Here is a 57,671-nt window from a genome sequence, read left to right as displayed (position 1 = left end):
TGGTGGGATACGTACAACATCCCCTTCTTCTAAGAAATATTCTTTTCCTTCTAACTCCACATATACTTCTCCTTTCATGACAACAGCAATTTCTTCTTTATCTTCATGTGAATAGTGACTTTCCGTTGTGTTTGCTTGTTTATTTAAGTCCATCATTAACATTTCAATACGTGCTTTCATAAAATCAGGTGTTAATACATCGTATACTATGTGATCGCTATTTTCTCGATATACTTTCTTTCTATCTTTCTTCTTAGAAATGAGTGAATCTGTATCAATCTCATTAATAAACAGTGTAAATAGTGGGACATTTAATGCTTTCGCTATTAATTCCAATACACTTAACGAAGGATTCGCATGTCCCCTTTCAATTTGGCTAATTAGTGACGTACTAATCCCCGCATAATCAGCAAATTCACGAATTGTCATCTTATTTTTCTTACGATAACTTAATACAGTTTGTCCAAGCCTATCATGTATCATAGTAAACCCTTCCTTCGTCCATCATAATATATGTTTCATCGCTTTTGTACTAACTTACTAAACAAAGGCAAATAATCCTTTTCTATCGTCTCCGAGACTTATATACTTACCATTGTACATTATATCGTATTTATTTTATTATAATAAACAATTCATCGGAGGGACAAACTTTGAAATCACCTATTCTTTCATATTGCATCTTATTTTTCGGTGTATTCGCCTTATCAACTTCAGCGATTTTTGTAAAATTGGCCGATGCTCCTGCGGCTATCATTGCTTTTTATCGATTATTTTTTGCTGCATTAATTCTGTTACCGTTATTACTATTTAATAATAACAATCGATACGAACTAAAAACATTAACGAAAAAACAATGGAGATTCGGATTCATTTCTGGGCTATTTTTAGCTGCACATTATGTACTATGGTTTGAATCGTTACAATATACTTCTGTAGCAAGTTCCACAGTTATCGTAACATTACAACCTTTATTCTCAATGATTGGTGGTTATTTTTTATTCAAGGAGAAGTTTACAAAAGGAGCGGTTATTGATTGCCTCATCGCTATTTCAGGAAGTATCGTCATTGGATGGCAAGACTTCCAAATTAGCGGAGAAGCTTTATACGGGGATATTTTAGCATTTATTGCGGCAGGAATTATTACCGGTTACTTTTTCATTAGTCAACATGTTCGTAAAGATTTATCACTTATACCGTATTCGGTAATTAGTTATGGAAGTAGTGCCTGTTTTCTTGGTATATTTGCTTACTTGCAACACGAATCTTTCATCCACTACTCTACACAAACTTGGATGTGCTTTATTGGATTAGCGTTTATTGCAACGATTTTAGGGCAAACAATTTTTAATTGGTTATTAAAATGGATGAGTGCTACTGTAATCTCTATGAGTATTTTAGGAGAAACGATTGGAACTTGTATACTAGCGTACTTTATTTTAAGTGAGACCATTTCTTTGCAACAAGGACTAGGTATTACAGTTATTTTTATTGGTTTAGCATTATTTTTATTACAACCAAATTCAAATAAAAAAGCATGACATTATACTGTCATGCTTTTTCACTATTCATTATGTACAATTAAACCATCAGGTCTAAAACGACTCATCATAATTTCATTAATAAACTTTCCGTGAGCCTTCAAATTCCCTATCTTTACTCCCTCTACTACAAATCCGAATTTTTCATATAAAGTTTTCGCTTTAGGATTCGTTTCTAAAACACCAAGTTCCACTCGCTCTAACATTAACCAATTATCAGCCAAATCCAGCATTTTTGTAAGAAGTGCTTTCCCAATGCCTTTATTATGATATTCACTGTCTACGCCGATAAATAAATCACCTGAATGTGATCTTCTTCCTGGACTTTGTGTTAAACCAACAAAACCTACAACTTCTCCATCAAATTCTGCAACAAATTCAAATTGATTTGGTGCTAAATTTCGAATTCTATTTTCCATTGCATCTACACGCATGCTAGGTAAGAAAACCATATAAGGTAAAACATCATCTTGTATGCATATACGATGAATTGCTCTAGCATCTTTTATTTCTACCGCTCTAACTTTGATCCCCATTTTGATCCCTCCATATAAATACACAATACATTATCATTCTAGAATCCTTTATAAAACCCCTTCTCCTGTGTATTTCTTTATGTTATTTTTACACAATTATTTCAATATAACATTCAATTTAAGAACAGCTTTATCTACCTAACTACTAACTAAAACCAAGTTAACTTTTTACTTTATTAAATAACTCAAGTAGCTTTTCAATTTGAATCCCATTTATTTTCATACCGGTTATATCACAATTTTCTATTTCAATATTTTTCAAATTACTATTATGTATTGTACTACCTTCTAAATCACAATTATCAAATAAAATAGGTTCCTTCTCATCGCCAAGACTTGTATTTTTGAATTGCACTCCACCTAATGTCACCAAATTAAATTTACTACCAGAAAGATTTAAATCTGCATATGAAGAATTTCTAAAATTTATATTTCTAAACTTTGATTGACTTACATTACAATTACTCATATTCATATGCATTATATTACTACCAACAAATGCACTATTTTTCAAATTCACTTGATAATATTCTGTATTAACCAAATTACAGTTTTCGTATTGCCCTGTTTTCATATCTTTATTTTTAATTAGGTTCTCTTCAACTGAACCTACATGTATTCTTTTTACATAACAATACTCATCTTCAGATTTAAAAATTATTTCATAGCCCATTTTTTTATAAAAATGATGATTATTAATTTGTCTACTAGATGTTTCGAGATCCCAAATCTTTATGCTTTGATATTCCTCTTCTATTAATTTAATAACATGTGATCCAATTCCTTTTCCTTGATAAACAGGATCTACAAAAATACGATCAATTCGACCGTATGACTTACCAGAAATCGTAACTATAATTCCCCCGATTATTTTTTCATCCATTATCACTTTGTAAGAATCCAATTCTTCAATCGAATATTTCATCATTTCAACTGAAGAATATCCTGGAGGTTGAATGTTATAGTCAATAACATCACCTTGACCACATAGCCATCGTTTTGCTTCTTCATCAAATGTTCTTGTCATTATTTCTGTTAACTTTTCAGCATCTAAAATAGTAGCTTTTTCTATAGATATTATTGTCATTTTTATTTTCCCCTTCATTGTTACAAGATACTAATTTTTGCGAACGATATAGTTATAATATTAAGAAAGTTAAGATTAACAACTCTCTTTACTATTAAACTACAAATAAACCTATATTTTCTACTTCGACTTAGTATTCATGTATAAAAAAGAGACCATGTAATAAAAACATGTTCTCTTCTTTTATTCATTTTCAATTTTACATAATTAAAAATTAAATATTACTTAAGCCACTCGTTGCAACTATTACTTAACTCCTGTAAATCTTCTATAAATCGACTCGCATGATATCCATCACAAACCGAATGATGGAATTGTAATGAAACTGGTAGCATAAACTTATTTTCTTCATTAAAATATTTCCCACAAGTTATAATTGGTAATAGAAAATCAGCATCATTATTAATATTAAGATTAAATCCAGTAAAACTAGTCCAAGGTATGCTAGAAATCGGAAATACATTAGGCGGAACATTTTCTTTTGTGAAGAGACCATGAACACTAGCATAGCATCTCATATCTTCTTCATAATTTTTATAAAAAATGTTGAATTCACTAGAATAATCCGTCCATATACTTGAAAAAGACTTATCATCTTTATGAAAGATTGTATAACTCGGTATCATTTCCTCCCAATAGCCTAAAACTCCTTCATCGTTATAACATGTTCGAAATTCTTTATGATTATTTACTACTCGAGAAATTAAATATATAAAAACGGGATAAAATTTTATTCTCTTTTGATTTAATTTCTCTAATAACATCGTGATATCAATATTCACAGTCATACTAAACGTACATTTCAATTTTAAATAATGTTTAAAATACTGCTCTCTATTCCAATTTTCTCTGTCAATTATATGAAACTTCATTTTAATAGCCTCCTAAAATTTTATTTTTATTTTAGAAGGCTAACTTTCTTGTTTTCACCATACTTGTTCACTCCTTACAGTATAGATGCATCCTCAAGTTTTTATTTAATTATATAACATCTGCAAAAATCCATTCACATATTTCTTGAATTTCAACCACATACTATTAATAAATCAACTGACGTTTGGAGGATTCAAACATGAATGACAAAAATATAAATAAAAAAGATGATATTATCGCAAACACTACACCTATTCCAAATAATAATACTGCAAATCTTAATATCGAAGAGCAAGCAATGAACGGCTTGTATGGAATGCCCGAAACAACAATTGAAGATGCTGATCACGCTGTAACTGATAATTTGACTTCAAAAAATTAATTAACTACATTGAAAAAAGCCAAGGAAAATATCCTTGGCTTTCTCAACTATGCATCCACTTTTTGTATCTCTTCTCTCTTTCTCGAAAGTTTCCCTGGCCAAAAAGCAAAGCGACCTAAAACAACTGTAATTGCCGGTACTAGTAATGGCCTAACAATAAACGTATCAAGTAATACTCCAATTGCTGTTACAATACCAAATTGAACGAGTACTTGAATTGGAAGTGTTCCTAACACTGCGAAAGTTCCTGCTAAAATTAAACCTGCTGAAGTAATGACACTACCTGTTTGTATTACACCATTTCTTACTGCATCCAAATGATTTTGTGTCTTTCTATTTTTCCATATTTCAGAAACCATAAAGATATTATAATCTTCACCTAAAGCAACTAAAAATACAAATGCATATAACGGTATTGCTCCTTGTATCGCTGGAGCCCCCATACCGAAATGAAGTAATATCCATCCTGCTCCTAATGCAGAGAAGAATGATAAGACAACAGTTACAATTAAATAAATCATCGCAACAATTGATCGCAAGTAAACAAGTAATAGTAAAGCTATGATACTAATCATTACTGGAATAATAACAGCTTCATCACGTTCCGTAATTTGCTTTGTATCATATAATGATGCCGTTTCTCCACCAATCCATAATTGATCTTTAGCATTACTAATCCCAGCATCTTTTAATACTTTTTCTATACTACTTTTCAATTTAGGGATTTGATCTAATGCTTCAATTGAGTATGGATTTTCTGCTAAAGAAACCTCATACATTTGTATTTGCTTATTTTCTTTACCCTCTTTTGGCTCCCTCACTGTATTAACAAAAGAAAATTTCTCTAGTTCTTGTTTAATAGGAAGCTCTTTTCCTTTCGTATCAACAACAACTTTAACTGGCGCTAGTTCACCAGCTGAAAAATGATCACTAATTAACGTAAACCCTTCACGGGAAGGCATATCTTTTGGAAACGATTCTAATAGATCATATGTGTATTGAATACGTGGTACAAATGAAGCCAATCCGCCTAATACAAACACAGTTAGCATAATTATTGTCCACGGTTTTCGGACTACAACATCACCAAGTTTTTTACTAAAGGCATCTTTTGATTTTTTAACCTTTACTACTTTCTTTTTCTTTCTTGCAAACTCCTCATTCATTGAAGTTGTTCTCGGTATAAACGGGAAGAACGCAACTCTGCCAAAGATTAATAAAAACGCAGGAAGAATTGTTAAAGCAGCGATTCCCATTATGAATACTGCAACACTAAATGGTACTGCAAATCGATGAAAGGCACCATAATGAGCAAGTAGTAATGTTCCTAATCCAAGTACTACCGTTAATGCACTCATTATAATTGCCCCACCAGATGCTTTAATCGCAAGTTGCAGCGCCTTATATTTACTTTCTTCCTCTAGTAAGTACTCTCTATATCTCGAAATTAAAAATAAACAATAGTCCGTTCCAGCACCAAACAATAAAACTGTCATAATTGAAATCGCTTGGGCATCTACTTTAATCCATCCGTGATCAGCTAAAAATCCAAGTGTAGGACTAATAATACCGTATGCAAAACCTACAACAAGTAAAGGTAAAATTGCTAAAATTGGTGAACGATATAGTAAAATTAATAAGACTAATACTAGTAGTACAGTAGCAACTAATAACTTCACATCAGCTTGACTAAATAAGCTAACTGCATCCGTTTGAATACCTACAGGTCCAGATAACCGAACATGTAAACCCGATTCACTAATTTTTCGTTTGAATGGATCCTCATCGATCTTACTATTCACTATGTTTCTTAAATCTTCAAGATTTCCTTTTAATATATCTGTTCCAGCTGTCTTATTAAAGAATACTGGTGTAACAAATGATGTACCATCTTTTGATGCACTTTTTGATAATGCTTGTTCCGGGATTGTATCAAATGGCGGTAATGTTGATTGTTCTTTTAAAGGACTGGTTTTTAATTCTTTATAAACGTCTTGTATGAGTTTATAATCCTTTGACTGTAATCCACCATCTCTATGCCATACTACTAACAACGGATTTCCTGCATTATTCGGAAACTCTTTTTTCATAAGTGCTTCCGCTTGCTGTGACATAGCTGTTTCAGGTAAATTTTTCGGATTCGGTTCTTTCGTACTATTTACTTGTGGTAACGTAAATGAAAGTAATAATGTAATAAGAATCCAAACCGATAAAGTTATCCATTGCGTATTCTTCCCTGCTACAAGCTTCCCTAACATATGTAACGGGTGCTTTTTCATAAAAACCCACCTTCCTTTTTTCCTCCACTATTAATTATATATACTGGTCGGTTAATTAATCAAGAATGATTAAAAATTATGTTATAATTATTTCAAGAATACATGTCAGGAGCGAATAGATTTGGAACAAAAACAACGTCCTCTCGGAAGGCCTCGTCAAAATAAAAATACAAAATCTACAAAAGAAACCATTTTAGAAGTTGCAACACGATTATTTCTTACTCAAAATTATCAAGTCGTTTCCATGGATGAGGTCGCAAAAGTTTGTGGTGTTACGAAAGCAACCGTCTACTATTACTTTTCAACAAAAGCCGATTTATTTACCGCTACTATGATCCAGATGATGGTGCGTATACGTGAGAATATGTCACAAATACTCTCTACAAACAATACTTTAGAAGAGAGATTATTAAACTTTGCTAAAGTCTACTTACATGCCACAATGGATATCGATATGAAAAATTTTATGAAAGATGCAAAACTATCTTTATCTGAAGAACAATTGAAGGAATTAAAAAATGCTGAAGATAGCATGTATGAAGTGTTAGAAAAAGCACTCGATAAAGCGATGCAACTTGGAGAAATCCCTAAAGGAAACGCTAAATTTGCTGCTCATGCTTTCGTATCTTTATTATCAATTGGGAATTTTAAAGATGAAAATCACAATCATATTCTTGCAAATATAGATGAATTAGCACAAGAAATCGTTACTTTCTATTGGAACGGGTTAGGTCATTCATATTAAATAGATTTCCTTTAATAAAAGAGTATGTTTGAATTTTTTTCAAACATACTCTTTTATAATTTATTTTTATACTAGTAATTAGATTATACTTCCACACAGTTAGCAATCTCCATAAATTTATTCTCCTTTCTAATACCGCTATCTTTTAATATGTTTTGTCATCCCAATCGAGAATGCTTCAAATCCGATAGTTTCATAGTAAGATTGCAATGTTTCTACACACATAAGTTGAGGAATGACCTTGTTTTGTTCACAGTGCTGGATTAATCGTTCTACTATTTCTTTTCCAATTCCAATGGACTGATACTCTGGTAATACACATACCCCGCAAATAACACCAGTTATTACACCATCTGATATAATACGCCCCATCCCTATTAATTGTTGCTCTTTAAAAGCATATATTGCATACCAACTTTGTTTACACATTTGTTCTAATTCGTTAACCGTTAATTGAAGAGAATTCCATCCTAAAGATTCATATACAGTTAATAATCCATTGAAATTTGTTGGGTGTTTAATTGTGTAATTTATACTATTATTCATGTAAATACTCCTTATTTTCTCGTTTGTTTTTATTTCATAAAATTGTTTTTACTATGAAATTAATTTATACAAACTTCCATAAGAACAATATTATTCCTTCTCAACTTAAAATAAAAAGAAGTTAACCTATCCTCAGTTAACTTCTTTTATATAAATCCATCATTATATTATTAACCAAAAACCATACAGCTACAGACGATCAGGACAAACAAAACTAATAAACTATTTGAGAAATAACCCATAGAATACTACCCCTTTATTTCATTATGTTAAAGATTTTACCATAAAATTATTTACAACATAATAACTGAAAAAGACATTGTATTCATTAGTTAAATATACTAGGTAATATTTAATTTTAATCATACCCTACTTTATAGGCACTTTTCCTACTACGATAGTGCACATAACTTCAAAATAATAAGTGCTATATAAAAGATCACAATTTATCTATGGCTTCTTTACTTATTTTTCAACTATGCTAATAAATGTAACATCTTCACAAAAAGAACATTCACTACTACTTCTCTAATCATTTACAACTCTCCCTGTAATTTATTTAAGCTCTATCCTCATTTATATTAATATCTTTCTTATTCGAAAATAGATTTTTAAAAATTCCTACCCCTACAATTAATAGAGCAATTCCAATTAATTTATTTATTTGCAAGGGAACCCTCTCTATTCCAAATAATCCAAATGTATCAATACATAGAGCAACAACTAATTGAGTAATAAGGCTAATTAGCACCGTATACGCTGGACCTAAACTCTTTATTGCACCCATTATACAAATAATTAATCCGATGCCAAACAATCCACTTACATAAAACAAATAATTTGTAGTATACACTTTAATGCTAATACTGTTTTCTGTAATGATATAAAATAGAATAGAACTTATGAAACCTATTCCAAGAACACATGCAGTTGTTAACCACTGCCCTATGTTTTCATTTACTTTCGTATTAAAAACAGATTGTAAGCTAATTAATACTCCAGCTAATATAGCTAAACTAAATCCAATCATATTCCCTCTCCTCTTTTCATTGCTCATATATATTATTTTTAGCAACTTCCTTCATTCTAAATAAATCTTTAATTACAATAACTCCATTTTTCTTTTCAATTAATTTTTCTTTATAAAATTTTTGTAACACCCGAATGACGTGCCTATAACTTACTCCTATAAAGTCCGCAATACTTGATACCGAAGTTGCATCCAAATCGTCTCTATACATATTCCCGTTACTATCTGTTGAAATTGAAAGCAAATAACTAGCTACACGTACTTCTACTGGATAAAGTAAATTAAGAGCTGTAAAACGAGTCGATATTTTTAATGTGTTCGCAATGTTTTCAAGTAAGAAATTCATTAATTTAGGATTTTGTAATAACTTATTTCTAATAACCGTATGAGAAATGGAGATTGCTACAACTTCTGAACAAGCTTCAACGGCATTATGCGCTTTGCTATTTTGTATGAATTCAATATCACCAACAACCGCCAATGGATTGATAAAACGAAGGATCAGTTTTTTTCCTTCTGGTGTAATCGTATAAACTTTTACTTTACCTTTAACAACAAAGTATAAACGATCCATTTCATCACCTATATTACAAATAAGCTCGCCTTTTTCAAAATGATTTAATTGAAAATAAGCTGTATCTATTTCTGAAAAAAACTCGAGCTTTTTATTGGTTTTCAAATAATGAATAATTAAATCTGATCTATTCTCCACTTTCATTTCCTCCTTTCATTTACATATTAAATACAACGATTCCTAACATCATTACTATTGTTCCCACAATATGATATCTCTCCATCTGTATCTTTTTTATTTGAAATAATCCTTTCAGCTCAATAAAAGTTGCTGTTAACAATTGCGCAACCATAAGTGTTCCAGCTGTTAATGTAACTCCCATTGCATGTATCGCTATTGTTTCTGCACAAATAATTAACCCACCAAGTGCACCAGCTACTAAATATATTTTTTTCACATCCTTCAAATCCGCTATTTTCTCTTCTTTCTTTAACAAAAATATTGTTGTTGCAATAATGAATCCAATTAAATGCGTAATAATACTTGTCGACCATATACCAATATGTGAACTAAGTTTCGCATTAAATGTGCCTTGAAGTGTAATAAATACGCCAGCAAATACAGCAAATACAATGCCTTTCAAAAAATCATCTCCTAATCTTCTATTTCTGACTTAATTAAAAGCTATAATCCTATATAAGCAAAAGGACAAATGTCACATCAGTATGAAAATAACTACAAATGACCATCAAAAAACACACCTCAAAATATTTGAGGTGTGTTTTTTGATTAATATATATAATTTTAATAATTATAATTACGCTACATTAACAGATTTATTCTTCAAAACAAACTTTCCAAATAAAAAACGCACAAGCGGACCCATAATAATTAATTGCAATGGATACGCCATAATGAAGTTTTTAATAAAAATCGAGAAATACATTGAAACGAATGATTCACTATGTAACCCATTATGCAAATACATCATAGCCATTCCGTAAAAAGACATAAAGAAAACCATTCCAATAACCATAGCTGTCGCCATCGCAATAATAATATTTACTTTTTTCGATTTATCAAACGGTAACATGAATACAAGTTTTTTCGCACAAGGTCCAACAATACATATTTCAATTAATAATGCAATAATGAATCCAATTATTAGTTCTAATGCGATCTCCTTAATATGAATTGGTCCCCCTGCTCCATTCAGTAATAAATTATAAAACGTCATTACAATAACCATCCCAAGGCACATCATCATACCAAATTGGAGGTTTTCCTTTCTTGTTGTTGGCAATTTCTATCATCCTTTCTGTTTAAGTCTTTGTCATTATATCGATTATGGAAACCTCTTCGTAAGTGAACATTTTGTGAACAATTTTAAACCGCTTTCATATATTTCTACTCTAATTCTCACTTTTACTTATAAAGGTTATATATATCGCGATGTTGAATTACTAAATTTAACATTGCATTACATTATTACTAGGAGGATAACCATGAATGAAGCAGAATTTTACGCATATCACATCGTAACAAGGAGAAAAATGAATATCGGACAAATCATTCATTTTAACAAAAATCAACATAATACTCTATATCACTTCTTTTTTGAAAAAGAACAATTAAATGCTAGTGGTGAAGATGGCATGAAAATTATAAATAATTACTATAAAAATGAAGAATTGCATGTAAATAATGAAAATGCTCAAGTCGTTATGAATTATATAGATCAAACAATTAGAGCAGTTAGGGAAACGATTGTAGAAATGGTTAGGTTGCAAGAATATCCTAATTATCCTTCAAGACTATCTTGTTTATATGCTGCTAAAAGCTATGATGATGCGTTGAAATGGAAAGCATTGTTTGATTCTTACAATCGAGAAGTGTTGCAGATTGTTAAACTACGAGTAATTGGAAATCATTTCGAAGGTGACGGAAACCTTTTACCGAAAGAAGATGGCATTCCTTTTTCTCAAAAAATTGAACAAGCTAGAGAGTATTGGAAAGGAAATAGCAAAAGCGAATTACCTGAGCTATTGATTAATGGGAAAATTGAAGTAGTGGAAATTAACAATGATTTTTCCAAAGTTAAATATTAGAGAATGGAGATTACAATGATGAAAAAAGTGTACTTCAATCATGATGGCGGTGTAGATGATTTAGTTTCACTGTTTTTATTACTCCAGATGGATAATGTCGACCTTACAGGTGTTTCAGTTATCCCTGCAGATTGCTATTTAGAACCAGCAGTGTCGGCAAGTCGAAAAATTATTGATCGCTTCGGCAAAGGTAATATTGAAGTAGCAGCGTCTAATTCTCGTGGAAAAAATCCATTTCCAAAAGACTGGCGGATGCATGCATTTTATGTAGATGCTTTACCCATTTTAAATGAGTCTGGAAAAGTTGTAACACCCGTAGCAGCAAAACCTGCGCATCATCATTTAATTGAGGCTCTTCTACAAACTGAAGAGAAAACAACTTTATTATTTACAGGTCCTCTTACCGATTTAGCCCGTGCACTATATGAAGCACCTATAATCGAAAATAAAATTAAACGTTTAGTTTGGATGGGTGGTACATTTCGTACTGCAGGCAATGTACATGAACCTGAACATGATGGAACAGCCGAATGGAATTCGTTTTGGGACCCTGAAGCAGTAGCTCGCGTATGGGAAGCAAATATAGAAATCGACTTAGTAACTCTAGAAAGTACAAACCAAGTTCCCCTAACTGTAGACATACGTGAACAGTGGGCAAAAGATCGAAAGTATATCGGTATTGATTTCCTTGGTCAATGTTATGCAATTGTTCCCCCTCTCGTTCACTTTCCAAAGAACTCTACCTACTATTTGTGGGATGTATTAACTGCTGCATTTGTTGGGAAAGCTGATCTAGCAAAAGTACAAACGATTAATAGTATTGTTTATACATACGGACCTAGCCAAGGACGTACAGTGGAAACAGCTGATGGCCGACCAGTTAATGTAGTATATGATGTAAACCACAATGGTTTTTTCGACTATATAACTGGGTTAGCAAAAAAAGCCTCTACTTAAAAGCCTATCTATACGAAAAATAAAAAAATGGTATAACTTCAAATGATGGGCCAGTAAAAAATTAGAAATTGGTTGGAACTTATTATTAAAAAAGAGCATTGAATTAACTTTCAATACTCTTTTTGTACAGTTTCATGCTATTTGATAAAAATTGTGTTTTACAGTTTACTCAGTTCATAACCATTTACAAAAAACGTTATTGTTTCTAACTCATCTTCATTTAATTCTCTATCTAGCTCTTGTTTATACGCTTCCTTTATCTTCTCTTCATCGCCTTTATGAGCTTCTGTATAAGCTCCTATTGTTTTTAGCAAATGAATTTCTTGTAAAAATTTAGCCCGATCTATTGCTTCCCCATGAGAAAGAATATAAGTTTCAGCATCGAATTTCTCTAATTCCTCTATTAATTTAAAAGTTCTTTTCGTCGTATAGTTCCACTTCGAAGAAAAAATATCTGCATATATACAGTCTCCTAAAAACAATATCTTTTCTTCTTTTATATACATAACAACTGAATCATGTGCATGATCTCCCCCCACATGTTTTAACAAGCATGTCACTTCACCAAGATCTAATTCAAGTTGATTCTGAAACGTTAAGGTCGGAGGAATAATTTTAATATTTCTCGCTTTCTTGCTAAACTCTTTTTTTATGCAATCCGCACAAAATTCAATTTCAGTACCTTCTTTTACGCGTGCGTCCAATGCTTCATCTGTCCATTCATAAGATACTAGTGACTGCATTTCTTTTTTCGTTTCAGTATGCGCAATAGTTAATGCATTCTGTAGTACAGATAATCCAAAAATATGATCCCAGTGCCAATGCGTTAGTGCTACAAAATCAGGATTCGATACATTTTGTTCTTTTAACATTTCTAAAAACAATTGTGCATGTTCTTCTGAATTCCCTGCATCAATCATTAACGTTTTTTCTTGTCCAACGACCATTCCCAATATAGGTCTATCTGTTTCAGAAACTGGTGTCATATGCCAAAACGAGTTTCCTATTTTTTTTATTTGCTGCATAATTAGTTCCTCCATTTACTGCTATTCTCTTCAATTTATACTACTTGTAAATTTCTAGCATCTAACATACTAACTATTTCACTTTATTCATATACTGTTCTTGTACACGCTGCATTAAATCTCTCATCTTCTTTTCAGAAGGGTGCTCTTGGTTCTCTGGTACCTCTCTACCATTAGCTGAAAATTCTTGAGAACATGATTTATGAGTTACCTCTAAGTTTACAAGTGGGTATTCCCAAGAATCTTCAGTTCTACTTCCAGTTGAAGCAAGGCGTATACAGCTAGAATCAAGCTTCGTACGCTTCCCTTCTTTATTTACTGTGTAATATAAATCATTTACTGTACCATATTTCATATCTTTTGTAGCTGTAATAGCAGTACCGTCAGCTGAGAAAATGACAACACTAAATCCATCTTCTTCCTGTAACGTCTCCGCACCAGGTACGTTATATAGTACAATTAAATCACCTTCGTATCCTTCAGGAATTACGTATATTGTATCTGTCGTTTCTTTACCAAAACTGGTACATCCACTTAAAAATAACGTTAATATGATTCCGAAACAAAATGTACTTCTCTTTAAAACGTAGTAACCTCTTTTATCCATTTAAATACGCATCCCAATCATAATCTTCAATCTTATAGAATCTACCTTTATCATTTCTTTCATATGCACATAACGGTGGTTCCTCGAGAAATTTCAAAATAGAATCATCTATATTCAATATGACTCCAATTGAAATAATTTGAAAGTTTTTAGGATCATTTACATAGTCATCACTTTCATAGCCACTTAATATTGACCAACCCGAATCACCATCTTCTCTTGAATCCTCTTTAAGCATAAAGTTAAATTCTCTTTTTTCAAGTACATCATTACTAACAATTACCTTCGTATCAAAATAAAAATCCCAATCTTTTGAAGCTGGATCATGATATTCCGTATCACATATATTTTCGATTCCAAATGAAATGTTATCACCTATTTTTAAATCTAATCGATATGGTTCATTGCTCAGTTCCCCTTCAAACTTCTTCTCATTTCTTTCAGTGATTTCTACCCACATTCTTTCATCATTAAACCCATCTTCTTCCCCATTTTTAGTTACAAAAATTAACTTTACCAAATCTCCAATCTTTAATTTCTCCAACACTTCTGAGCTAGGAAGGTAAAATGTATATGGTGCTCCTTTATTTAATTCATAAACATTATCTAAGTACCAAGACATATTTTTCTCTCCTCAAAAACTTTTTACACTCATATTTTTTAAATAACACTATTTTTTCTTCCGGCAAACTACTACCATTGAATAACAATCTTCCCCTAACTCATTTCCTTCCCAATCATTATATATATGTAATAATTCAAAACCATTCGCTACTAATAATCTTTCTAACTCCTGCGGATACGTATAGCGAAGATCTATCGTTGTTTTCAGTTCCTCTACTAGTACATCGTCCTCATAAAACCTTCTTGTTGTTATGTAGTGCTGTATTTGCTGAATTGAATCATATGTCATTTCAGTATATAGATTATATTTTCTTCCCTTTTCATCACTAACAGTTGTCCAATATTCTTCTGTAGATGGTTGTATTAATTCTTCTTTTGAAGGAAAACGTGTATCGAATATAAATATACCATTTTCAGCTAATACGTGATGAATAAATGTTAATAACTGATTTTGATCTATATTCGTGAGAAAATGCTGGAACCCGTGTCCTACCATAAATGCTAACGGAATCGTTTCTTCAATCTTCAATTGTAAGCAGTCTTGTTGTAGCCATTTGACCTTCTTACAATCCGTAGATTTTTTCTTTGCTTCAGCAAGCATGCCTTCATGTATATCTACACCAATCATTTGATATCCGTTTTCTATAAATGGAATTGTAACCCTTCCTGTCCCGCAGGCAATATCTAAAATCCATTCATTTTGTATACTTAGTTTTTTCGCCCATGATAGTAAGAACGGAAAATCTGACAAACTTTTATTTTCTACATCATATCGTTTTGGATTTTCATATTCAGATAGACTCCATTTTGTTTGCAAACTTATTCCCCATTTCATATTTCCACTTAAATTCAATATATAAATTACAACGAATTGTTAGTTTTTTCTCTATAATCAAACACAATTACTTGGACTAATCTAACTTCCCTTTTCGTAAGCTAAAAACAAGTGAAAGAATCGGAGTGTGATACTGTGGAACGATTATGGATTCCAATGATTGTTACGTTTTTTTCATTTGGCGGATTACTATTAGGCGGTGCGGTTGGCATTGCTACGCGCCAGTTAATTGAAGAAAAGATGCATCGTTTATACGCATTATGTGGGGGGATTTTACTTGGGCTTTTATCCCTTGAAATTATTCCTGAAACATTTTCAAGCTATGAAATAATTGGGCCTATACTTGGTATAGCTATCGGTATTTTAGTTATGAGCTTATTAGATAACTATTGTCATCATCCAATGATACATAAAAAAGATCAACAAGCTTGGCAAACTTTCCTTTTTCTCTCTCTCGCTATATTTATTCATAATTTGCCGAGTGGATTTGCTTTAGGTACTGCTTTTATTAATCATGCTGACTCTGCCATACCTTTTTTAATAGCAATCGTCGTTCACCATATTCCTGAAGGATTAGCATTAATTATCCCCTTTCTCTTTACAAAGCATAAATATATTTCCTTTTTATTAACAACTTTATTACTTTCCCTTATTCTCGGTACTGGGACGGTTTTTGGCATTTTGATGGAAGGAAAAGCTCTACATTTACAAGGGCTTATTATGGGAAGTGCTATCGGCTCACTTGGCTATGTAACAATTCATGAAATGCTTTGGAAAGCTAAGAAACAGCTCTCTTTCCTTACATTTCTAACTTGGGCAACTAGCGGTTTTTTACTAATAACAGTATTTACACTATTCGCTGGTCATCATTAAAGATAATAATATTATCATTTGTATATTTTTCCTTTTTCTCCAAAACATAATAGTATCTACCTAATTATAAGGAGGAAAAATTATGTTTGGGAACACAGCCGGTGTAGCACTAGTTGACCTTTTAAGTGACTGGGGAGTAGAACATATATACGGAATGCCTGGAGGTTCCATCAATTCTATAGATGAACTACTTCCTGCTTTCGAAAGTGCGATAAAACAAAATAGTCCGTGTATTATTGATGTAGTTGTAGAGGTAAATGAAGCACCAATGCCAGCAAAAATCACCTTTGGTCAAGCCGCTGATTATACGAAGCATATGATAAAAGAATTATTTGAAGAAGGTAAGATTGATTTACCACCACTTTAAACGAAAAAAGATAGCTGAAAACGATTTGTTTTATTTAGAACCAAGAAATAGGTATTTAGCATATGTATATCAATAATAGTTATATAATGTTGCACATTGTATAGACGAAAAAGAAGAGGATAGATAAAGCAGAAAGTATATGCATTATCTATCTTTTTTTATACTACATATGACCTCATTTACTAAAACAACATTTTTAGACCTTATTGAACTAACGCATGCGTTAGTTCAATAAGCATTTTTTCACAATCTTTACAGAAATGCTGCCCTTTAGTTCAATGAGGAAAAACTGCCTTAATTGCAGCCCTTGCCTCTCCTTTTGTGCATGGTGGGTGGTACTTCCATTTTACCAATTGATGGTTTCTTTTTGTTTTTCTTGACATAAAAAGGGGCCGTCTCAAACCCTTTAATTAAAAGAAAACCTGTTCAATTTTGCCTCAGTACTAAGTATAACAGTGTTAAGCTCATTCCCTCCGCTATCTTGTCCCCTTCTGAAATAGAGACTGCGTAAAAAATTTTTGCTGTTCACGCGAGCAATCACCTGACTGCGACTTCTCGGCAAATTGCAGCATTGTGCTAAACCACTAATCCAATCAGCGATTTCTTGATGTGGAAGTAACTCTTTGTCAATCATCGTATCCACGATGTTTACTAACCGTTCATCATCCTCATCGCTAAAAATTTGTTTACCATTATGAAGCATGCCAGAAATAGCGACAAGAACCTTACGCAGCATTGTGACGCTGCTCTCCTCGCACTGCACCAGCTCGACAAAAACATCCGCACCATGAGACGCGCTGTGAGCCCAGCCTCCTACTGAAAGGTAACCTCGCAGATCCTTCTCCTCTTTATAATAACGGAGTATCGCATGCATTAATTGCTCAATTTCCGCTTGATTAAAAAATGGATTTTGTCTGTGGCGTTGCACAATCAAAGCGATAGGTAAGGCAGAGAACGTCCTTGTAAAAACTGACTGATCATCCTCGCTACCAATACTATAGAACAAATGGTTCTCATCAGTCAGAACAGTTAAGAGGCTTCGTAACTCCTCTTCACTGAATCTATTCTCTTCCTTAATCCACATATAAAACATTGAATAAATCAGGTTATCTCGTAATTCTGGCTGAGGATCGCCAATATATTGAAGTAACAAAGGTAAGAAATCTTGATGTCGCTCACCTTCACGTAACTGATACTCATCCTTCTCAATTCTTTGCAAATCCAGCATCAATTTAGTCCTTGTATCGCTCATTTCCCCATCTCCTTCAACATTAACATAATTTCCTCTATAACAACTTCTGGCTCATCATGATGAATATAATGTCCACTTCGACTAGCAATCCGGTACTTGCTTGACGTTGATAGCCATTGGAATTCTGCTTGGAGCCTTTGCTCAATTTCCAATATATCTTGAGATGGCCATCCTTCTTCAACATTGTCAGGTAAACCTCTTGTAATAATTGCAAGAGGGAGGTTACTTTGCTTTGAATGATCAACGACTTGCTTATAACTTTGTATTTTATCAATCTTCTCACTATTCAACATAGGATTCTCGTAATATTCCCTATTTCTTGCAAGCAGATTTTCGGGTAGAACCTTTTCATAGGCAAGTTCTTTATATTCCGGTGCAGCGTCAACCAAAATCATACCGCAGATGTTCAGTGGATAAAGGCTGGCATATAATCTAGCGACCAAACCACCAAAAGAATGTCCCACCAATATATAGGGCTTCTCCACTTCAAGCGCTAGCAACAATTCGTTGAGCTCCTCAACTAGATCATAGCAAGTCGTCGGGACGGATGCCACTTGACTCCTGTCAATACCCGACCTGTTATAGGAAAAGGTTGATGTTTCTTGCGATATTCGGTCTTGGACTTTTTTCCATGTCTCATAACTATCGCCTAACCCTGCTATGAAGATTACGCTTGGAGTACTGTTACGTGAATATTTATTTAATAGTCTGTGGTTATCACATATATCAATTATCTTTTTATTTTGTATAGTCACTTTTAATCACCCAGTTCAATTATAGGATTTACAATATTGATATCCCCATAATAATTTGATTATTTTTTTTTTTGAACTTTACTGTCTTTTGTAACTTCAGCTATCTTTTTTATTTTTGTACCTCTCTATAGAAAGAAAAATCACTCACATTAGTTTGTATTCGTTTCTCTTCCTTTATTTCTTTACCCTTGCTCTTAGATGTTCTTACATTTCCAAGTTTAATCGCATCTTGCATACTATTACTAACTAAATTTCCCGCGAGAATTGTCATACTATAAAAAGCAATCGGTATAAGTACAATCCATGTATGAGTAGTTAAGTGGCGGAAGTTTTGACCAATTAGGCCAGTCCATTCTTTTGTTACACTATCTGGATCCATTCCACTGAAAGTTATAGTTCCGCCAAAAAATAATTGCAACAAACCAAGGTGTAAAAGAAGCAATAAAGTACTCACAAATTGTTGAGCTACTAATAAAAGAAATGGTGGTAACATATGCGGCCATATATGGCGCTTCAACCTATGCCACTTACTTCCGCCGAGCACAGTAGCTGCCAACATAAATTCTTCTTTTTTAATACGTTTTACTTCTTGTGCTACAAACAACATCACTGTTGGTACAGCAAGAAATACAAGAACTATAATTTGAAATGCCACACGCAAATACAACGGCACAACTTCCGCTCCACTATCAAACGTTAAAACTTCATTTAACATAAAATAAGAAATCATAACCATTGGTACAATACTAAAAGGGTCAAAAAAAGATGAAATAACTGGAAAATAACGTTTACCGTACATACCAAGAAGTAAACCAATTCCCCCTCCAACTATCACTCGTAAAATCGCTATAACTATACTCGCTCCAACTGTCCATTTCGCACCTTCTATTATTAATTGAACAAGGTCACGACCTTTCACATCACTTCCAAACCAAAATTTACTTGATGGCGAAAATGGAGCTGCCTCTAGTTCTCCTTTTTCGTTATACATCATCGTGAGTTCGCGAATATTCCCATCAAAAAACACCGTATACCCAATACTAACAATCATTAGTACACTCAAAAAGGTAATGCCTATCCAAAATCTTATATCTCTTTTTACAACTTGCCACATATCACGCACGCTCCTTTATAACATTTTGTAAGAACGTATGTAATAAACGAAATAGTATAAAAAGCGGTACGTATAATATAATTAAACTCACTGTAAATATTTCTAATTTCGAATTTTCTTTTACAAAAACAAACATTCCATATGTATTAAAAATCCATTCGATAATATATAAATTGGATAGCATAAATAATATATTTGTTTTCGCATAATAAATTGTCGTCAATAAAACGTTTCTTGAAATATGATGTGTCAAAATATGCCGTAAACTTAGCCCTTTACCCTTGGCAAACAAACTATAATCTTTCTCTAATTCTTCTTTAAACCGTAATAACAAAAGTTTAATAAACAATAATGTTGTTGGTATTGTAAGACATATAATCGGTAACAAACGTATCCTTTCTTCCCCTAATCCAGCCAGTTTGACTGGCATAAATCCTGTTTTTTGAAACATAATTACGACAAGAAGCTGTGACAATAAAATAAGTAATATATCCGGTATACTCTCAAGCGTGAGAAAAACCCCATTCCATATTCTTTGCTTCCTATGAGAACGCTGCAATACCCAAACGACAAGTACATACGCTATAAACAAAGATAGTAAAAACGCTGACAAAAATACGATCATCGTTTCAATATAATGAATCCATATTTGTGGAAATAATTTTCTTGAGTCTCGAAACCCATATGTTATTTCCCCTGGTTGAAGTAACTTCTCTCCAAGAGATACAATTGTGTTCCAGAAACCGAGTAAATCAATTTGCAATCCCTTAAATAAACGCGGTAGCGCACCTAGGCAGTATACATAAGATTGTAGCTAATTGTTGTAAACAAGTAATCCCACACCACTTAACAGTTCGCATCAACATAACTATTTCTCCTCACCATGAAATAGAATATTCTGAAATAAATAGATGTATTATATCTCTTCAGCTATCCCTTGCACTCGCTTCTTCCCACTAGGTAAAATGGCTTGATATAAACACGTAACAAAAAATAATAAACCAAATAAAATGATATACAATGTATCTGCATCAATCCATTTCGGAAATAACATTGCTATCGAACCGAGAGATAACAGCTGGAATCCTGTCGTTAATGGACTAAGTAAACTTTGAACGCGCCCCATAAATGACTCTGCTACAATTTCATACATCCAGCCCATTATTGCAACATTAATAAATGGTAAAAAGAAAGTCGCAAAAGCGATACATACATAAAAAGACCATACGTGATTTACAAAGTAACACATACCAAAGAAGATCCCTGAGCCCGCCATTCCAAATACAATAATAGGTTTTGGTGCATATTTCTTACCTATACTTGTTGCTACTATACTTCCTATTAGTAATGAAATCCCTCCAACTACACCGCCTATCATTGCTAAACTTTCATACATTACTGGAGCAAGTTTGTATTTTAATATGTAAGTAGTGGATACACTTAAAATGCCATTTAATAGCCCAAATACGATAAATCCTAGTAGTAATTTTTTTAAAGTTTCATTTTGGTATATATACTTAATCCCTTCTTGAAACTCTGTTATTAACATCTTCAAATTGACTTCTTTCCATTTTGTTCTACCATTTGGTAAACGAACTTTTTCTGGAATGGAGATTGTTTGAATCAAAATACCACTCATAATAAAGGTGAGCGTATTTACTAAAATGCTCCCGTAAATTCCAAAAGTCCAGTACACCATCGTTGCAATACCTACGCCAAACAAAGCATACAAACTATTTACCATTTGATTCATACCTGCTGCTGCACCAAATTGGTCTGATTCAACTACTCCCTGTATCATCGACTGTTCTGATGGAGAGAAAAATTGTATACATACATTTTCTAAAAATAAAAATAGAAAGACGAGTATAATCATCCCGTAATAAAGCGAAATTAGGATTCCTATATTACAGATTGAACAACATATGTTACTTACCGTACAAATACGTTGTCTATCAAAACGGTCCACTACTGTCCCTACTAAGAGAAAAAAGATTAATGCAGGTAATGCAATCATAATTTGTGTCATCGTTGCGTAAACTGGTTGTTTTCCGTATTGATCTAATAAATAAAACATTAAAGAAATTCCAGCAATCATAGAACCAAGTCGTTCTAAAATATTTGCTAGAAAAAAACGCGCATACACTTTGTTGCGAAATAACTGTAGCATTTCTTTCATAACTCGTATCCTTTCTCTCGACAAAATAGTATTACTTTAGTCATTTCTCGGAAGTTATATTATATTTTTCGACCATTATCCAATCTTTTCCTTCTGTATAAAGAACAATATAAAAAAACTCTTGTTATCTATACAAGAGTCTTTTTTATTTAACTTCGCTTCATGTAATGATATATCTCGCTAACTTTTTAATTCTATATAGTTCGGATACACTTTATTTATTTTACGAATGTATCGCACATCCATTTGTAAAATTTTTCTTTCTCTTCAAATTGTGGATAATGAGCTGATTTCTCGAAAGTAATAAATTCTTTTTGATCTGCTTCAATAGTATTAAAATATGTTTTTGCTGCATGAAATGAAGTGTTATAGTCATATTCCCCCATAAGGAAATAAAACGGTAGCTCCATTTTAGTCACCTTAGTAGGCAATGGATTCTTTAAATCCTTTTCTAATAAAACAGTTTGAGAATGTGACAATCCAACGTTATAACGAATTACATCTAACAAGTTATATTCATTACTGAGTAACATCCCGATGTTATCACCATCTGGATTTTCAATGAGTCTTGATGTTCCACCATATTTCGCAACATAATTTCGAGGAGTGTATGTATCGCCATTTTTAATTTTTTTAGTTAATCCATTTAAATAGGAAACCTCATCTTCATTTCCTGCATTTTTCGCTTGATCAATAACAAACTTTAAACTATCCATCTCACCCTCTACTGTATCACTCATTTGCCCTATCCCAACATATGCTTCATATTTTTCAGGAGCTTTATTAGCAGCTTGCATTCCAATATATGTACCGTAAGAATGGCCAATTAATATTACTTTTTCTTTACCAAGACGTTTTGAAACATAATCTGTCAAAGCTAATAAATCCTCTACAAGTAAATCTGATGTAAGATTCGAATAACCTTCAAAGAAATGATACGACTTCCCGCTTCCTCTTTGATCATAATTAACAACTGTAAATTTCTCTTCCAATAAGTCTTGATATTTTTGAGCATATGGTATTTCTGAAGAACCTGGTCCACCATGTACAAAAATAATTACCGGATTGTTCTTATCTTTACCGCGTATCATAATTTCATGACCACTTCCATTTATCTTTACTTGCTCTAATGTACTTATACTATTTTCCCCCTTTATTTGCGAAGTCCATGTAGGAAATACTAGCGCTACGATTAATAGTAGTATAGTGATGGCACCAATAAGTTTTATTAATTTTCTTATCTTCTTCATAAGTAGTTTCCTTTCTTTTAAATTTATAAAACATCAATTTAGTTCTGTAAAACTACCTCAAAAAATATGAATGTACAACAATTACAATTTCCAATTTCATCTTGATTTTTTGTACATTCTTAATATCCCATATATTTCTTAACTTTCAGCTATATAAACCTTTAATATTTTCTTAATTTTCAATACGTTAATCATAGCAATACTAAATCACAAGGTATCACAAATAAAAAGAGTCCTTGTTTTCAAAACAAGGACTCTTTTTTAAACTATTTCGCTACTTCTTCTTTCGGCATTACCATTCCTTTATACAATTGGACAGTTATCCAGTAATAGATGAAATAAATGACTAAGAAAATCCCTATTGGCACCCACACTTTTACAAACGGGTCAACTAATATGAAGCTGAATAAGTTAAGCCCTACTAAAACGTGGGAAATTCCAATGATTGCTGGGAAGATAAATAAATATGAAATTTCTTTATATATACTTTTTGTCAGCATACTACGTCTCACACCGATTTTTCGTAACATCTCATAACGGCGTACATCACGAGAAGCACCCGTTAATATTTTGAACATAAGCGAACTTGCCATCATTGCTAGAAAGGCAATTCCGAGGAAAAACCCCATAAACATTGTTCCACTCATGAGACTGTTCGTTAACTGATAAATTGTCATTTTCGTAAATATGTCTACTTTTGTACCTGTTGTTTTTTCAATTTGTTCTTTTTGTCTCTTGTCTATTTCGATCAATAATGGTTTATATTTTTTCATATCATCTACTTTTGCTAATGTTACAGTATGTTCTGTTCCTTGAATTCCTTTATAATGCTCTTCATCAGCAATTCTTACAGGCTTTCCGTTAAATTGATTATGTGTAATTTGTATTTCTCTTACAACCGCATCTTCCCAATCTTTTGGCATACGAGGAAGCTTATTCGCTGCTTCGGGAGCTTCCAATGCAGAATATACAGGTTCAGTTAAAGGTTCAGCCACCCGTTTACGCGCAGGCTCTTTTAAAGTTTCCATATCAAAGCGGTCGGAAATAAGTGGCGGTTTCATAGTTAAATCGTCACGTAAGTAATACACCGCTTCTCCATCTACTTTATACTTATACTTGCTTTCTTCAACTATTTCCATTTCCTTTAATGCTGCTGTATCTTGATCATTTGGATCATGAATTACGACATCATATACACGTGAGGAATCTGTCATAATGCCTACATTTTTTTGAAATGCCATACCTGCTGTCATTGCCCCTGCACCTAATGCAATTAACATCGCTACAGTTCCTAATACTCTCGATAAACTATTTACTCGAAAGCGTAGCTGAGCATATGTAAAACTATTTAAGCCCGTTTCATTTCGTTTTTTATTCCCTTTAATTTTCATTACAAAAAATGGGAGCAATGAACTAAAGATAAAATATGTTCCAAGTGTTGTAACGATGGTCGCTATAATAAAACCTAATTCAGCATATATTTTTACATTGATCATAAAATAGTACCCTATACTTACTAGTAATATACCAAGTACGGTCATTATAATAATGCGAGTTTTACTTTTCTTTACTTCATCTAGTGTTTCATCTTCACGAATTAACTCTAGTTCTGTTTTGCGTAACAATCGAATGCTATTCATTAAACCAGTAATAAAAAATAGTATTAAGAAGAATATAGCTGTAACTAAGATTGCTGGTGTATATACAGATGAATAACTACCTTTTGCTGAAATCTCCATGCCATTCATTAAAAAGTTTCCTGCTACACTTGCAAGTAACATCCCTACTAAAATCCCGATAATAATACTGACAATACCCATACCGAATGTTTCAATAAATAATAACTGTGCTACTTTTTTCTTTTTCGCACCGAGCATCATGTACATACCGAGTTCTTTTCTTCTTAATGTGAGTAAGAAAGAATTGGCATATATAATATAAAATACAGTAATGAAAGATAATAGTATTGCACCTACCCAGAATACGAGTCTAATACTACTAATCAGACTATTATCCTTCGTAAATTCACTATTCATCGCCATCGTTTGGAACATGTAAAAGATACTAATACTAATAACGAGACCAATAAGTAAAACCATATAATCTTTTAACATCTTTTTCATACTATGACGTGATAATTTAAATAACATAGTCTCGCCCCCCTACTTAGACTCAGCAGCTGAGCCCATATGAGCGAGCACACCTAAAATGTCTTGATAGAAATTCTCTCGCGTTCCTTGACGCTTTAATTCTTTATAAAGAAGACCGTCTTGGATAAATAATATTCGTTCACAGTAACTCGCACTAAATGCATCGTGTGTCACCATCAAAATACTTACATTGTGATTTTCATGTAAATCTTGCATCGCTTCTAATAAACTTTTTGCATTTTTACTATCAAGCGCTCCTGTCGGTTCATCTGCTAATACAATTGCTGGATTATGTACTAAAGCTCGTGCTGCCGCTGTTCTTTGCTTTTGTCCACCAGAAACAGCAGTTGGATATTTTGTTAAAATTTCAGTAATCCCTAATTTCTTCGCAACCTCATTTACCTTTCCAGTTATCTCACTTGAAGGTACGCCTTGCAGAGAAAGTGGTAAAGCGATATTTTCATAAATTGATAAGTTCTCAAGTAAGTTAAAATCTTGAAAAATGAACCCTAATTTTTGAGATCGAAAATCTGATAATGCATTCCCCTTCATTGAAGTAATATTTGTACCAGCTATGGTTACACTACCACCTGTCGCTTGATCCAGTGTACTAATCACATTAAGTAAAGTCGTTTTGCCAGATCCAGAAGGACCCATAATCCCGACGAATTCCCCTTCCTTAATATTTAATGATACGCCCCTTAGTGCTTTTGACTGATTCTCATTTCTTTTCCCGTACGTTTTTTCTACACTTTCTACAGTAACTACATTTGTTGACATCTCGTTCACTCCATCCCTTTTGTATAAATTTAATTTCTCACATATTTCTTATCTTTTTCTCATGTGAATCCTTAAGAATTTTTTAATTATTCATTCAAGTAGAGTTCTACAGGTTACATGAACCTATTTCCTACTTCATATTCTCATTTTTCTACAACTCGTTCCTTCGATTTCGCTTACATTTACCTTACATTTTTGTAAGGTAAAAAATATTACAGACCATTTCACAAGTGGACTTTCTTTGTAATGAGAAAAGCATTTTATTTTTCAAATATTAAAAGGATACATAAATAACAATAATAATAAATTAAAAAACAATATAATTTTATTTTAAAACGATAAATTATATGATAAAATCATGTTGTCATTAAATAAAACGAGGTGCCTTTTATGAAACAAGTTACAACACTCTTTTTAAAGCTAGCTATTGTTTTTATAGGTATAGTAGTACTTGCATTGTGCATATTTTTAATACCTAAAATCGGGAATTTCGCTGGAGAATTGTATCCAGCTATTGCTTATATGAAATCTCTCGTTTTAATCGATATGTACGTAGCAGCGATACCTTTTTACTTCGCTCTGTATCAAGCGTTTAAACTTTTAAGCTATATTGATAAGAACAAAGCGTTCTCGGAATTATCAGTAAAGTCTTTAAAAAATATAAAATACTGTGCTCTTACGATTAGTACCATATACTTGCTAGGTATGCCACTCTACTATCTTATGGCAAAAAAAATTGACCCTCCAAGTTTTATACCAATTGGACTGATCATTATTTTCTGCTCTATCGTGATTGCAATTTTTGCTGCAGTTCTCCAAAAGCTCTTACAAGAAGCCATTCATATACAATCAGAAAATGATTTAACAGTTTGAGATGAAGTATATGGGAATAAATGATGAAGGGATAACGATTAAGCTATCCCTTCATCATTTATTATGGTTCTTTATTTACTTTAAATTCAGTAATACATGTTAATGGTGTATTTTATTATCATTCTCTATTTCTTATTTTTTATTTCCTCTTTTATACTTTTCACAAATACACCTAGTTCAACAACTTCTGATTTTTCTTCCCCATATTTACGTACATTTACAGCTCCATTCTCCATTTCCTTATCTCCAATAACAAGAACATAAGGAACTTTTTGCATTTGTGCTTCTCTTATTTTATATCCTAATTTTTCATCTCGCACATCACGTTCCACACGAATGCCAGCTTGAGCTAACTTATCTGTAACCTCATCTGCATATTGTACATGGACTGTATTCGATACTGGAATAACTTTCACTTGAACTGGTGCTACCCAAGCAGGGAACGCTCCTCCAAAGTGCTCAATTAATATTGCTAAGAAGCGGTCTAAAGATCCTAATACTGCCCTGTGAATGACAACTGGTCTTTTCTTTTCATTCTTCTCATCTATATAATTCAAATCAAATTTCTCTGGCATTTGGAAATCTAGCTGAATTGTTCCGCACTGATGACTTCTATTTAAAGCATCTTTAATATGGAAGTCAATTTTCGGTCCGTAGAATGCACCGTCACCTTCATTTAGTCTATATTTATAATTTAATAATTGTAATACATTTGCTAATGCTGCCTCTGCTTGCTCCCACAATTTATCATCACCCATTGAATCTTCTGGACGAGTAGAAAGTTCTACTTCATATTCGAATCCAAAAGTTTTATATACGTAATCAATTTGCGCCATTACGGATTTGATTTCATCTTCAATTTGTTCTGGAGTTACAAATAAATGTGCATCATCTTGGCAGAAAGTACGTACTCTTAATAATCCGTTTAACGCACCACTAAATTCATGGCGATGTACTTGACCAAATTCACACATGCGAATCGGTAATTCGCGATAAGAATGCAATTTGTTTTTAAACATCAGCATATGCCCTGGGCAGTTCATCGGTTTTAATGCAAAACTTTTATTATCCACTTCTGAGAAATACATATTATCTTTATAATGTCCCCAGTGCCCTGATCTCTCCCATACTTCTTGGTTCATCATGAATGGAGTACGTACTTCTTGGTAATTGTATTCTTTTTGAATTTCTCTTAAAAATGATTCTAATTCATTACGAATAATTTGGCCTTTCGGTAAATAAAACGGCATTCCCGGAGCCTCTTCAGAAAACATAAATAACTCAAGCTCACTGCCTAACTTACGATGGTTTCTTTTTGCAGCTTCTTCAACGAAATGCAAATACTCTTCTAATTCTTTTTGAGAAGAGAATGCAACACCATATATACGCTGAAGCACTTGATTGTCACTATCACCTCGCCAATATGCACCTGAAACGTGAGATAATTGGAAGGCTTTCAAATAGCCTGTTGACGGTAAATGTGGTCCTCTACATAAATCTACAAATTCACCTTGTTTATAAAGTGTTACACTTTCCCCATTTGGAATTGCTTCTAACAGTTCTAATTTCAGATGATCGTTCATTTCTTGAAACAGTTTTTTTGCCTCTTCTCGTGAGACCTCAACACGTTCAATTTTTACATTTTCATTTATAATCTTTTTCATTTCTTTTTCGATTTCCGATAAATCTTCTATGTTTACACTACTCGGAAGATCCATATCATAGTAAAAACCATTTTCAATAACCGGTCCTACACCAAGGTTTACATTACTATACATTCTCTTTACAGCTTGCGCTAAAATGTGTGCCGCCGAGTGTCTAGCAATTTCTACACCTTCATTTGAATCTAGAGCAATGATTTCTACTTCCGCATTTTCTTCAATATTACGGCGTAAATCATATAACCCATCATTTACTTTCCCCGCAACTGCTTTCTTTTTCAAACTACTGCTAATGGATCCCGCAATTTCTTCTAAAGTAATTCCTTTTACAAATTCTTTCACGCTACCATCTGGAAATTTAATTTCAATCATTTGTTCTTTCATTTTTCATCTCTCCATTTCATAATAAAAAGCACGCTCATCCCTAAAATAGGGACGAGCGTGCTTTTACCCGTGGTTCCACCCAGATTTCCATTACAAAATGCAATGGCTTCTTTTACGGTAACGTCGTTTACACGGCACTGGATACTTGATTTCCCCAGTGCAGCTCTAAGGTGGTAAGTTATTTTTCTGCGTTAGGAAGTTCTCAGCTTTCCTTCCTTCTCTGTATAACCGGGGAAAATAACTCGTGTCCTTTTCTTCGCTTATTATGAAATTGAATACAAAAAAGCATATCCATCCCTAAAATAGGGACGAATATGCTTATATCCGTGGTTCCACCCAGATTCCCATTACAAAATGCAATGGCTTCTTTTGCGATAACGTCGCATACACGGCACTAGATACTTGATTTCCCCAGTGCAGCTCTAAGGTGGTAAGTTATTTTTCTGCGTTAGGAAGTTCTCAGCTTTCCTTCCTTCTCTGTATAACCGGGGAAAATAACTCGTGTCCTTTTCTTTGCTTTTAAAAGTACATCCATTTATTGTTATTTACTATATCTTATTCATTTTATTTTTGCAAGTGTTAAAAAATATTTTTTATTTAATAAAAAAGAAACCAAAAATAGATTTTTGGTTTCCCCTTCTCAATTTTACCAATCTTGTGGTTCGTAATTTAAGTCCGAAAATAGACGTCGCTTCTCTTTCTTCGTTAAATCTCTCCACTGTCCAACCGGTAAATTATTCAACTCAATATTCATAATTCTCGTACGTTTTAACGTGTATACTTGATAACCTAAAGCTTCACACATACGACGAATTTGGCGATTCAATCCTTGTGTTAAAATAATTTTGAATTCATATTTTGATAACTGTGTAATCTCACACGGAAGCGTTTTCGTTCCTAAAATTTTCACACCAGCTGCCATTTGCTCAAGAAAATCAGGCGTAATCGGCTTATCTACTGAAACGATATATTCTTTCTCATGTTTGTTTTCAGCACGTAAAATTTCATTAACAATATCACCATCATTCGTTAACAAAATTAAACCGTCTGAGTCTTTATCGAGACGTCCAATATGACTAATTCGTAAAGGATGATTCACTAAATCAATAATATTACCTTTTACAGCTTTTTCACTCGTACATGTAATACCTACTGGTTTATTTAAAGCGATATATACATGATCTCGAGCAATACGAAGTTGCTCTCCATTTACGCGCACATCATCACCTGGATTTACTTGGTCACCAATTTTTGCAACCTTACCGTTAATAATTACTCTTCTCTCATTAATTAATTTATCTGCTCCACGTCGAGACGCTTTTCCAGCTTCACTAATAAATTTATTGATACGCAAATTAGGCACATCCTTTTCTAAAAAAAATTTCAAGCTCACACTGCTTCTACCGTACAATACAAAAGGGTAAGCCTCCTATTATAACTTAAATATATTAACATGAAAGGGTATATAACGTCTTCTATTAATTTCTTGTTTATAAGAAATTATCTTTATTATACATTCATTTATACACTTTTTCTGCGCTTAATATACAAGCCATTCTTCCTTACATACAACTTGTTTACCTCTTATATCTTCTATGTCTTCATGAATATTAGCTAGTTTATACAACTCAGGGAAAATCTCTTCTACATAATTTCGATGCGCCGTTTCATCTTTCCAATAAGTTAACACGATGTAACGATTTTCATTTTTCAAAGACTTTCCAAGTACTCCACCTAACATCCCTTTTGCATTTTCCATTCCTTTATTCCAAATTGTTTCTTGCTTATGTAAAAAATGCTTTTCCATTTCGATCTTTACATCACATATGGCAACTCTTACGAATGATCCTTCTATAACAACGTCTTTCAAAGGCGTATCAGTAACATCATACAACGTTTGAAATAATTCAATTTCACATGAAACAAACGTATCCTCTTGTTTACTATTTACATAAATTGTATCGTGAGCACCATTCATAAATGATTGATACGCACTTCTATCTTCCCATAAAGTAAATACACATGCCTCATCTTCATACCATCCGCCAAATTGTCCATGAAAACCATCTAAATACTTTATATCACACCATTGTTCTTGTGCGTTTGAAAACAATTCCTTTTTCTCTTCTTCTACTTTACAGTAGATTGTTTTTAGTAACATATTTAATTCCCCCTCATCTTACATTCCATTTCCCATTTGCAACACTTTCTACATTTCCACCTACACTAATATTAATTTCACTCTCTATCCCTTTTCATTTACATAATATAATTATATTATCCTAGTTATCTATAGTATTCAAAAAATCAGCCGCTCTTTCTATCAGCCATTCACCAAACGTACTTAAAAATAATAAAATTTCATTTATATCATTTATCGGCTCAATTACATATTGTAATGCCTTACTCATATTTTTTTCTTGTTCGGGAAAATGCTTACTAAATAATTCATATGCAGGATATAAGTCTCTGGAGTAAAGTCCTTCTCTCTCAATTGTCAATGCTAGACCTGACCTGATTATTATCTTCATAACCCAACGACAACAATCCGCTATATCATCCACGCCTTTATTATGAATCAACTCTTTACGAGCTTGTCCAATTTGTTTCCGCAATTGAAAAAGATGTTCATAGGCTAACTCCTGACTTACTTTATATTTAGGTAAAGACAATTTTACGTCTTCACCTAGTATACAAATACCATGTGTCTGTATAATAAAGCTTATAAAAGAAAAACGATTGAGATTGGTCACTTCTTTTTCACTGTAAAAACTTAACTCCACTCCTGATATACAATTAAACTTTTGTAAACTTTGATGTTCTAGCTTCTTTCGCCAACTTAGATCTATTAATTTTGGATCCTTTCGTACTAATATAATTACATCTATATCAGCAACTCCTTCAATTCCAATCCCTCTTGGAATTGAACCTCTTATATAAACACTGTGTAAATCACTCTGTAACAATTCACAACAAGTATTTTTCACTTCTTGTATTACCTCCATAAACATAGGTTGCACTTTGTCAATATGTGCATCATTTATAATATACCCTTCATCATCTGTAGGACAAAAACGTCCTATTTTTTTTATACTTGGCAAATTATCAACTCATCTCCATACTAAATATTATTTTATACTATACACATAGCAATTATAATTTAAATAATTCAGAATTAAAAATCAAAAGAGATAGGAAGTAAACAATCCTACAATATCATTCACTTCCTATCTCTTTTATTATCAATTATTTTTCAAATATATAATACGTAATTTCTCCCGGATAATGTAATATCGTTACCTTCCTTTCCCCTTTTTTAAAACTAACAGTATGCCCGTTTTCACCTAAGTTCTCCCATCCACTTGCCTTTGTAATAGGCATTACACTTATATATTTATAATCCTCTTCATTATCATCGTTAATATGAATTGCTGACATTGGCACTGGAAAATCTTTAATTTTAGATTCTTTATTCATAAATATGAATGCAATTAAACCAACTAATAACATAGCCATTGAAATATTTGAAACTAGTTTTCTTCTATTTAGTTTCACTAAAAACCCTCTTTTCTTACATATTGCTTTCATCATTTTACTAATTTTGATTATTTACGTACAGATAAATAAAATATATTTAATTAATTCTAGCCTATATTACCTACCTCCAATAACATTATTATTGTATATTATAATTATAAGATTTTTTAAAATGGAGGCGTTACACTTTGAAGACATGGCTTTTAAATAAATGGACAGTAGTTATTGCTATTTTTATCATTGCCAGTACGATTTTCTACACAATTAAAGATAAAAATAATAACGAAAAAACTACTGCAGAAACAATTGATACAAAAACATTCAAAACTAAATTGCAACCTAAAATTAATGAATTAACTAATAATTATAATGACATCATCGAAAAAGATTGGTTGCCTGCTTGGGAAGAAATTAACACGAGCGGAGATTCAGTAGACAGAGATAAACTATTAGTTACAATGACTGCTGTTTCCAAACAATATGAAAACATTATAAACGAAATAGACACTTTGAAAATTAAAGAAAATATATCGGAAGTACAAATACAAGAACAACTAGTTTATTTCACAACTGAATTTAGAACTGCTTCTAAATTTATGAAAAACACGGCGGATTTAATTATAGACGGAGCAAACAACTCTACTCCATCCAATGAAACAATTGAAAATACTAGACATGCTTTAGAACTTGCGGATCAGCATATTGTCATCGCTTTATCAATTTTATCTGAAGTTGAAGAAAAATTAGGAATTTCGAAAAAATAGAATGCTTTACTATTTTAAAATAAAAAATGATTGCATTTTACTAATTGTATATCTATAATGTTTTTATTGATTCTATACACATTCAATGCGTATAAGTTATTAATTTTATAATTCGGATGAACCATTCAGGAGAAGATCTATTGATCTACCGACGGGGCAAAAAGTTGCTGAATCAACTTTGAAACTCTCAGGTCTTGGTTACAAGTAGAACTGCATGGGGACGAATCTCTGGAGAGACTCCCTCTCGCTTATATATAGCGCGGAGGAAAACGAGCGCCGAAGGAGCAAATCCGTTATTTTAGCGGATAATCTCTCAGGTAAAAAGGACAGAGACAAGCGAAAGAAAATGCCGATTTGTATCGGTTTATTTTTCTATTCCTTGTTTCTCCAGAGACCATTTCATTTACTTGAAGTGGTTTTTATTTTTTCTAAAAAAGGAGAATAAAGATGGAGACAGTAGGTAAAGCATTAGAACAAATTAACCATTATGTGTGGGGATTACCAACTTTGTTGTTACTCGTTGGTACTGGTATCATTCTCACAGTGCGTTTAAAAGGTTTACAATTTAGTAAACTATTATACGCTCACAAACTAGCTTTTAAAAAATCAGAAGATACATCTTCCTCTGGAGATATTAGCCACTTCCAAGCACTTATGACAGCCATGGCGGCAACGATTGGTATGGGAAATATAGCTGGTGTTGCAACTGCTGTGACGATTGGTGGACCTGGTGCAATCTTTTGGATGTGGATTACTGCTTTATTCGGGATGGCAACAAAGTATGCCGAAGCAATTCTTGCGGTGAAATACCGTGTTAGTAATGAAAATGGCGAATATTCGGGTGGACCAATGTACTATTTAGAACGTGGTTTAGGTAAGAAATGGCTTGCTGTTTTATTCGCCATATTCGGTACAACTGCTTCTTTCGGTATCGGTAATATGGTGCAATCTAACTCAGTTGCAGAGGCAATGCGAATTAATTTCTCTTTCCCTCCTGCTCTAACTGGTATATTAATGTCGTTTTTAATCGCTATTGTTATTTTAGGAGGAGTTAAAAAAATCGGGAAAGTGACAGGATATATCGTTCCTATTAAAGCTTTCTTTTATATCATTGCTGGTCTTATTATTATTTTCTATCACTACGATCAAATTCCAGAAGCATTTTCACTTATTTTTTCTGGTGCATTTACTGGTACTGCAGCTGCTGGTGGTTTTATCGGAGCAACAGTTGCATCAGCTATTCAAATTGGAATGGCGCGCGGTGTATTTGCGAACGAGGCTGGTTTAGGGAGTGCCCCTATTGCCGCGGCGGCTGCCAAAACTGATTCGCCTGCAAAGCAAGCTTTAGTTTCTATGACTGGTACTTTTCTAGATACGTTTATTGTATGTACAATTACAGGACTTGTATTAATTACTACAGGTGCATGGAAATCAGGTAAAACTGGCGTTGAAGCTACAACACTAGCGTTCCAATCTGTATTTGGCACTGCTGGTAGTATGATTCTCGGTATCGCAATTATATTATTCGCCTACTCTACTATTTTAGGATGGTCGTATTACGGAGAGAAATGCGTGGCTTATTTATTTGGAGAAAGTGCTGTTAAATATTATAAAGCAATCTTTATCGTCATGATTGCTATTGGAGCTAATTTAAAACTAGGCATCGTATGGACATTCGCTGATATTGCAAATGGACTTATGGCGATTCCAAACTTAATTGGTCTTATTGGGTTAAGTGGTATTGTTGTCGCAGAAACGAATCGCTTTTTACAGGCAGAGAAATTAAAAGAAAGTCATAAAAAACAGGCAAGTTAATCTATAAAAAAGGAATGACTCATACATAATGAGCATTCCTTTTTTCGTTTTCTTACTCAGTAAATATCATTAAAAATATATTTATATCAATCTTTCCCTTTTTTATTCCACTAAAAGTTTTTCACATAAATGACATAAATCGTATGGTCTAACTATATAGTTGAAAAGGAATGCGACATTAAAGCGTCGCTGAAAAACTTATCCAACAAAAGGGAGGAAAAATCTTTTGAAAAACAAAATCATTGTTTTCCTATCTGTTTTATCGTTTATTATCGGTGGTTTCTTTTTTAACACAAATACTTCAAGTGCTGAAACATCATCTACTGATTACGTCCCTAACCAATTGATCGTTAAGTTCAAACAAAATGCATCTTTAAGTAATGTGCAATCTTTTCATAAGTCTGTTGGTGCTAATGTTTTATCTAAAGATGATAAGTTAGGTTTTGAAGTCGTTCAATTTTCGAAAGGTACTGTAAAAGAAAAGATAAAAAGTTATAAAAACAATCCAGATGTGGAATATGCAGAGCCGAATTACTACGTTCACTCCTTCTGGACTCCGAACGATCCATATTATAAAAATCAATATGGATTACAAAAAATTCAAGCTCCACTAGCTTGGGATAGTCAACGAAGTGATTCTAGTGTAAAAGTAGCTATTATTGATACAGGAGTACAAGGTTCACACCCTGATTTAGCTTCGAAAGTAATTTACGGGCATGATTATGTTGATAACGACAATGTTTCTGATGACGGTAATGGTCATGGTACACATTGCGCTGGAATTACTGGAGCACTTACGAATAATAGTGTCGGAATTGCTGGTGTTGCCCCACAAACTTCAATTTATGCTGTCCGCGTATTAGATAATCAAGGAAGTGGGACTCTTGATGCAGTAGCGCAAGGTATTCGAGAAGCTGCTGATTCAGGTGCAAAAGTAATTAGTTTAAGTTTAGGAGCTCCAAATGGTGGGACTGCATTACAACAAGCTGTTCAATATGCATGGAATAAAGGCTCTGTTATTGTTGCAGCTGCTGGAAATGCTGGAAATACAAAAGCAAATTACCCTGCATATTACAGCGAAGTAATTGCAGTTGCTTCTACAGACCAATTAGATAGAAAATCTTCATTTTCTACTTATGGTAGCTGGGTAGATGTTGCAGCTCCAGGTTCAAATATATATTCCACATATAAAGGTAGCACGTATCAATCATTAAGTGGTACGTCTATGGCAACACCTCACGTTGCAGGAGTCGCTTCTCTTTTAGCGAATCAAGGTTATAGCAATACACAAATCCGCCAAATTATTGAGTCAACTTCTGATAAAATTAGCGGTACAGGTACGTACTGGAAAAATGGTAGAGTTAATGCATATAAGGCGGTACAATACGCTAAGCAATTACAAGAAAATAAAGCCTCTTAAGAAATAAAGTAAAACTCTAATCAGTCGTTCTACCATTAAAGCGGGATAAAATTGAAAGAGAGACTTTTACAATTAAAGTCTCTCCTTCTTACAAATTATATTACTCTCCCTCTTTCTGCACCATATGTAAATAAAGTACAAAATCCATCATTATCGACGAATGCCCAAGTTGGCGAAGCATCGCTGTTATATTTCCTCTATGATATGTACCATGATTTACGACATGTTGTACCAACTCTAAAATTGAAGTTTCTAATTTCCCTACATATGGATTCTCGATAACAAATACAGCATTCACGTCTTGTATTGTACTTAAAAAGTCTTTATATTGATTTGTCATATTTTCAAACATTTTTTCTAATTCATGTAACGATTTAGTTTCGATTTGTTTTCGTAAATTTTCTCGGTCTTGTATTGCTTCATTCATACTTTTACCATGCAATATGTGTAACCACACTTGATCTGTAATATAAATATGCACAAACGTCTCCTTGATTGATGGAAATACACTCTGTATCTGTTCATTAAAAATAGTCTCATAATTTGGTAATTCTTTTAGTCGATTGAATAATCGTATATTAGCCCAAGCATGGTAATCCACCTGTTTTAACATGTACTCTTTCAATCGAAATCGCCTCCTTATTGTATGAAACGAATAGTTTGTTTCTTCATTTCTGATTCTCTATCAGCCTTTACAATTCCTTTTTCTTCAATTTCACGTTTATCTATAGTTTTATATTTTACATACGTATGAAATTCCGTTTGAAATGGAAACGGTGTAATCCGAATTATTTCCTCATCTATCCATTCAGCTTGAATAGGTTTCCCCTCTTTACTATTAAACATTTCTGTTCCTTCAAAACCATCTTTAAACAAATCAATTTCATCTTTCTTTTCTACCCCTGGTTTATTCATACAGACATATAAAGAAAGTTCATCGCAAAACTTTAATAATCTATAATGTTTATCGAACATCGCAAATTGTTCTTTTGTTAGTGTTTTCAATATTCTTTTTTGTCGTTCCAATTCCCCTGTATAAAATGACATCATCTCTTCATCTTCCTCATTTAATGGAAATGATAAAAAATGCTTACTACAAAGTAATGCTCCGTATGGATTGGAATCTTCAATTTCATTCAAACCAATCGTATAAAAGACAAAGCGTAATGAACTTGGACAATCCATAAATGTATATGGGATATTTTTAGCATCATTCAAAATTGGTACTTTATCAAGTTCTATCCATCCTCTATCATGCTCATATATTGCATCAATTGTCTCTTTTAAATATGTGTCATCTTCAAAAAAATCTTCTTTTATATGCTTCGCAATCTCTCCAGCTAAAAAACCATGATCATGTTGACGAATTAATATACTTTCTTTCTCATCCTTTTCACGAAAAATCATCCGTATATTCCCCCTCATCCTCATATTACAACGTTTTCTATGCATCAATTCTTAATTAATCCCTAATTATTAGCAGGGATTCAGTTTCTTGCAACGAAATTAACATAACTATATAGCATTCTTTCTAACAATATAAATAGCTTTATCTTTACTAACTATTATACTAAATCATTCATTCCAAAAAATTTTTTTATGAGGTGAAAACATGAACAAAACAGAATTAATTAAAAATGTCGCACAATCAGCTGATATTTCTCAAAAGGATGCTTCTGCAGCTGTACAATCTGTATTTGACACAATTGCTACTGCATTACAATCTGGCGATAAAGTTCAATTAATCGGCTTTGGAACTTTTGAAGTGCGTGAAAGATCTGCTCGTACGGGACGTAATCCACAAACTGGCGAAGAAATTCAAATCGCTGCTGGTAAAGTTCCTGCATTTAAAGCAGGTAAAGAGTTAAAAGAAGCTGTGAAATAAACAAGAAACCAGCCATTTTATAGGCTGGTTTCTTGTTTTAATTTAGTAATTCCTTTATATTCTCTGCATGATACACTTCACAAATATAAAATATACATTTGCAGTTACTTACAATTTGATATTTTCTTGTTGGATACACATTCGCTGCAACAGAGCATCCATCAAATAATTCAATAATATTTCCAGAAGGCTGATACCCTTCGTATAATACGTTTCTTCTTACTTTCATCCTTTCTATAAGTTTTTCAACTGGAATGTTTCCACTCTCTAATTCACTCTTAATTGTATTTGGTAAAAACGAAGTGTCCGCAAAAATTAGATTTTCAGATAACACTTTTCCTTTATAACTAACATGAGATACACGGTAAAGAAATGTTCCGTTTTTATCAAAGAAATTCTTTGCTTCTTTCGGGATGTATTGTCTATCAAGTACCTCTTGTTCGAGGACATCAAACTGAACTGTATCATTTAATAACTTTTCTAAAGCATGAATAGATGATGTATCTCCAGCAAATAAAATATTTTTAATTGCTTGTACATTATAAGTGAATTCATTTGTTCTATTTTCCGCTACTAACATGAGGAACACCTCTTCTATAAGATATTTTATTAAACTTATTTATAATTTAAAAGCTCTACTGCGTCTATCTGTGTGATTTTAGTTACTTCTTTACTAAATATTGCAATTGAAGCCATATAATCTACACTTGGTCTTATATCTTCAATCATTGTAGTTTCTACTAACTCATGTCTATCCTTAAAAACTAACAAGTTTGGAGGATCATTTGGGGCTGAGATAGTAATATCCACTGGTGGAATCATTAGTCCTTCACCTGTCGCTTTGAGCACTGCTTCTTTTCTAGTCCAATATGTTAAAAAACCTTCTATTTTCTGTTCATTAGGTAATTTCATAACTTGCGCTATTTCAATGTCTGTTAATACGCCTTCTGCCATTTTCATAACATCTACATTTGGATTCATTTGTTCAACATCAACGCCTACAGGTGCAGACTTTGTAAATGCAACAACAACCCACTCACCTGAATGTGAAACCGATATTTGTGGCATTCCTTCTGGTAATTGCGGTCTGCCATGTTGTAATTTACATACTGGGCACATTCGATCAATCGGCACTTGCACTGGCGACATAGAAAGTATCTTCCCAAGAACTAATCTACTAATTACGCAACCTATTATAAAACGGGCACGATCTGCCGAATGATGATATGAATTTGCTTTCTCTCGTTCAACGTCATTTAGTAAATTGTAATGCCATGATTGTAAATCTGAAATTCTTCCCCACCATATTTGACAATCATTCTCATTCAAAGTTGGTATAGAATCTACAACTTTACTTTCTATCATGTAAACTCTCCTTTATACAACGAATATCAATTGTTATTCATTGACAAGTGCTTTCTGTTTTTTTGATACGGATAACATTTTTTCTTTCTTCTTTGACATTACCTCTTTATCAGAAATACGTAAAGAAAATAGTAATGCTACGAGTAAAAATATTGCTGATCCAATTAATGCCGCTTGATATGGCAAGAAATCTGAATGAGCATTATGTTGTGCACTGTTATTTCCAAAACCGGCTAGTATACTAGCTAAAACAGCAACTCCTATCGCTGAACCTAATCGATTTTGCACATTGAATATAGTAGTCGCTCTCCCCATAGAAGGTGGTGCGATATTGTTAAATGCAGAAAATTGAACTGCTCCAACAGACTGACCTAAGAAAATACCGATGCCAAACAATAATGCCCGAATTTGCCATGGGTTCGTATCATGATTTACAAAACTTAATAAAACAAAGATAATCGCCGTACAAATTAATCCAATAGAAATTACCTTTCGAGCTCCTAACTTCTTATATGACCATGGCACAATCTGTGACGATATCATTAACCCAATCGCCTCTGGAAATGTCGTAAGGCCTGATTCCAGTGCGGAAACTCCTATTACATTTTGATACATAAGTGGAAAAACAAATAACATTCCTAGTAAACCAGCGGATGAAAACAATGAAATAAGGCTCATTTTTCTAAAGACTGGTTCTTTTAATAATCGTAAATCTAACATCGGTTGCTTTACTCTAAGTTCTACAACGATGAACAATGTAATAAATACAATCCCAGCTATCCCAGTACTCATAATTTCTGGAGAAACCCAGCCTTTTGATGGTCCTTGACTAAGTGCATAAATTATCATCGCAAATCCTGGTGCTGAAAGAACAAAACCGAGAGAATCAAAACGACCAGCTGACTTTTCAATATGCTCTTTTAAAAATAGAAGACCGAATAGTAACACTACGATTCCAAACGGTAAATTAATATAAAATGCCCAGCGCCAAGACATTTGATCTACAAAAAAACCGCCAATAATTGGTCCTACTGCCGGTGCGACAGCAATTGGCAATACAATAAACCGTGAAATTTTCGGCCTTTCCTCTGGCGAAAATGTTCGGAATAACATCGCCATCCCAACTGGTGTTAAAAACCCCCCGCCAGCACCTTGAATGATACGAAAAATATTCAATGAAGTAATATCGCTCGCTATTCCACATAATGCAGACGCAGTTGTAAATACGAAAAGAGCAATTAGAAATACTCTTTTCGTACCGAAGCGATCTCCCAACCAACCGGAAATTGGAAGAAAAACAGCTAAGCTAACTAAATACCCAACATTAACCGTCCCCATCGCGGATGGCGGCACTTGTAGTTCTTTACTTATCGTTTGTAATGCTACATTTACAATTGTTGCATCCATTGCAGCCATAAACATCGCTGTAATATAAACGATACTTACAACTACTTTTGGATTTATTTTTACCTTCATTATCGTTTTCCTACTAATATTTTTTCGCCAGCTTGATAACTTTTTGGATTCAAATCTTTCCAGTTAGTTTCAACATATTGTAAGCAAACTTGTCTGCTAGCTTCTTCATGTACGACATTCCATCCAATAGGTACATCGAGAAAGGCAGGCCAGAGAGAATACTGGCCCTCCTCATTCATTAATACTTTATATGTGTAATTATCATTTTCAAATGGATTCGTCATACTGTACTTACCCCTTTCTTATTCTGCAAATATTCCGCTAATACTTGTCCAATTTCTGTAAGTGGTCCTGGTTGACATAAATCTTTATGTCTACAATCAATATCGTGTTGTACAATTTTCCCATCTAAGTAATTTAGCCACGTATTTGGAGAAATAGGATCAAACCAGTCTGGTATAACAGTAGATCTAAAGAATAAAATATCTCCGTTATAAACTTTCGGTACATACTTCCCTAACAACCCTACCGAATTTACATATGTTTCTTTCAAGTTCAAAATAGTCTCTTCCTCAAGACTTGCTAATGCACTTCCATCTTTACGAAGTATTTCAACTGCACTTTCCATCGTAAGTGGTTTACCATCCATGTTATCTGGGTCATATCCACCTAAAGCAAGTAATGCGATTAACGCCTCTTCTTCAGTTGGTTCTTCCGTATTCGGTAGGAAGTGGCCAGGATAAGAATCTAGCATAACGAGTAATTCTACTTCTTCCCCTTCATTTTGTAGTTGCGCTGCCATTGCATGAACAACATTTCCTCCGAGCGACCAACCGAGTAAACGATATGGTCCGTGAGGCTGTACTTCACGAACGTGTTTTAAATAATCCGCTGCCATCTCCTCTAAACTTTTTGGAAGTTCTTCATTTTTAGCAATACCACGTGCCTGTACACCGTAGATTGGATAGTCTGTACCTAAAGATTTCATAAGTCCTGCATAGCACCAACTTAATCCACCTGCTGGGTGTACACAAAATAGTGGTAATTGGTCTCCACTTGCTCGTAATGGAAGCAACACATCAAGTGCACTTTGTCCATTTCCCACTGCAAGTCTTTCAGCAAGACCTGCAACAGTAGGTGCTGCAAATAAAGTTCCGATATTTAGTTCAACCCCAAGTGCTTCTTTAATACGGCTCATAAGCTGTACTGCAAGAAGTGAATGGCCACCTAGATCAAAGAATCCGTCATCAATTCCAATTTGAGGCACACTTAAAACTTCTGTAAACAAGTCACATAGCATTTCTTCTTGCGGTGTTCTTGGTCCACGACTAGAAGATGATGCGATAAATTCTGGAGCTGGCAATGCCTTTCTATCTAATTTACCGTTTGGAGTTAAAGGCAACTCATTTACTATAACAAAAGCGTATGGAACCATGTAATCTGGTAAACTACCACCAGCATACTGACGCATTTCATTTGTATCAATCATTTCATTATTTGATGCAACGATATAGGCAACTAACCGTTTATCCCCTGGTTGATCTTCCCTTACAATAACGGCGACTTGTTCAACTTTAGGATGTTTCATTATTACCGCTTCTATTTCCCCTAACTCAATTCGGAATCCACGAATTTTTATTTGGTGATCTGCACGTCCTATATAATCTAGCGTCCCATCTTGACCCCAACGCGCTAAGTCTCCAGTACGATACATTCTTGTACCTGGCTTCCCGAATGGATCTGCAATAAACCGTTCTGCAGTTAAGCCTGCCCTTCCTAAATATCCACGAGCAAGACCTGCACCTGCAACATACATTTCTCCAACTACTCCAGGTGGCACTGGTTGTAAATAGTTGTCTAACACATACACTTTAAGATCAGGTATACTACACCCAATTAAACTGTTTGCTCGTAAAGAGACTATTATTTCATCTAATTCAATATAACTAACATGTACTGTCGTCTCCGTAATACCATACATATTAATAAGCTTTGGTGCATTATGAGAATGTCGACTATACCAATCTTCTAATCGACTTAGCTCAAGTGCTTCTCCTCCAAAAACAACATATCGTAAAGATAATTTTTGGCCAATCTCTTCATTTTCACGATCTGCTTGCATCAATTGATAGAACGCTGATGGAGTTTGGTTTAAAACAGTTACCTTTTCTTTAACAAGAAGTTGTAAAAATTCTTTCGGCGACCGACTTACAGTATGTGGTACTACGACTAGACGCCCTCCATATAACAAAGGCCCCCAAATTTCCCAAACCGAGAAATCAAAAGCGTATGAATGGAACATCGTCCAAACATCGTCTGCGTCAAATTGGAACCAATGATCAGTTGCTCCTAAAAGTCTCATTACATTTTGATGAGGTATCATAACGCCTTTCGGTCTACCTGTTGAACCTGACGTATAAATAACGTAAGCAATATGTGAAGGAGTTAACGGCTTCACACGCTCCATTTCATCAATATTGTCTTCACTATATTTCTCAATTTCTTCTATTACTTTTACATCATCAACTAAAATTTTCAGTTCCTCATCACATTCAATTTCCACATTTGAATTTGTTAAAACACATGATGGTTTCGCATCGTGGAGCATAAATGAAATACGATCAGACGGGTAATCTGGATCTAATGGAAGATAACCTGCTCCTGCTTTAAGAACCGCAAGTAAACTCACAACCATATTTAAAGACCTCGGCATTGCTAAAGCAGCGAGTTGATCAGGACCGATTCCTTTTGCTATTAACAAACGAGCTATTTTATTTGCTTTTTTATTTAACTCTTCATAAGTTAATTTCTTATCTTCAAAGACAACAGCAATAGAGTTTGGATTTATATGAGCCTGCTTTTCAAATAATTGTGGCAATGTCATTTCTGGTGCAATTTGAAAACCACCATTCCACTTTTCTAATACTGTATTTTTCTCTGCTAAAGTTAATATTTCTAATCTGCCAATGGATTGATCCGGATTTGTCGCCGCATCATCTAATAACAAAATGAATCGTTCTATTAGTTTTTGAACCGTTTCACGTTTATATAAATCGGTACTAAACTCTAGTAATCCATGTAAACCGTTTGGAGTACCATCACCTTCGTTACTCTCACTAATTTCAAATGTTAAATCAAATTTTGCAGAACCGACGCTTTGAATTTCAAGGCTCGCTTCTAAATCTGGTACATTAAACGTTGCTTCTGGTGTATTTTGAAAAGCTAACATAACTTGAAACAACGGGTGGCTATTTCGAGTACGTACTGGATTTAACACTTCAACAAGTCTTTCAAATGGAACATCTTGATTTTCATAAGCTACAAGATTTACCTGCTTCACTCTATTTAATAATTCTTTAAAACTTGGATCTCCTGAAGTATTTGTACGTAACACTAATGTATTTACAAATAAACCAACAATATCTGAAAGTACATCATCATTTCTTCCAGCAATCGGACTTCCAATTGGTATATCAGTGCCTGCACCTAATCTTGTAAATAGTGCACTAAGCCCTGCTTGTAGCACCATAAACAAACTAACTCCATTTTTACGTGCAAGCTCTACTAACCTACTATGCATACCTTCATCTATATGAAAATGAATTGTTTCCCCGCGGTAACTTGTCTCAATTGGACGCTGGAAATCTGTAGGTAATTCCATTTGGTCTGGTAAACCTTTAAGTTCTTCTTTCCAAAAATCTAATTGTGTTGAAATAAGACTCTCTGGTGTCGTTTCATCACCTAGCAATTGCTGTTGCCAAAGTGCATAATCTGCGTATTGAACTGGAAGTGTCTCCAGCTGAACTCCGTCACCTTGACATCGTGCTTTATACGCTGCTGTAAAATCTCTCGTTAACGGCTGTAATGACCAGCCATCACCTACAATATGATGTAATAGAATTAATAATACATGTTCGTTTTCACTCACTGTAAAAAGTTGCAAACGAACTGCCGGCTCAAAATCGAGGTTAAAACTATATCTTACCGCCTCTGAAAGTACACTTTCTAATTCATCTTTACATGTATTAGTTATAACCATTTCTAGATTTAAGTTTTCCATATCTAAAATTTTTTGATAGGAACTACCTAATACGTTAGGGAAAATTGTTCTAAGTGTTTCATGTTTCTCAACTACATCATAAAAAGCACCTTGTAATGCTTCCCGATTCAATATTCCATTCATACGAATGACTAGCGGAATATTATAAGTAGGACTTGGACCTTCTAAACAATTTAAGAACCATAACCTGCGCTGTGCAAATGAAAGTGGAACTTCATTTGGCCTACTTGCTTTCTGAATAGCTGGTCTTGCGCTTTTTGCATAGTCTAATTGTTTCGCCAGTTCGGCAACAGTTGGTGATTCAAATAGTTTCCCGATTCCTAATTCCACACTTAACGTTTCACGAATTCTTGCCATTAAACGAGATGCGAGAAGTGAATGTCCACCCATTTCAAAGAAATTATCATCAATGCTAATTCGAGAAACACCAAGTACTTCTGCAAATAAATCACATAATATTTCTTCTTTCGGATTTCTAGCAACCCTCTCATTGTTCATTCCATTAAAATCAGGAGCAGGTAATTTCTTTCTGTCAACCTTACCATTTGGCGTTAATGGTAATTCTTCTAGCACAACAAATGCCGATGGTATCATATAATTCGCTAAACTTTCTGAAACATAAGAACGAATTTCTGAAAGATTAATCGGTTCCTCTTCTTCTGCAACGATATACGCAATGATGCGTTTATCATTTGGGCGATCTTCTCGTACCATTACTACCGCTTGTTGAATATTTTCATGTCGTTGTAATACCGTTTCAATTTCAGCTAATTCAATTCGGAATCCACGGATTTTAATTTGATGATCTGCGCGACTAATGTACTCTAACGCACCATCATTACGCCATTTCACAAGATCTCCTGTACGGTACATGCGCTTCCCTGATTCTCCATAAGGATTTGCAACAAACCGTTCAGCTGTTAACTCAGGTTTTCCTAAATATCCGCTTGCAAGTCCTTCCCCTGCAATATATAGTTCACCAATAACTCCAGGTGGAACTGGTTGTAACCCTGCATCCAATACATACACTTCTGTATTGCAAATTGGCTTTCCAATAGGAGGTATACCCTTTTCACCTTCATCAATGTTCATAAAAGTAGACCAAATCGTCGTTTCAGTTGGTCCATATAAATTAGTTATTGAGCAACCTAATTCTTTTAATTTATTTGCTAAATGCGCTGGAAGAGCTTCACCACCAACAAGTATGCTTAGCCCTTGTAGCTTTTCTGGATAATCAGTTACTAACGCCTGCCAAAGCGTCGGTGTAGCCTGCATAATGGTCACTCTTTCTTCTTGTAAAAGTGTCGTTAATGCAGAAGGCTCTTGTATGTCTTCTTTTTGCGCAATTGTTAAACTTGCACCACTAATAAGAGGTAAATAAATTTCTAGAGCAGAAATATCAAACGCAAACGTTGTAACTGCTAATAAATGATCATTTTCATTTAATGAAAAATTTTGTTGCATAGCTATTAAAAAGTTGCTTAAACCTCTCATAGAAACAATTACACCTTTTGGGTTTCCTGTTGAGCCTGAAGTATATATTGTATAGGCTGGGTTTAAAAGTGATACATTATTCTTACATGCTATATTCATACGAGAATATGTATGTAACGCTAGTTTCGTTTCTTCTTCATCTAATACAATTTTTTTCATATCATTTTCTATAACTAACTTAGATGAAACAGATGAATGTGTTATGATACAAACTGGTTTTGCATCATTTACTATATAATTAACTCTTTCTGCTGGGTATTCTGGATCTATTGGTAAATATGCTGCACCAGCCTTTAAGACTGCTAGCATACTAACTACCATTTCTATTGATCTAGGGAACACTAAAGCTACAAACTGGTTTGGTCGTATTCCTTCTTCTACTAAATAATGTGCTAGTTCATTCGCTCGTTCATTTAGCTCTTTATACGTAAGGTTTACACCGTCACAAGTAATCGCAAGTTTATTTGGATTTTTTTGCACTTGTTTTTCAAATGATATAGGTAGACTGATTAACTCATCGTCTTCCTTCGTTTCATTCCATTCCAATAAAACTTTATGATTTTCTTCAGGCAGAGTAATGTTTATTTTTCCAATCGACTCGTTTTTCTCATAATTATTTATTACTAATTCAAATAGATTCATAAATCTTTCTTTATGCACTGCTAGCTCCGCGTCATTATATACTTCGGGATTCGCATCAAAATGAATCATTAGCTCATTTTGATCAAAACATTTATATACATTTATCGATAAATCATCTACAGGTCCTGCTGATAAGTTATGCGTAATACCACGATTTCCAGCAAAATTAAGCCCGTAATCAAAAGGCATAACATTCACTAACGGTCCAAACAACCTTTGATTTTCACCTAGTAACTTTAAGTCTCTTCTTAATTCCTCATGACGGTATTTATGATGGCGACGTACATCTCGGATTTCTTTAGAAACTTGCTGTAATAATTCCGCAAGAGTTATATTTGGAGTTACAGTGAGGCGCAGTGGTACTAAATTCATTACCATACTTGGTGTATGAATAGATACAGAACCTAGACGTCCCATCATCGGTAAACCTAAAACAATATCATTTGCACCTGTTAATTTATGCATATAAATACTTGTTACAGCGACAATGAATTCCGGCCAACTTGTTAACGAAATATTGATATCTTCTAATAAAGTTTTCGTACTAGAACTAGATAAATACGCTGTTTCTCGTAAAAATCCATTTGTTGTTCTCGGTGCTCGTTCTGCTAAACTTATGACATCCGGTTCATCTGCAAACTTCTCTAACCAAAAAGCACGATCTTCCTGAAATTGTTTAGATTCACGATACGCAATACCTTCTTGCACAACTTTTGCAAGAGAACCAAATGGCTTTTCATTCTTGTTTGTTTCTTCAATAAGTGATGTATACTCATTCGCTACCTTTTGGCTAAGAAGTGAAAATCCATAGCCATCCATCACAATGTGATGGATGCGCTGATACCAAAAGAAACGATTATTTTCAACTTGAATAAGTGCTTCAGTAAATAAAGTATCTTTTTTCAAATCGATTGGCATAGATAAATCATTTTTCATCCATACTTTAGCAGCTTCTTCAGGGTTTTCTTCTTTACGAACGTCAATAAAATGCATATGAAACTGTGATTCTTCAATAACTTGCCATGGGCCAATTTCATCCTCTTCGAAGCGAACATGAAGTGCTTCTGCTTCCATTACAACTTTACGTACAGCTAGTTCGAAAATTTCTTGATGAATATTTCCGTTTATTTCTACATATTCCCCAGTATTATAAATTGGATTAAGCGGATCTAATTGTTGCGCAAACCACATACCAGACTGCGCTGATGATAACGAATGACGAATCTTTTGACTGTTAGGCATTCTTTACTACCCCTTTATTATGTAGTCTATTTGTTACAGCACCTGTGCTGTTTGTGAAGATAGTAAACTGTACCAATCGGAAACAGTTGGGCGTTCTGCTAAATCTGCAAAAGTGATTTCTTTCCCTTCACGACGCCACTTCTCTACTAAACTCATAATTCTGACCGAATCAAGCCCTCTATTTAGTAAGTCCTCATCAATATCAATACTCTCTACTGGCTCACGAAGTAGTTGTGCAACTAGTTCATGCACTTCCTGTATAGTGATTCCTTCACTCTCATCACCTTTTACACTTTGTAAATCGTTTAATAGTAGGTTTGTTGATGTCGTTACTGCACATCTATTAGATGCATACTCCAATGCTTGTTTATGATGCTCTAGTGAAAAATCAGCAACTGCATCTGCTACAAAGAACGGCTGAATTCCATCCATAAATGCTTCACAAGCTGTTAAAAGGCAGCCAATATGCGCATAAATACCGCAAATAATGAGTTGATCTCTTCCTTGTGCATTTAAAATTTCTAATAGATTTGTCTTTTTAAATGCACTATATCTCCATTTTGTTAAGAATATATCATCCTCGTCAGGAGTAAGTTCATCGACAATTTTCTTTTTATCTGGTCCAGCAGGAATACCGTCACCCCAGAAGTCTTGTAATAACCCTCGTTGTTCTAACGTTTGTCCACCAGGTTGTGCTGTATAAACAACTGGTATGCCAAGTTCCTTACATTTTTCTCTTATCACCTTGATATTTGAAATGAGTTCTACTTTCGGTGACTCTTTATCGCTATATGCATCAAGAAAATATTCTTGCATGTCATGAATTAAAAGTACTGCACGTTTCTGGTCTGGTGTCCAATTCACTTTATTTTTTGGTAGTTCTGATTCAATTGGCATTTTATATACTGAAATAGATGGAATAGCCATCTAATCACTTCCTTCCGGTTTTTATTATTGTTTTACTGTAGTAAGTTTTTCAGCAATGACTTTACGTAGTTCTTTTTTGCTGACTTTTCCGACTCCTGTTTGCGGGAATGATTCAATAAATTCAATTCGATCTGGAATCTTATAAGCTGCTATACCGCGTTCTTTTAAAAACATTTTTAATTCACTTACAGTCGGAGCTTGTCCACGAGCTATAATAAATGCACAAGTACGTTCTCCTAAATAATCGTCAGGCATAGATACAATCGCTACATCATGTACTGCATCATGTGCTAATAGATGATTTTCAACCTCTTCCGCAGCTACTTTCTCACCACCACGGTTAATTTGATCTTTATCTCTTCCTTCTACAATGATGTAACCTTGTTCATTTACTTTTACAAGATCACCTGTACGATAAAATCCATCCTTTGTAAATGATCTTGCATTATGCTCTGCTGCTTTATAATATCCACGAATTGTATATGGCCCTCGTGTTAATAAACTACCTATTTCACCTAATTTAACGTCGTTATCATTTTCATCAACGACCCTTACTTCATCAAATATAGACATCGGTCTACCTTGTGTATGAATAATGATTTCTTCCGGATCATTTAATCTTGTGTAATTTACTAACCCTTCTGCCATACCGAAAACTTGTTGCAACTTGCATCCAAATGTAGGTTGTATACGTTTTGCAACTTCAGCGCTAAATTTAGCACCACCTACTTGAATTACTTCTAGGCTCGATAAATCGTTATTACGAGAAGATGCAGCATCAAGCCATATCATTGCTAATGGCGGAACGAGCGCTGTAATTGTAACTTTTTCTTTTTCGATAAGAGCAAATGCCTCATCTGGACTACCACCAGTTGCCAATACCACTTTTCCACCCGCATAGAAAGTTCCAAATGTCCCTGGAGAACTCATTGGGTAATTGTGTGCTACTGGAAGAACTGCCATATAGACGCTTTCTGCATTCAAATTACAAATTTCAGCGCTAACACGTAAACTATAAATATAGTCATCATGTGTTCTAGGAATTAATTTAGAAAGACCGGTTGTCCCTCCTGATAATTGGAGAAATGCAACATCACTTGGCTGAACTTCTGGTAATGAAACGGGATCCATATACAGATCATTTATGTTCACAAACTCTTCTTCTTCTCCCACTACAATTACATGTTGTAAAGTTGGCACTTTCTCTTTCACTTCTCTTGCTAGTTTTCGATAATCAAAACCGAGAGCCTTATCTGAAATAACGTAAGCGCTCGCCTCGCCAAACTCACAAAAATAACTAATTTCACTGCTTCGATGTGAAGGCAGTGCAAAGACAGGAAGCGCTCCAATTCGAAATAGCGCAAAACATATTTCAAAAAACTCGATAATGTTAGGTAACTGGATTACAACTCGGTCCTCTTTCTTTATTCCTAAATTCAGTAAGCCTGCAGCTAAGCGATCTACCTTTTCATCCAGCTCACTATACGTTATATGCGTATTACCACTTACAACTGCAATTTGATCCCCATATGTTTCAGCACGCTCTTTTAACATCGAGCCAAATGTTTCTCCAAGCCAACAGCCTTCTTCTCGGTAACGATTTGCAAATTCTTTTGGCCATTCCGTATAACCTTCTAACATTTTTTCTTCCCCCTATTTTTCATTAAGTGAACTATCATTTAACCCTAAAGCTTTCAACATCGTTTGAAATTTAGCAGAGGTTTCTGCTAACTCATCTTCCGGTTTTGACTCAGCAACAACTCCCGCTCCTGCAAATAATCGAAGTGTATTTTCTTGCACTTCAGCACAGCGAATTGTAACAATCCATTCACCATCTCCATTTAAATCGCTCCACCCTAGCATTCCTGTAAAGAACTCGCGGTCAAATGGCTCAATATGCTGTATAGCCTCTCTTGCCTTTTCCATCGGAGTTCCGCAAACTGCTGGCGTAGGATGAAGGGCAATTGCTAATTGTAAAGAAGAAGTATTTGGATCCTTAAGTTCACCTTTCACTTCTGTAGACAAATGCCACATCGCTTCACTATGAATAACTGATGGCTTTTCTGGAACATGTAATGTATGACAATACGGACGAAGTGCAGCGGCAACCGCTTCAACTACTACCGCATGTTCATGTAAATCTTTTGGAGAAGAAAGTAATTCCTCTGCTCTTCTTTTATCTTCTACTGGGTCCTCACTACGTGGCCTTGAACCAGCTAACGGGTTAGAAATAACTTGCATACCATTACGTGAAACGAGTAATTCAGGGCTTGCTCCAATTAACGTCTTACTGTTCTCTTTTTTATCTTTCGGTAAATTCACAGCAAATGTATAACCATGCTTATTATGTTCTGCTAATTCTCGAAGAAGTTTTTGCTTATCAATCTTTTCGGAAGATTTAACATCTAACGATCTAGATAGAACGATTTTCTTTAAATCACCGTCCTGTATTTTTTCAATCCCTTTCTTCACACCATTCATATACACTTCAGGGTCTGGTACTGGCGTCATTTCAAATGTTAAGTTCTCATTTATTTCAAGCTGATTTGTTGTATCCAATTGTAAACGCTCGGAAATTCTGCTATATTCTGGTACGATAAGTTGGACTTCTTTTCTACGATCAAATGGCAAAGCACCCACAACGATAGGATTTGGATTTCCAGCTTGTTTCGCATTACTTAATGTCGCTTGCACAAGCTCTGGGAAACTTTCAATTTCAGGATGCTTTACTGTAGTAAACTCTCCTTCTGCTAATATCGTTCGAGTTGGTGAAGCAAAAAAGAATGAAGATTCAGTCTTATAATCTTCTAAAAGTTTTTCTGACAATTCCTTTACAGCTGTATGTTCATTCATAGTATAATTACCTCCTGAATTTTTTTTATTAAACTCCTAACGTAGCACCGCCATCGACACATAAATTATGCATTGTAATATGACTTGCTCTATCTGAAGCTAAGAATAACACTGCTTCAGCAACTTCTGAAGGTTGTGCGATTTTTTGTAATGGAATTCCGAGTCTATATGTATTTTGAGAACCAGCAATTATATTTTTAGCTCCATTCTCATCAGCCCATAGTAATCTTTGCATCTCAGTTTCAGTAGAACCTGGTGATACTAAATTACAGCGAATATTGTACGCTGCAAGTTCTAAACCTAAACACTTCATAAACATCGTCGTGGCAGCTTTTGATGCAGCATACGCTGCCATCTCCATTCTCGGGGTATTTGCTGCATTTGAACCAACTGTAACAATTGCCCCTGATTTTCTTTGTATCATATATTTACTAACTGCTCGGGACATATAGAAAACTCCCGTAGAATTTACAGAGAATGTTTTATTCCAATCTTCATCACTTAAAGAATGAATCGCTCCCATACGTAAAATCCCAGCAACATTTACTAATATATCTATTGGTGCTATATCATTTTCAATACGCTTTACTATACCTTCAACAGCGGTACTATCACTCACATCTAAACGAAGTGTTTTCATACGTGTTTCATTTAATTCATTTTTATTAAAAAGTACGTTTAACCCCTCTTCATTTTGATCAACCGCAATAACTGTAGCTCCTCTTTCTAAAAACATTTTGGCAACAACACTACCTATACCTTGAGCTGCACCTGTTACTAAAACAGTTTTCCCATCAAATTCCCCTAAGTTCATTTCCTCTATCCTTTCATTTGAAAATTAATCTAATTAAACAAATAATGATAATGATTATCATTATTGATGTAAAAAATAATACACTTACTAAACTAATTGGTCAAGTGCACTTTTCATTAAAATATTATTCATTGATAATGTTTTTCATTTAACGTTCTTACATCGAAATGATAATCTTTCTCAATAAACTTGTCAACCTATTTTTATTTTTCAGATAAAATATTTTAGTGATTTTCAATACAATTACATCTAAAAGTATTAATAAGTACTTACATTATAAATAAAATTCAAACTCCTCATTTTAAAATTGAAGAATATAAACTATAGATACGTTTATTTATAATGCTTTCTGAAAAACTCAAGTATTTATTTTCTCAATATTTTTCTGAAAATATATCTTGCAAACATCAATGAATGTTTTCTTTATTACTTAAGATTTAATACATATTTCAAATACGATGTATCGATTTATTATATTCCAGTATAATCCAAATGGATATTTCACTCGCTTTCATATGCAAAAAAACCAAAAAGTAATTTAACCTTGTTAAAATAACTCAAAAAAGCACCCTATTTAACAGGATGCTTTTTCGTAATTATAGTGTTATAGAAGATTTATATACTTATGCTACGCTGCGATAATCTTCTTCTTGTTCTTTTTTCTGTTTAGGTGCTTGAATTAAAATTGCGATAATGAATGACACGACACATAATACACCGATCACCATGAAGGTTGGTTTGAATCCACCTAGAAGTGCACCGATAAAGGAACCTGCAAGCGCCCCAAATCCAAATCCTTGATACACAATTCCGTAGTTCTTACTATGGTTTTTCATACCGAAGAAATCACCAACAATAGCTGGGAAAATAGTGATATTTCCACCAAAACAAAACGCTACACTTGCTACACATACGAAGTAAATACCATAATTTAAATCTACAAAACTTAGAACTAAGACTGAACTCGCCATAACAACAAAAGTACCAGTAACGATTTTTAAACGGCCAATTTTATCCGATAATGGTCCTAGAATAATACGACCTAATGTGTTGAATATTGCAACCATAGCCACTGCATTAGCTGCTGTTGCTGCGCTAAGTCCTACAAGTTGAACACCGATGTCTTTTACCATACCAATTAAGTATAAGCCACTCATACATGATGTAAATAACATAATAAATAATAAGTATACTTGTTTTGTGCCTAACATTTCTTTCGTTGTATATTCCTGAGTTTTCGTTTCATGAACTGCTCCTTGATCTGAAGCTTGATGGATTAAGCAAGCGCCAATTACAATCATAGCTGTAACAATCAAACCCCAGTATATAAACGCTTGTGATACACCAACTGATTCAATCAACTGTGCGTTAACGTATTTAAAGATTAAGCTACCTGAACCATATGCAGAGACAGAAATACCAGCAATTAAACCTTTTCGCTTTGGAAACCACTTTATTAAATTGGATAGTGAAGTGATATATGCTGTACCATCTGCATACCCTACAACAACTCCTGCTAGTACATAAAGCAATATTAATGAGGAAGCTTGTGAACTAAGTATTAATCCTAGTCCTAATGCTAGTCCAGCTACCATAATAAGTTTACGAAGTCCCCATTTTTCTTGCAATTTACTCGCAAATAAAGTTGAAAATGCTAAGGAAAGACTAGTAATTGAGAAAGTTATAGCAACTGCGTTAAGACTCCAACCGTATTTACTAACTAAAGGCTGATTGAATAAACTCCATGTATATATCGTTCCAAGCCCCATTTGTACTATGACTGTGCCAAGGACAACAAGCCATGGATTAACAGTTGATTTTTTCATACCTTTCCGCCTCCTCTTTCTATTTCAATGCTTTTCGCTAAGTCTTGTTTTTTTATGTTCATTTTGGTCATCTCTTTTGAATTAACACCTTCATTGTATAAGATGTTCCCGCTTATGTAAGCACTTACAAGATAGAGCGTCAAAAACATGGAATCAGTTACAGAAAACGAAGGACGAAATACAAAAAACTACTGATTAAATACGTAAGTAGCTTTTATCATGGTTAGCTTCAATGGGGCTTACAACTTTTTTATCATCTTCTTTTATAAAAATTATGTCTCATTTTATACCATTGCTAGATTGTAAAACTTTAAGTTTCCGATACAAACAGAAATTTTTTTCACACTACGATGTACTTTATTTAAAAAAACCACAAATATTTTTTTGATAAATAAAACTAAATATTCACTAATATACCTATACGTGGTTTAATATATATAATAAAAAATATTTCTGTCTTTAATGAGGAGGTACTATGAAAGCAAACGTAGGGGATACTATACTTTTTCAACGAAATAATTTAAAGATTACAGGATCTGTACTAAAACTATATACTGAATCGGTCTTAGTTGAAATTACAGATGTAAGCGGTGGTACTTTTGAATTTGATCGAACAATTGTAAATCATAAAAACTATAAAATTTTAAATACGAATACATAATACAACAAAAAATAGCCCCTGCTCACCAGCAGCGGCTATTTTATATGAAAACACTTCATTAGTTTATATATCCTAAAACACTTACAATCTTACTCGCTTTTAAATTGTTAATGTGATAATAAATTTCTAAACCTCTTCTCTCAGCTCGTAACACTTTACCTTTCATTTTTGATAAATGTTGCGAAACAGTCGATTGTGGAATATTCAGTAATTCTGTTAATTGCGTTACATTACAAGTTTTTCTCGTACTTAATTCATTTACAATTTGTAAACGGATTGGGTGTGCCATAATTTTTAAAATATCTACATCTTCTTCTGAAACTGAACCTTTTCTCATTTCACTCGTATATGTTGTCATAAGACATTCCCCTTTTATATGAATTCCTTTTATTTAGATCTATTTCCAAAATATTTAAAACTCCGATGTGAAACCTTTATATAAAAATAATAGAATTTTAAATTTTAAAAAACAGAAATACATTCAATTCACTTTATTTATTTGGTACATATACATAATACAATGTTAATATGTGCTCTATGTGAAGTTAGCATAAATTTGTAATGAAGATTTTTCAAACAATTCACCTCTAACTATATACTTCCTCCTAACACTATCCAGTGATTTTAACATATTTTAGGCGTTTGTATATACTATCTACAAAACAAATGTTGTTTAGAGGGAATTCAAATGCCAACAATGTTACAAGAAGAAGTTGAAGAATCACGTGAAACGTATGTTAGTCATATCATATTGGTCAGTGGGTCAGCTTTATTTTTAGTGGGTGGTGTTGGTGTTATATCAGCAAATTCGGCTTTTAAAGCTTATAATCGTTTGGAGAATACACCGCGTTCTACAGATAACTCCTAAGTGAGTTATCTAATTCTAAATAACAAATAAATGCCTCCTCTATAAAGAGGTGGCATTTATTTTATTATAATAAGTTCTATACTAGAAAATCATAAACAATACTTTGAGCATGATTCTTTTCCCCTATCTACACATCACACTTTACTGCCCAAACACAGCTTTCATTCTCCGCATAGCATGTACTAAAAAGGAGGTACGCGCTTAATATGTCAAACTATTATTACGATCGTTCACATAAGTACTATCGGAAGAATTGTAAAAATTTCGCGTATACATAGGCTTTATTTACAATAAGGTAGATTTTATTTTACATAAATATCATTGTACTAATCTAAAATTTCTGTATTTACATTTTTTCTTTTTATCTTATAATTTTAACCAATAAGGAGATTGATAATATGGGAGTTTGTGTAGACTTATTTAAAGAGTATGAAAATAAAGAGGAAGTCGTTTATCGTTTTTTCCCTTGTGAAGATGAAGAAAAAGCAGGGAAAATTCAATTTAATAAACTAGAAAAAAAATCTGTAGAATTAGAACCAGCTAAAGGTGAAGGGGCAAATTATTATTTTCTTAAAGCAGTTGGTGCTATCCAAAAACATGTAAGGAATTCACCTGATTCAGTTGAATTCCCTGAATTCTTATTTTCACAATCGTAAAAATAAAAACAAGCTCTCAGTATGGAGTGACCCCTGTCAAGTAGACAGTATTTAAAAAGCGCAACTAAGCAACCTGAGTTCTATATTTATATGGACTCA

The 57,671-nt window shown here is 33.7% G+C and carries 53 protein-coding genes, 2 pseudogenes, 1 riboswitch and 2 other annotated features (1 of these 58 running past the window's edge); of the genes and pseudogenes, 15 read left to right on the top strand and 40 right to left on the bottom strand.

What is annotated here, in order from left to right:
- A protein-coding gene (locus V7S50_RS13070; protein ID WP_242253156.1) for a helix-turn-helix domain-containing protein crosses the window boundary here: on the bottom strand, positions 1-483 show its 5' portion. 78 nt of this gene lie to the left of the window's left edge; only the first 483 of its 561 coding nucleotides appear in the window; the start codon lies at positions 481-483; the stop codon falls past the left edge of the window.
- Positions 484-653: 170 nt separating this feature from the next.
- On the opposite strand from V7S50_RS13070, the gene V7S50_RS13065 reads away from it, so the two are divergent.
- Entirely contained in the window at positions 654-1,541 is an 888-nt protein-coding gene (locus tag V7S50_RS13065; protein ID WP_242253155.1) for a DMT family transporter, read from the top strand.
- A 23-nt stretch (positions 1,542-1,564) separates the two neighbouring features.
- Here the strand turns inward: V7S50_RS13065 and V7S50_RS13060 are convergent, their stop codons facing one another.
- The 3 genes from V7S50_RS13060 to catA form a co-directional block, all read right to left on the bottom strand.
- Positions 1,565-2,077 carry a GNAT family N-acetyltransferase gene (locus V7S50_RS13060; RefSeq protein ID WP_242253154.1) on the bottom strand — a complete coding sequence of 171 codons (513 nt, stop codon included), beginning with the start codon at positions 2,075-2,077 and terminating at the stop codon, positions 1,565-1,567.
- Positions 2,078-2,237: 160 nt separating this feature from the next.
- Complete coding sequence (locus V7S50_RS13055; protein ID WP_242253153.1) at positions 2,238-3,182, bottom strand: GNAT family N-acetyltransferase; 945 nt, start codon at positions 3,180-3,182, stop codon at positions 2,238-2,240.
- Between the two features lie 203 nt (positions 3,183-3,385).
- Positions 3,386-4,036: a type A chloramphenicol O-acetyltransferase gene (gene catA / locus V7S50_RS13050; RefSeq protein ID WP_242253151.1), complete on the bottom strand. Its 651-nt coding sequence runs from the start codon at positions 4,034-4,036 to the stop codon at positions 3,386-3,388.
- A gap of 200 nt (positions 4,037-4,236) precedes the next feature.
- Here catA and V7S50_RS13045 point away from each other — a divergent pair, with 200 nt between their 5' ends.
- Entirely contained in the window at positions 4,237-4,419 is a 183-nt protein-coding gene (locus V7S50_RS13045; RefSeq protein ID WP_242253149.1) for a DUF4021 domain-containing protein, read from the top strand.
- A gap of 47 nt (positions 4,420-4,466) precedes the next feature.
- Here the strand turns inward: V7S50_RS13045 and V7S50_RS13040 are convergent, their stop codons facing one another.
- The gene (locus V7S50_RS13040; protein WP_242253147.1) at positions 4,467-6,698 is read right to left on the bottom strand and encodes an MMPL family transporter; all 2,232 of its coding nucleotides are present in this window, start codon (positions 6,696-6,698) and stop codon (positions 4,467-4,469) included.
- Between the two features lie 121 nt (positions 6,699-6,819).
- On the opposite strand from V7S50_RS13040, the gene V7S50_RS13035 reads away from it, so the two are divergent.
- Positions 6,820-7,443, top strand: a complete 624-nt coding sequence (locus V7S50_RS13035) for a TetR/AcrR family transcriptional regulator (RefSeq protein ID WP_242253145.1) — start codon at positions 6,820-6,822, stop codon at positions 7,441-7,443.
- Between the two features lie 138 nt (positions 7,444-7,581).
- On the opposite strand, the gene V7S50_RS13030 is transcribed toward V7S50_RS13035, so the two are convergent.
- The 5 genes from V7S50_RS13030 to V7S50_RS13010 form a co-directional block, all read right to left on the bottom strand.
- Entirely contained in the window at positions 7,582-7,989 is a 408-nt protein-coding gene (locus tag V7S50_RS13030; protein ID WP_063225014.1) for a GNAT family N-acetyltransferase, read from the bottom strand.
- 559 nt (positions 7,990-8,548) lie between these two features.
- Positions 8,549-9,019 carry a DMT family transporter gene (locus tag V7S50_RS13025; RefSeq protein ID WP_242253143.1) on the bottom strand — a complete coding sequence of 157 codons (471 nt, stop codon included), beginning with the start codon at positions 9,017-9,019 and terminating at the stop codon, positions 8,549-8,551.
- A gap of 16 nt (positions 9,020-9,035) precedes the next feature.
- Positions 9,036-9,731: a Crp/Fnr family transcriptional regulator gene (locus tag V7S50_RS13020; RefSeq protein WP_242253142.1), complete on the bottom strand. Its 696-nt coding sequence runs from the start codon at positions 9,729-9,731 to the stop codon at positions 9,036-9,038.
- A 19-nt stretch (positions 9,732-9,750) separates the two neighbouring features.
- Positions 9,751-10,176 (bottom strand): DMT family transporter, encoded by a 426-nt coding sequence (locus V7S50_RS13015; RefSeq protein WP_242253141.1) that lies wholly within the window; start codon positions 10,174-10,176, stop codon positions 9,751-9,753.
- A gap of 174 nt (positions 10,177-10,350) precedes the next feature.
- Positions 10,351-10,836, bottom strand: a complete 486-nt coding sequence (locus V7S50_RS13010; protein ID WP_242253140.1) for a DUF2798 domain-containing protein — start codon at positions 10,834-10,836, stop codon at positions 10,351-10,353.
- Between the two features lie 202 nt (positions 10,837-11,038).
- Here V7S50_RS13010 and V7S50_RS13005 point away from each other — a divergent pair, with 202 nt between their 5' ends.
- Together V7S50_RS13005 and V7S50_RS13000 are read left to right on the top strand one after the other, a co-directional pair.
- Positions 11,039-11,641, top strand: coding sequence for a DUF2441 domain-containing protein (locus tag V7S50_RS13005; protein WP_242253139.1), 603 nt, complete (start codon positions 11,039-11,041; stop codon positions 11,639-11,641).
- Between the two features lie 15 nt (positions 11,642-11,656).
- Positions 11,657-12,598: a nucleoside hydrolase gene (locus V7S50_RS13000; protein WP_242253547.1), complete on the top strand. Its 942-nt coding sequence runs from the start codon at positions 11,657-11,659 to the stop codon at positions 12,596-12,598.
- A 158-nt stretch (positions 12,599-12,756) separates the two neighbouring features.
- Here V7S50_RS13000 and V7S50_RS12995 read toward each other — a convergent pair whose 3' ends face one another.
- The 4 genes from V7S50_RS12995 to V7S50_RS12980 all read right to left on the bottom strand — a co-directional run bounded on the left by V7S50_RS12995 (position 12,757) and on the right by V7S50_RS12980 (position 15,689).
- Positions 12,757-13,623: an MBL fold metallo-hydrolase gene (locus tag V7S50_RS12995; protein ID WP_242253138.1), complete on the bottom strand. Its 867-nt coding sequence runs from the start codon at positions 13,621-13,623 to the stop codon at positions 12,757-12,759.
- Positions 13,624-13,696: 73 nt separating this feature from the next.
- Entirely contained in the window at positions 13,697-14,230 is a 534-nt protein-coding gene (locus tag V7S50_RS12990; RefSeq protein WP_242253137.1) for a DUF6843 domain-containing protein, read from the bottom strand.
- Entirely contained in the window at positions 14,223-14,852 is a 630-nt protein-coding gene (locus tag V7S50_RS12985; RefSeq protein ID WP_242253136.1) for an immunity protein Imm33 domain-containing protein, read from the bottom strand. Before V7S50_RS12985 ends, V7S50_RS12990 begins: the two co-directional genes overlap by 8 nt.
- Positions 14,853-14,900: 48 nt before the next feature.
- Positions 14,901-15,689 carry a class I SAM-dependent methyltransferase gene (locus V7S50_RS12980; protein WP_242253135.1) on the bottom strand — a complete coding sequence of 263 codons (789 nt, stop codon included), beginning with the start codon at positions 15,687-15,689 and terminating at the stop codon, positions 14,901-14,903.
- 135 nt (positions 15,690-15,824) lie between these two features.
- Here V7S50_RS12980 and V7S50_RS12975 point away from each other — a divergent pair, with 135 nt between their 5' ends.
- Entirely contained in the window at positions 15,825-16,562 is a 738-nt protein-coding gene (locus tag V7S50_RS12975) for a ZIP family metal transporter (protein WP_242253134.1), read from the top strand.
- A 181-nt stretch (positions 16,563-16,743) separates the two neighbouring features.
- Positions 16,744-16,929 (top strand): annotated as a pseudogene (locus V7S50_RS12970) (pyruvate oxidase); the annotation flags it as partial.
- 406 nt (positions 16,930-17,335) lie between these two features.
- Here V7S50_RS12970 and V7S50_RS12965 read toward each other — a convergent pair.
- The 8 genes and pseudogenes from V7S50_RS12965 to V7S50_RS12930 form a co-directional block, all read right to left on the bottom strand.
- Complete coding sequence (locus V7S50_RS12965) at positions 17,336-18,181, bottom strand: DUF2785 domain-containing protein (RefSeq protein WP_242253133.1); 846 nt, start codon at positions 18,179-18,181, stop codon at positions 17,336-17,338.
- The gene (locus tag V7S50_RS12960; RefSeq protein WP_242253132.1) at positions 18,178-18,936 is read right to left on the bottom strand and encodes an alpha/beta fold hydrolase; all 759 of its coding nucleotides are present in this window, start codon (positions 18,934-18,936) and stop codon (positions 18,178-18,180) included. Before V7S50_RS12960 ends, V7S50_RS12965 begins: the two co-directional genes overlap by 4 nt.
- Positions 18,937-19,045: 109 nt before the next feature.
- The gene (locus tag V7S50_RS12955; protein ID WP_242253131.1) at positions 19,046-20,050 is read right to left on the bottom strand and encodes an ABC transporter permease subunit; all 1,005 of its coding nucleotides are present in this window, start codon (positions 20,048-20,050) and stop codon (positions 19,046-19,048) included.
- Between the two features lies 1 nt (position 20,051).
- Positions 20,052-20,916, bottom strand: a pseudogene (locus V7S50_RS12950) (ABC transporter permease subunit).
- Between the two features lie 50 nt (positions 20,917-20,966).
- Positions 20,967-22,238: an MFS transporter gene (locus tag V7S50_RS12945; protein WP_286676871.1), complete on the bottom strand. Its 1,272-nt coding sequence runs from the start codon at positions 22,236-22,238 to the stop codon at positions 20,967-20,969.
- A 209-nt stretch (positions 22,239-22,447) separates the two neighbouring features.
- On the bottom strand, positions 22,448-23,479 hold the full coding sequence (locus V7S50_RS12940; protein WP_063223355.1) for an alpha/beta hydrolase: 1,032 nt from the start codon (positions 23,477-23,479) through the stop codon (positions 22,448-22,450).
- Positions 23,480-23,745: 266 nt separating this feature from the next.
- Complete coding sequence (locus V7S50_RS12935; protein WP_336376437.1) at positions 23,746-25,629, bottom strand: ABC transporter permease; 1,884 nt, start codon at positions 25,627-25,629, stop codon at positions 23,746-23,748.
- Between the two features lie 12 nt (positions 25,630-25,641).
- On the bottom strand, positions 25,642-26,409 hold the full coding sequence (locus V7S50_RS12930; RefSeq protein WP_061679087.1) for an ABC transporter ATP-binding protein: 768 nt from the start codon (positions 26,407-26,409) through the stop codon (positions 25,642-25,644).
- 390 nt (positions 26,410-26,799) lie between these two features.
- Here V7S50_RS12930 and V7S50_RS12925 point away from each other — a divergent pair, with 390 nt between their 5' ends.
- A complete protein-coding gene (locus tag V7S50_RS12925; protein WP_242253129.1) occupies positions 26,800-27,282 on the top strand; it encodes a DUF2975 domain-containing protein in 483 nt (160 codons plus the stop codon).
- A gap of 125 nt (positions 27,283-27,407) precedes the next feature.
- Here the strand turns inward: V7S50_RS12925 and thrS are convergent, their stop codons facing one another.
- From thrS to V7S50_RS12900, 5 genes are all read right to left on the bottom strand, one after another.
- The gene (thrS, locus tag V7S50_RS12920) at positions 27,408-29,327 is read right to left on the bottom strand and encodes a threonine--tRNA ligase (protein WP_242253128.1); all 1,920 of its coding nucleotides are present in this window, start codon (positions 29,325-29,327) and stop codon (positions 27,408-27,410) included.
- A gap of 44 nt (positions 29,328-29,371) precedes the next feature.
- Positions 29,372-29,593: a binding site (T-box leader), on the bottom strand.
- A gap of 35 nt (positions 29,594-29,628) precedes the next feature.
- Positions 29,629-29,850, bottom strand: a binding site (T-box leader).
- Between the two features lie 123 nt (positions 29,851-29,973).
- Positions 29,974-30,681: a 23S rRNA pseudouridine(2604) synthase RluF gene (gene rluF, locus V7S50_RS12915; protein WP_063223359.1), complete on the bottom strand. Its 708-nt coding sequence runs from the start codon at positions 30,679-30,681 to the stop codon at positions 29,974-29,976.
- A 186-nt stretch (positions 30,682-30,867) separates the two neighbouring features.
- Entirely contained in the window at positions 30,868-31,488 is a 621-nt protein-coding gene (locus V7S50_RS12910; RefSeq protein WP_242253127.1) for a YdbC family protein, read from the bottom strand.
- Positions 31,489-31,609: 121 nt separating this feature from the next.
- Positions 31,610-32,428 (bottom strand): nucleotidyltransferase, encoded by an 819-nt coding sequence (locus V7S50_RS12905; RefSeq protein WP_242253126.1) that lies wholly within the window; start codon positions 32,426-32,428, stop codon positions 31,610-31,612.
- A 145-nt stretch (positions 32,429-32,573) separates the two neighbouring features.
- A complete protein-coding gene (locus V7S50_RS12900; RefSeq protein WP_063223361.1) occupies positions 32,574-32,918 on the bottom strand; it encodes a hypothetical protein in 345 nt (114 codons plus the stop codon).
- 134 nt (positions 32,919-33,052) lie between these two features.
- Between V7S50_RS12900 and V7S50_RS12895 the strand changes: the two genes are divergently transcribed.
- The 3 genes from V7S50_RS12895 to V7S50_RS12885 all read left to right on the top strand — a co-directional run bounded on the left by V7S50_RS12895 (position 33,053) and on the right by V7S50_RS12885 (position 36,863).
- On the top strand, positions 33,053-33,628 hold the full coding sequence (locus V7S50_RS12895) for a hypothetical protein (protein WP_242253124.1): 576 nt from the start codon (positions 33,053-33,055) through the stop codon (positions 33,626-33,628).
- 218 nt (positions 33,629-33,846) lie between these two features.
- Positions 33,847-33,968, top strand: a riboswitch (glycine riboswitch).
- 107 nt (positions 33,969-34,075) lie between these two features.
- Complete coding sequence (locus V7S50_RS12890; RefSeq protein ID WP_063223363.1) at positions 34,076-35,443, top strand: alanine/glycine:cation symporter family protein; 1,368 nt, start codon at positions 34,076-34,078, stop codon at positions 35,441-35,443.
- 226 nt (positions 35,444-35,669) lie between these two features.
- Positions 35,670-36,863 carry a S8 family peptidase gene (locus V7S50_RS12885; RefSeq protein WP_242253122.1) on the top strand — a complete coding sequence of 398 codons (1,194 nt, stop codon included), beginning with the start codon at positions 35,670-35,672 and terminating at the stop codon, positions 36,861-36,863.
- Between the two features lie 100 nt (positions 36,864-36,963).
- Here the strand turns inward: V7S50_RS12885 and V7S50_RS12880 are convergent, their stop codons facing one another.
- Both V7S50_RS12880 and V7S50_RS12875 read right to left on the bottom strand, forming a co-directional pair.
- Positions 36,964-37,488 carry a DinB family protein gene (locus V7S50_RS12880; protein ID WP_242253120.1) on the bottom strand — a complete coding sequence of 175 codons (525 nt, stop codon included), beginning with the start codon at positions 37,486-37,488 and terminating at the stop codon, positions 36,964-36,966.
- Between the two features lie 14 nt (positions 37,489-37,502).
- Positions 37,503-38,270: a DUF3891 family protein gene (locus V7S50_RS12875; RefSeq protein WP_242253119.1), complete on the bottom strand. Its 768-nt coding sequence runs from the start codon at positions 38,268-38,270 to the stop codon at positions 37,503-37,505.
- Positions 38,271-38,475: 205 nt separating this feature from the next.
- Here V7S50_RS12875 and V7S50_RS12870 point away from each other — a divergent pair, with 205 nt between their 5' ends.
- Positions 38,476-38,748 carry an HU family DNA-binding protein gene (locus tag V7S50_RS12870; RefSeq protein WP_001043907.1) on the top strand — a complete coding sequence of 91 codons (273 nt, stop codon included), beginning with the start codon at positions 38,476-38,478 and terminating at the stop codon, positions 38,746-38,748.
- 37 nt (positions 38,749-38,785) lie between these two features.
- Here the strand turns inward: V7S50_RS12870 and V7S50_RS12865 are convergent, their stop codons facing one another.
- The 10 genes from V7S50_RS12865 to V7S50_RS12820 all read right to left on the bottom strand — a co-directional run bounded on the left by V7S50_RS12865 (position 38,786) and on the right by V7S50_RS12820 (position 55,387).
- Complete coding sequence (locus V7S50_RS12865) at positions 38,786-39,328, bottom strand: hypothetical protein (protein ID WP_063223367.1); 543 nt, start codon at positions 39,326-39,328, stop codon at positions 38,786-38,788.
- A gap of 35 nt (positions 39,329-39,363) precedes the next feature.
- The gene (sfp, locus tag V7S50_RS12860; protein WP_242253116.1) at positions 39,364-40,113 is read right to left on the bottom strand and encodes a 4'-phosphopantetheinyl transferase Sfp; all 750 of its coding nucleotides are present in this window, start codon (positions 40,111-40,113) and stop codon (positions 39,364-39,366) included.
- A gap of 33 nt (positions 40,114-40,146) precedes the next feature.
- On the bottom strand, positions 40,147-41,589 hold the full coding sequence (locus V7S50_RS12855) for an MDR family MFS transporter (protein ID WP_242253114.1): 1,443 nt from the start codon (positions 41,587-41,589) through the stop codon (positions 40,147-40,149).
- Positions 41,589-41,813, bottom strand: coding sequence for an MbtH family protein (locus tag V7S50_RS12850; RefSeq protein WP_063223370.1), 225 nt, complete (start codon positions 41,811-41,813; stop codon positions 41,589-41,591). Before V7S50_RS12850 ends, V7S50_RS12855 begins: the two co-directional genes overlap by 1 nt.
- The gene (locus V7S50_RS12845; protein ID WP_242253113.1) at positions 41,810-48,967 is read right to left on the bottom strand and encodes an amino acid adenylation domain-containing protein; all 7,158 of its coding nucleotides are present in this window, start codon (positions 48,965-48,967) and stop codon (positions 41,810-41,812) included. The genes V7S50_RS12850 and V7S50_RS12845 overlap by 4 nt, the downstream gene beginning before the upstream one ends.
- A 33-nt stretch (positions 48,968-49,000) precedes the next feature.
- The gene (locus V7S50_RS12840) at positions 49,001-49,894 is read right to left on the bottom strand and encodes an isochorismatase family protein (protein ID WP_242253112.1); all 894 of its coding nucleotides are present in this window, start codon (positions 49,892-49,894) and stop codon (positions 49,001-49,003) included.
- 24 nt (positions 49,895-49,918) lie between these two features.
- Positions 49,919-51,535, bottom strand: a complete 1,617-nt coding sequence (locus tag V7S50_RS12835) for a (2,3-dihydroxybenzoyl)adenylate synthase (protein ID WP_242253111.1) — start codon at positions 51,533-51,535, stop codon at positions 49,919-49,921.
- A gap of 12 nt (positions 51,536-51,547) precedes the next feature.
- Complete coding sequence (gene dhbC, locus V7S50_RS12830) at positions 51,548-52,747, bottom strand: isochorismate synthase DhbC (protein ID WP_242253110.1); 1,200 nt, start codon at positions 52,745-52,747, stop codon at positions 51,548-51,550.
- Positions 52,748-52,775: 28 nt separating this feature from the next.
- Entirely contained in the window at positions 52,776-53,561 is a 786-nt protein-coding gene (gene dhbA / locus V7S50_RS12825) for a 2,3-dihydro-2,3-dihydroxybenzoate dehydrogenase (protein ID WP_242253109.1), read from the bottom strand.
- Between the two features lie 623 nt (positions 53,562-54,184).
- Positions 54,185-55,387, bottom strand: coding sequence for an L-lactate MFS transporter (locus V7S50_RS12820; RefSeq protein ID WP_242253108.1), 1,203 nt, complete (start codon positions 55,385-55,387; stop codon positions 54,185-54,187).
- Between the two features lie 475 nt (positions 55,388-55,862).
- On the opposite strand from V7S50_RS12820, the gene V7S50_RS12815 reads away from it, so the two are divergent.
- Positions 55,863-56,048 carry a YkvS family protein gene (locus tag V7S50_RS12815; RefSeq protein ID WP_000646788.1) on the top strand — a complete coding sequence of 62 codons (186 nt, stop codon included), beginning with the start codon at positions 55,863-55,865 and terminating at the stop codon, positions 56,046-56,048.
- Between the two features lie 58 nt (positions 56,049-56,106).
- Here the strand turns inward: V7S50_RS12815 and V7S50_RS12810 are convergent, their stop codons facing one another.
- Positions 56,107-56,406: an ArsR/SmtB family transcription factor gene (locus V7S50_RS12810; RefSeq protein WP_063223377.1), complete on the bottom strand. Its 300-nt coding sequence runs from the start codon at positions 56,404-56,406 to the stop codon at positions 56,107-56,109.
- 330 nt (positions 56,407-56,736) lie between these two features.
- On the opposite strand from V7S50_RS12810, the gene V7S50_RS12805 reads away from it, so the two are divergent.
- Both V7S50_RS12805 and V7S50_RS12800 read left to right on the top strand, forming a co-directional pair.
- Entirely contained in the window at positions 56,737-56,916 is a 180-nt protein-coding gene (locus V7S50_RS12805; protein WP_242253107.1) for a hypothetical protein, read from the top strand.
- Between the two features lie 398 nt (positions 56,917-57,314).
- Positions 57,315-57,572 (top strand): hypothetical protein, encoded by a 258-nt coding sequence (locus V7S50_RS12800; RefSeq protein WP_063223379.1) that lies wholly within the window; start codon positions 57,315-57,317, stop codon positions 57,570-57,572.
- Positions 57,573-57,671 lie beyond the last annotated feature (99 nt).

It is taken from the genome of Bacillus sp. CCNWLW194 (assembly GCF_037120585.1).
Taxonomy (GTDB): Bacteria; Bacillota; Bacilli; order Bacillales; family Bacillaceae_G; genus Bacillus_A; species Bacillus_A basilensis.
The sequence above is the reverse complement of the archived record's forward strand: the minus strand, read 5'-3'. Positions and strand labels throughout refer to the sequence as shown.

Coding starts and splice junctions, on each gene's coding strand:
- V7S50_RS13060 (WP_242253154.1), bottom strand. CDS start 2,077: ATGGGGATCAAAGTTAGAGCGGTAGAAATAAAAGATGCTAGAGCAATT.
- V7S50_RS13055 (WP_242253153.1), bottom strand. CDS start 3,182: ATGAAGGGGAAAATAAAAATGACAATAATATCTATAGAAAAAGCTACT.
- catA (WP_242253151.1), bottom strand. CDS start 4,036: ATGAAGTTTCATATAATTGACAGAGAAAATTGGAATAGAGAGCAGTAT.
- V7S50_RS13045 (WP_242253149.1), top strand. CDS start 4,237: ATGAATGACAAAAATATAAATAAAAAAGATGATATTATCGCAAACACT.
- V7S50_RS13040 (WP_242253147.1), bottom strand. CDS start 6,698: ATGAAAAAGCACCCGTTACATATGTTAGGGAAGCTTGTAGCAGGGAAG.
- V7S50_RS13030 (WP_063225014.1), bottom strand. CDS start 7,989: ATGAATAATAGTATAAATTACACAATTAAACACCCAACAAATTTCAAT.
- V7S50_RS13025 (WP_242253143.1), bottom strand. CDS start 9,019: ATGATTGGATTTAGTTTAGCTATATTAGCTGGAGTATTAATTAGCTTA.
- V7S50_RS13005 (WP_242253139.1), top strand. CDS start 11,039: ATGAATGAAGCAGAATTTTACGCATATCACATCGTAACAAGGAGAAAA.
- V7S50_RS13000 (WP_242253547.1), top strand. CDS start 11,657: ATGATGAAAAAAGTGTACTTCAATCATGATGGCGGTGTAGATGATTTA.
- V7S50_RS12995 (WP_242253138.1), bottom strand. CDS start 13,623: ATGCAGCAAATAAAAAAAATAGGAAACTCGTTTTGGCATATGACACCA.
- V7S50_RS12990 (WP_242253137.1), bottom strand. CDS start 14,230: ATGGATAAAAGAGGTTACTACGTTTTAAAGAGAAGTACATTTTGTTTC.
- V7S50_RS12985 (WP_242253136.1), bottom strand. CDS start 14,852: ATGTCTTGGTACTTAGATAATGTTTATGAATTAAATAAAGGAGCACCA.
- V7S50_RS12980 (WP_242253135.1), bottom strand. CDS start 15,689: ATGAAATGGGGAATAAGTTTGCAAACAAAATGGAGTCTATCTGAATAT.
- V7S50_RS12965 (WP_242253133.1), bottom strand. CDS start 18,181: ATGAGCGATACAAGGACTAAATTGATGCTGGATTTGCAAAGAATTGAG.
- V7S50_RS12955 (WP_242253131.1), bottom strand. CDS start 20,050: ATGTGGCAAGTTGTAAAAAGAGATATAAGATTTTGGATAGGCATTACC.
- V7S50_RS12940 (WP_063223355.1), bottom strand. CDS start 23,479: ATGAAGAAGATAAGAAAATTAATAAAACTTATTGGTGCCATCACTATA.
- V7S50_RS12935 (WP_336376437.1), bottom strand. CDS start 25,629: ATGTTATTTAAATTATCACGTCATAGTATGAAAAAGATGTTAAAAGAT.
- V7S50_RS12930 (WP_061679087.1), bottom strand. CDS start 26,409: ATGTCAACAAATGTAGTTACTGTAGAAAGTGTAGAAAAAACGTACGGG.
- V7S50_RS12925 (WP_242253129.1), top strand. CDS start 26,800: ATGAAACAAGTTACAACACTCTTTTTAAAGCTAGCTATTGTTTTTATA.
- thrS (WP_242253128.1), bottom strand. CDS start 29,327: ATGAAAGAACAAATGATTGAAATTAAATTTCCAGATGGTAGCGTGAAA.
- V7S50_RS12910 (WP_242253127.1), bottom strand. CDS start 31,488: ATGTTACTAAAAACAATCTACTGTAAAGTAGAAGAAGAGAAAAAGGAA.
- V7S50_RS12900 (WP_063223361.1), bottom strand. CDS start 32,918: ATGATGAAAGCAATATGTAAGAAAAGAGGGTTTTTAGTGAAACTAAAT.
- V7S50_RS12890 (WP_063223363.1), top strand. CDS start 34,076: ATGGAGACAGTAGGTAAAGCATTAGAACAAATTAACCATTATGTGTGG.
- V7S50_RS12875 (WP_242253119.1), bottom strand. CDS start 38,270: ATGATTTTTCGTGAAAAGGATGAGAAAGAAAGTATATTAATTCGTCAA.
- V7S50_RS12870 (WP_001043907.1), top strand. CDS start 38,476: ATGAACAAAACAGAATTAATTAAAAATGTCGCACAATCAGCTGATATT.
- V7S50_RS12865 (WP_063223367.1), bottom strand. CDS start 39,328: ATGTTAGTAGCGGAAAATAGAACAAATGAATTCACTTATAATGTACAA.
- sfp (WP_242253116.1), bottom strand. CDS start 40,113: ATGATAGAAAGTAAAGTTGTAGATTCTATACCAACTTTGAATGAGAAT.
- V7S50_RS12855 (WP_242253114.1), bottom strand. CDS start 41,589: ATGAAGGTAAAAATAAATCCAAAAGTAGTTGTAAGTATCGTTTATATT.
- V7S50_RS12850 (WP_063223370.1), bottom strand. CDS start 41,813: ATGACGAATCCATTTGAAAATGATAATTACACATATAAAGTATTAATG.
- V7S50_RS12845 (WP_242253113.1), bottom strand. CDS start 48,967: ATGCCTAACAGTCAAAAGATTCGTCATTCGTTATCATCAGCGCAGTCT.
- V7S50_RS12840 (WP_242253112.1), bottom strand. CDS start 49,894: ATGGCTATTCCATCTATTTCAGTATATAAAATGCCAATTGAATCAGAA.
- V7S50_RS12835 (WP_242253111.1), bottom strand. CDS start 51,535: ATGTTAGAAGGTTATACGGAATGGCCAAAAGAATTTGCAAATCGTTAC.
- dhbC (WP_242253110.1), bottom strand. CDS start 52,747: ATGAATGAACATACAGCTGTAAAGGAATTGTCAGAAAAACTTTTAGAA.
- dhbA (WP_242253109.1), bottom strand. CDS start 53,561: ATGAACTTAGGGGAATTTGATGGGAAAACTGTTTTAGTAACAGGTGCA.
- V7S50_RS12820 (WP_242253108.1), bottom strand. CDS start 55,387: ATGAAAAAATCAACTGTTAATCCATGGCTTGTTGTCCTTGGCACAGTC.
- V7S50_RS12815 (WP_000646788.1), top strand. CDS start 55,863: ATGAAAGCAAACGTAGGGGATACTATACTTTTTCAACGAAATAATTTA.
- V7S50_RS12810 (WP_063223377.1), bottom strand. CDS start 56,406: ATGACAACATATACGAGTGAAATGAGAAAAGGTTCAGTTTCAGAAGAA.
- V7S50_RS12805 (WP_242253107.1), top strand. CDS start 56,737: ATGCCAACAATGTTACAAGAAGAAGTTGAAGAATCACGTGAAACGTAT.
- V7S50_RS12800 (WP_063223379.1), top strand. CDS start 57,315: ATGGGAGTTTGTGTAGACTTATTTAAAGAGTATGAAAATAAAGAGGAA.